Genomic DNA, 44,216 nt, shown 5'->3' with positions numbered 1-44,216 from the left:
GCGCGCCGATGCCGCCGTCAACCTGCTGATCGAGCATCTGGCCATCGCCATTGTCTCGGTGGTGGTCATCATGCTGCTCTTCCTCGGTTGGCGCGAGGCGGCGATCGTCACGCTCAACATCCCGCTGATCCTCTTCATCGTGCTGGCCATCGGGCTGATCGCCGGCCAGACGATCAACCGCATCACCCTCTTTGCCCTGATCCTCTCCCTCGGCCTGCTGGTCGACGACGCCATCGTGGTGATCGAGAATGTCCATCGCCACCTCCATCGCGGTGTGGCGTCGCTCAAGCAGAAGGTGCGCACCATCATCGCCGCCACCAACGAGACCGGCAAGCCGACGATCATCGCCACCATCGCCGTCATCCTCGCCTTCATCCCGATGGCCTTCGTCACCGGCATGATGGGGCCCTACATGGGGCCGATCCCCTTCAACGCGCCGATCGCCATGGCCACCTCGCTGATCGTCGCCTACGGGCTGATCCCCTGGATCGCCCTGCGCTGGATGCCCTGCCGGATCCAGGAGCCGACCATGGAGGAGCGCGACGCCGACCCCAAGGATTGGATCCATCGCGGCTACATGCGGCTGGCCGCACCGCTGATCGATCGCCCCGGGCTGCGGCGCGGCTTCTGGCTGGTGGTGGCGCTGCTCTTCGCCTTCGCCCTGTGGGAGCCGGCGTGGCAGTTCGTGCGGCCGGAGGGGATCAACGGTCCCCCCACGCCCGGCACCGTCGAGCTCAAGATGCTGCCCAAGGGGAACAAGAACACCTTCAACATCACCATCGACATGCCCGAGGGGACGCCGTTGGAGGAGACCGACGCCATGGCCCGGCGCGTCGGCGATCTGCTGCGCAGCGATCCGATGGTCACCGACTACGAGATCTTCGTCGGCCGGGCCGGGCCGATCGATTTCAACGGTATGCTGCGCGGCGCGGTGTTGCGTCGCGGCAGCCATCTGGCCGAGATCCGGGTCAATCTGGTCGACAAGCGGGAGCGCGATCTCCGCTCCGACCAGATCGTGCTGCGGCTGCGCGACCGGCTGGCGCCGCTGCTTGCCGCCCACCCCGAGGCCAATGTGAAGCTGGTCGAGGATCCACCGGGGCCGCCGGTGCGCGCCACCCTGCTGGCCGAGATCTACGGCCCGGATGAGGCCGGCCGGCGGGCGATCGCCGCCAGGGTGCGGCAGCGGTTCTCCTCCACCTGGGACGTGACCGATGTCGATGACTCGATCGGCGCCGATCAGGTCGAGTGGCGGGTGCGGATCGACAAGGAGAAGGCCGCCCGCCTGGGGGTGCCGACCGCGCGCGTCACCCAGGCGATGCGCGACTACCTGCAGGGCTTCTCCATCGGCGCGCTCCATCGCGACGAGGAGCGCCATCCGGTGGCGATCACCGTGCGTTTGCCGCGCACGCAGCGGGTCCATCCCGAGGATCTGCACCGCATCTATGTTTCCGGGCGCAACGGCGCGGTGCAGCTCTCCAGCGTGGCGACCATCGAGCGGAGGACGGTGCCCAAACCGCGCATGAGCAAGGACGGCCGTCCGGTGGTCTACGTCACCGGTGAGCCGAAACGGGGGTCGCAGGTCTATCCGCTGCTCGAGATGGATCGGGCGCTCGACGGCAGCACGCCGATTCCCGGCCACCGGCTGACCACGGGGGGATTGCGCTTCACCGATCCGGTGCCCGAGGACACCTTCGGCTACCAGCTGCTGTGGGACGGCGAGATGCGGCTGACCCTCGATGTCTTCCGCGATCTGGGCGCCGCCTTCATCGTCGCGCTGGTGCTGATCTACCTGCTGATGGTCGGCTACTACGGCCGGTTTCTGCTGCCGGTGCTGGTGATGGCGCCGACCGCGCTGACCATGATCGGCATCTTCCCCGGCCACTGGATCACCGGCCAGCCGTTCACCGCCACCTCGATGATCGGCATGATCGCCCTGGCCGGTATCGTGGTGCGCAACTCCACGCTGCTGATCGATTTCATCCTCGACTACCGCGCCCGCGGCTACTCGGTGCGCACCTCGGTGCTCGAGGCCGGTGCGGTGCGCGCCCGTCCCATCCTGCTGACCGCGCTGGCCGTGATCGCCGGCACCTCGGTGATGATCAGCGATCCGGTCTTCGGCGGGCTGGGGGTCTCGATGGCCTTCGGCACGCTGGCCGCCACCGTGCTCACCCTCTTCATCATCCCGCTGATCTACTACCTGTGGCAGCGGAAGGCGGATGCCGTCCCGATCGGACAAGGAGGTGGAATACGATGAACATCGCACGTATGATTCGCATCATCGCAGGTGGCTTCGTCCTGCTCAGCCTCTATCTGGCCCATGTCGTCAACGGTGTGCCGCTGGGTGAGCCGACCTGGCTCTGGTTCACCGCCTTCGTCGGTGCCAACCTGTTGCAGTCGGGTTTCACCCGGTGGTGCCTGATGGAGAAGATTCTCGCCCGGCTCGGTGTTCCGGAGTGATGCGACGGAAGGGACACCGGGCGGGCGTACCGGTTCAGGCGCGGGGGTCGCTCCTCACCTCCCTCACCCCCGAGGCCCCCGCGCCTGATTCATTGATGATCGAATCGCAAAAAGTCCGTCCGTGGGCGTTGTGCCCGGCGGAGAGCGAAGGCCGCGCGCTTCGATTCCTTCACCTATCCGTCGCCTGGCCGCGGCCGGATTTGCACCGCCCTCCATGGCCGCGATGCCGGCATCTTGCGAAGCCGTCATTCCCTGATGGTTTCGCAAGAAACCATCAACGCGGCCATGGACGGCCGCGCAAAACGGGAGCTTGCGCATGCAAGCGACTGTTTTGTAAGGCGATCGAAAACCGTGCTTTTCGATCGCCGTCGAGCAAAAAGTCCACGGAGGGACTTTTTGCGATTCGATCATTCCCTGTTCACATCGCGACGCATTCCTCCACGGAGGTCGCAGCCGGCGGTCGCCGTGGGGGCAGTCGCCCCGACCACCGGTCGTGACCCTGTGGTGGGGATGGCTGCTCGCACCGCTCATCGGTCTTCTGTTGGCGCTCTTCGGCGCCGGCGGGGGAATGACCACCGTGCCGCTGCTCACCCATCTGCTGCACATGCCGCTCAAGCAGGCGATCGCCTCCAGCTTGTGGATCGTCGCCGCGGTCAGCCTGGCGGCGTTGCTGCGGCACAACCCCTGGAGAGAGATCCACTGGCCTCTACTGGGCTGGTTCGCTGCCGGCGGGGTGGTCGGCGGTTGGCTGGGGGCGCAGGTCGGCCTCGTGATCCCGGCAGCGGTGCAGAGCGCCCTCTTCGGTGCACTGACCTGGTTCGTGGCCTGGTGGATGGGGCGGCCGAAGCCGCATGCGCTCGGTGGTGGCTCCGCCTGCCGCTGCGCGCACACGCTGCTGGTCGGTGCGCTGTTGGGCGTGGTGACCGGCGTACTGGGGGTGGGTGGAGGATTTTTGATGGTGCCGGCGCTGTTGTGGCTGGGGGTGCCCGACTATCGGCTGGCGGTGGCCCACTCGCTGCTGCTGATCACCGGCAACGCATTGGCGGCGGCGGTCGGTTGGCTGGGACGGGTGGCACTCGCTCCGGCGCCGCTGGTGGTGATCGCGCTGTTGGCGATGGTCGGAAGCCTCCTCGGCAACTGGCTGCTGCAGCGGTTGCCGGTGGAGCGGCTGCAGGAGGCGTTCCGCCTGCTGCTGGTGGTCATCGGCGGCGTCATGTTCCGGGATGCGCTGTGACCGGTTTGCGGGTTGGGGCGTCTGTGCCGTGCCGGGATTTTCCCGCAACATCAATCGAACGGAGCGAATGATATGAGAACACGCGTTTGGGTTGTGATCGGGATGTCGCTGTGGCTGATCACCGGCAACGTCTTGGCCTGCGGGATGGGCAAGCGCTCCGTGGAAGGCTACGAGGTGGCCACCCTCAGCCATGCGCATGACCACTGGCTGCAGGGGAGCCGCTCCCCCATCCCCTTCGTCTTCATCGATGTGCGTACACCGGCCGAATACCGCTCGGGCCATATCCCGGGGGCGATCAACATTCCGGTGGATACTCTGGCCATGCGTCTGGGCGAGGTGCCGCATGACAAACAGGTCTACCTCTATTGCGAGGGGGGCGTACGCGCCGCCCGCGCCGGAAAGCTGCTGGCCGCGCGCGGCTACACCAATATCGAAGTGGTGCCGGCGAGCATGCGGGGCTGGCGCGATGCTGGATTTCCCGTGAACAAAGGAGGGCGTCCATGACGACTTCGTAAGCAGTCGGCATTCGCGGCCAGGACGGCCGCGCAAATCAAGAGCATGCGAGGTCAACTTGTTGATTTGTAAGGAAAACGAAAGTCACGTCTTGCGCTTTTTGTTGAGTAAAAAGTCCATGGACGGACTTTTTGCGATGGAATCATTCATGATGGTTTCGCAAGAAACCATCATCGCGACCATGGAGGGTCGCGCAAATCCGGAGGTTGCAGACGCAACCGACGGATTTGCAAGGGGATCGAAGACCGCGCTCTTCGATCCCCGTCAAGCAAAAAGTCCATGGACGGACTTTTTGCGATGGAATCATTTATGAAGCAGATCACGGTCGAGGAGCTTCATCGGCTCTGGTCCGGGGCGGATGACGAACAGTGTTGCCTCATCGACGTGCGCACGCCGGAGGAGTATGCCCGGGGCCATGTTCCGGGGGCGCGGCTCATCAGCTTGGATGCCCTGCCGGCGCGGGCGCACGAGGTACCCAAGGATCGAGACGTCTACCTCATCTGCCGTTCGGGTGCACGATCGGCCCAGGCGCTGAAATACCTCAGCGACCACCACGGTCATGCACGTCTGTTCAACGTGGCCGGAGGTACCTTGGCCTGGATCGAAGCGGGCTATCCGGTCGAGCAGGGAGCTGGATGAATCCCGGCTTCGCAGGAAGCCGGCATCGCGGCCACGGAGGGCCGCGCAAAACGGGAGCTTGCGCAAGCAGGCGACGGTTTTGTAAGGCGAGCAAAACGTCCATGGAGGGACGTTTTGCGATTCCATCATGAACGATGTGGGAATGCGCGTCCACGTTGCGGGATCGGTGGACGAAGCGGAGCAGGCGGTCACCGAGGCGTTGCAACAGGTCGGTTTCGGGGTGCTGACCAGGATCGATGTCGCGGAGACGCTGAAGAAGAAGATCGGCGTCGACCATCCCCCCTATCGGATTCTCGGGGCATGCAACCCGCGGCTGGCCCACCGGGCGATCTCCCTTGCGCCCGAGGTGGGGCTGCTCCTGCCGTGCAACGTTCTCATCCGCACCGATGAGGAGGGGCGCACCGAGGTGTCGATCATCGACCCGGATGCCATGCTCGGGGTGGTGCGACATCCCGGACTGAATGAGCTGGCCGCCGAGGCCAGGCAACTCTTCGAACAGGTGTTGCAGACGATCGCCGGGTGATGGAATCCGGTGCGACGCCTTCATGGTTGGCCTGTGTTCCCGCGCTGGCCGCCATCGACGATTCCGCCTGGCGGAAGGCGGTTGCCGCGGCGGTGCGCATGCGGGTGGAGCCCGGAACGGTGCTGTTTCGCGACGGCGATGCCCCTAGGGGGTTCGTGCTGGTGCTCGATGGTTCGATCCGGGTGCAGAAGATGGATCCCGAAGGGCATGAAATCGTGCTCTATCGGGTGGAGTCGGGGCAGAACTGCATGTTGACCACCACCTGTCTGCTCGGCGGCCGCAGCTATCCGTGCGAGGGGATCGCCGAAGAGCAGGTGGAGCTGGTGTTGATCCCTGCGGAGGCGTTCGAGCAGGCGATGGAGGGCTCCCGAAGGTTCCGCGCCCTGGTCATGGCCGGGATCGGCGAGCGGATCAGCGATCTGATGATGCTGATCGAGCAGGTGGCCTTCGGCCGGATGGATCGGCGCATCGCCCGGCTTCTGCTCCAACGCAGTGCCCAGGGGCGCAGGGAGGTGCGGGCCACCCATCAGGAGCTGGCCGTCGAGCTGGGCACGGCGCGCGAGGTGGTCAGCCGGGTGTTGAAGAATCTGGAGCGGCGCGGTGCGCTGCTTCTGGGACGGGGGTCGGTGCGGGTGCGCGATGCGGCCATGCTGACATCGCTGGCGCACGGGGAGGAAGGAGCATGAAATCGAAACAGAGAGGTACGGGTACATGGCACATGTAGCGATCATCGGCGCGGGCATCGGCGGTATGCCGGCCGCATACGAAATGAAGGATGCGCTCAACAAGCTGGGCGGAGATCACGAGGTGACGGTCATCTCCAATGTCGACTACTTTCACTTCACACCATCCAACCCCTGGGTGGCGGTCGGCTGGCGCGACAAGGAGCAGATCAGCTTCCCCTGCGCCCCCTATCTCAACAAGAAGGGGATCAACTTCCTCTCCTGCGGCGTGGACGAGATCCTGGCCGACGAGAACGCCCTGCGGCTGGGCAACGGCCAGCGACTCGACTACGACTACCTGATCGTCGCAACCGGCCCCAGGCTCGCTTTCGAGCTGGTTCCCGGGCTTGGGCCGGAGGGGCATACCCACTCGATCTGCCACGTCGATCACGCGGTGGAGGCCTGGCACGCCTTCGAGGAGTTCTGCAAGGATCCCGGTCCGGTCGTCGTCGGTGCCGTGCAGGGGGTCTCCTGTTTCGGGCCGGCCTACGAGTTCGTCACCATTCTCGATACCGAGCTGCGCCGGCGCAAGATTCGCGACAAGGTGCCGATCACCTTCATCACCCCCGAGCCCTACATCGGCCATCTCGGGCTGGGCGGCGTCGAGGATTCCAAGGGGCTGTTGGAGAGCGAGCTGCGCAAGCGGGACATCAAGTTCATCACCAACTGCAAGACCACCGCGATTCATGAGCACAGCCTGGACTACGAAGAGGTGGATCGCCACGGCGAAGTGGTCGCCAAAGGGACGCTTGAGCACCGTTTTGCCATGTTGATGCCGCCGTTCCGTGGCGTGGGGCCGGTGGCCAACTGCGAGGGGCTGTGCAATCCGATGGGGTTCGTGGTGATCAACGAGTATCAGCAGAACCCGAAGTTCCCCAACATCTACGGTACCGGAGTGATCGTGGCGATCCCTCCGGTCGAGAAAACACCGCTGCCGGTGGGCACCCCCAAGACCGGCTTCATGATCGAGACGATGACCACGGCGATCGTGCACAACATCATCCACGATCTGAAGGGGGAGAAACCGGAGAAGAGCGGCACCTGGGGCGCGATCTGCCTGGCCGACTTCGGGGATCGCGGCGTGGCGTTGGTCGCCTACCCGCAGATTCCGCCGCGCAACAAGGTGTGGGCGCGTGGCGGCAAGTGGGTCCATACCGCCAAGGTCGGCTTCGAGAAGTATTTCATACGCAAGATGAAGACCGGGGTTTCCGAGCCGTTCATCGAGCGGGCATTTCTCAAGCGGATGGGAATCGAACGGCTGAAGTGACGCGGGGGGGCGGACTGACCGGTCCGGGCCGCCCGGGGATCGAAAATCAACAGGAGTGTTGCGTGATGGCACCGTACCACGAACTGACCCGGAGTCTTTCCTCAACCATCGGCGAGCTTCGTCGGGATATCCCGGATGTGATGAAGGGATTCTCCGCGATGGCGCAGGCGGCGATGGCGGATGGGGCGCTGGACCGGAAGCAGAAGGAGTTGATCGCCCTGGCCATCGGCGTTGCCGGCCATTGCCGGGGTTGCATCGGCTTCCATGTCAAGGCGCTGGTGTCGCTGGGGGTGGGCAGGGAGGAGCTGGAAGAGGCGCTGGGGGTGGCGGTCTACATGGGTGGAGGGCCGTCGCTGATGTATGCGGCTGAGGCGATGCAGGCATTCGAGGAGTTCTCCGCCGGATGAGGCGCCTGTTCGGCTGGTTGCACTGTCCACCGATGTCGATGCTGGTGGTGGCGGCATTGCTGCTGGGCGTGATGCCGATCTTCCCCGAGCCCCATCTGGTAGAGAAGCTGCGGATGTTGTTCGATGGATCGTTGCACCGGCCGATCGATCTCTTCGACCTCTTCTGGCATGGCTGGCCGTTGCTGTGGATCGCCTTGCGGCTGCTGACCCCTTCCGCGGCGGGGGCGTGCAAGGTCCCCGCCTCCCGCCCGTGAGACCCTGTTTCACCGAACGATGGCCGATCTGATTCTGTTGATCGTGATCGTCCTGATCTGTTGGCGGGGCTACCACCGGCGCAGTTGGTGGTTTGTCCTGCCGGTCGGTTTGTGGATCGGTCTGGGCCGGGGGCGGGGGATGTGGCTGCAGCTGTTGCTCTTCGGTCCGGTGGTGGTCGGCTGGCTGTTGCTCTGCCACTGGGTCAACACCCACGGATGGCACGCCACGGCCGCCGGCGGCATCCTCTTTGCCATGACCGTGGGGTTGCAGGCGATGCGCAGCTTCGAGGAGGAGCAGAAGCAGGCGCGCGAGCCGGGGGCGGTGGAGCTGGAGTCGTGAGCCGGTGGCCTCTTCTGGTCGGGGGCGGCGTGGCGCTGTTCGGGCCGCTTGCCTCGGCGTTGGCCGATCCGCTCGATCAGGGGGAGGGCTATGCCACCCGTGGCGTGGCTCCGTCCATGCTGGACCGGGGGGATGTGGCCCTGCTGCTGGTCGACTACGGTGTCTTTGCGCTGGCTGTGGTCGCTCTTGGCTGGGTGGCTCTGCGGCGGCCGGGGCTGCTGTTGCGGCTGGAGCAGTACTTGCGTGCCCCGTTTGCCGCCATCTTTGCTGCCGCTGGCCGCGCCGGCGGCGTGGCCGGGATCGTGCTGCATCTGATCGGTGTCATGGTGGTATTACTGGCGTTGGCGGTGTGGATCTTTGCCTGTCAGTGGCTGAAGCATGCCGGGTTGGGCGCGCTCTCCATGGTCGGGCTGGCCCTGCTGGCGCTGGTTCTGGTGCGGGCGATCAGACAGGGGGGAGCAGAACCGCGCATGCCCTGAACCGGGCCGACAGTTGCTATCGAGCCGCACAGGTCATACCGTTGCCCGCAAAAGGAGTGCGGCCATGTTCAAGCATACGGCGATGGAACGGCAACTGATCCTGCAGCAGGAGAAGCTGGCCCAGGCGGTGATCTCCTTGACCAGGGGCACCGAGCTCGAGGGGATCTTGCGCCATGTCGGCGAGTTGTCGATGGAGTTGACCGGCGCGCGCTACGCGATGATCTCCTATGTCGCCGATGAGGGGCGCCACTACATCCCGTTGGGGATGGGCGAGGAGGAGCTGGCCAGGCTCGACGGCCACTGGCCCGAGGGGAAGGGGCTGCTCGGGTTGATGTGGGAGCAGCACGAGGTGGTGCGGATCGCCGATATCACCACCCATCCGCGTGCGGCGGGCTTTCCGCCCGGCCATGCGGTGATGCACACCTTCCTCGGGGCGCCGATCCTCTTCGAGGAGGAGATCGAGGGGGTGATCTACCTGACCGAGAAGGCCGGCGGCCACGCCTTCACCCCGATCGACGAGACCATCGTCCGCACGCTCGCCTCAGCCTGTGCGGTGGCCATCTCCAACGCGCGCCACATCGCCCGGCTGGAGCAGCGCAACCGCGAGCTGGAGGCGTTGATCGCCGCCGGCCGGTGAGCGTGCCACCGCCACCGGCGCGCGATCAGATCGCGACGACGGCGATCAGAGTGCGACGACGAGATCGATCTCGATGCGGGCATCCAAGGGGAGGCGGGCGACGGCGACGGTGGCCCGCGCCGGGCGGTGGTTTCCCAGCCAATCGCCGTAGATGGCGTTGACCTGCCGGAAGTCCTCCATCTCCACCAGATAGATCGTCGCCTTGACGATCTGGGTACGGGAGGCCCCCGCGGTGGCGAGTACCGCATCGAGATTGCGCAGGATCTGTTGCGTCTCGGCGGTCACCCCCCCCGGAACCAGCGTCCCCGAGGCGGGGTCGAGGCCGATCTGGCCGGAGAGGTAGAGGGTGTTGCCATGGCGCACCGCATGGCTGTAAGGCCCAACGGCCGCCGGCGCGGCCTCGCTGTCGATGGTGGTGATGGTCATGTCTGGTCGAATCGCAAAAAGTCCGTCCGTGGACTTTTTGCTTGACGGCGATCGAAGAGCGCGGTCTTCGATCCCCTTACAAATCCATCGCTTGCTTGCGCAAGCTTCGGCTTTGCGCGGCCGTCCGTGGCCGCGATGATGGTTGCTTGCGAAACCATCAGACCATGATCTGGGTCAGAGTCTCCAGCGCGCGGACATCCACCCTGAAGAAGTTGTGGCGCCCTTCGACCGGAGTGAGGATGCCGTTCTTCTTCAGCCTGCTGATGGCGCGGCTGACCGTCTCCCTGCTGGTGGCGATCTGGTCGGCCAGCACCTGATGGATCGGCAGTTCGATCACCGGGAAGTGTTCGGTCTGCTCCGAGGGGAGCAGTGCTCGTGTCTGGTGGCACTGGTCGAGGATCAGCATGTAGAGCCGGGCGGGGACGTTCATGGTGCTCAGGCGCTCGAGCAGCTGGCTGGTGCGGCGCAGCCGTCCGGTCACCTCCGCCAACATGCCGACGGCGATCTCGGGGTGGCGGCGCAGCAGCTCCTTGAAGTCCTGGCAGCGGATCTGGGCCAGGCGGCTGGTGGTCATGGTGATCACCGTGGCCGAGCGGGTGCTGCAGGCGAGCAGGGCCATCTCCCCGAAGAACTGCCCCTCCTCGAGGATGCTCAGGATCACCTCGCGTCCGTCGGGGGCATAGTAACAGATCTTCACCCTCCCTTCGAGCACGATGAAGAGGGCGTCGCCCTTGTCCCCCTCCTGCAGGACCATGGTATTGGGCGGGACGGCGTCGACATGCCCCAGCTGGGCGATCGAGAGCAGGTTGTCGTCGCTCAACTCGGAAAAGAGCGGAACCTTGCGCAGGTGCTCGATCATGGCGCGTCCTCCCCATTCCCGTTCCAGCCGGTACGCAGCAGTTGTACCGGCCAGGTGGCCACCAGCCGGTCGGCGAGGTGGGGCCGCAGGGTGGCGATCGCCTGTTCGATCCGCTCTTCGGTGTCGATGATCTCCACCAGCAGCGGGAGATCACTGGCCAGGCTGAGGAACGATGCCGAGTGGATGCCATGGCGCCCCATCCCCTCCACGCAGCGCACCACCGAGACGCCGTGCACGCCGGCCTCCTTGCACAGCCCGACGATCGCCTCCAGCGCAGGCTTGCCGTCGATCCGGTCCGACTCGGTGGTGTAGATGCGCAGACAGCGGCCGGAGATCACGACGACGCCTCCTCCTCTTCCTCCTCCGGCAGGGTGAGGATCTCCACCCCGTCGTCGGTCACCGCCAGTGTGTGCTCGAACTGAGCGGAGAGCGACTTGTCCCGGGTGACCACCGTCCACTTGTCCTTGAGCAGCTTGATGCCCGGCTTGCCCAGGTTGATCATCGGCTCGATGGTGAAGACCATGCCGGCCTGCAGCGGCAGGCCCGTCCCCGGCCTGCCGTAGTGGAGCACCTGCGGATCTTCGTGGAAGTTGCGTCCGATGCCGTGGCCGCAATATTCGCGCACGACCGAGCACCCCTCGCTCTCGGCGTAGCTCTGGATGGCGTGGCCGATATCCCCCAGCGTGGCCCCGGGGCGGACCGCGGCGATCCCGACATCGAGCGCCTTGCGGGCGACGCGAACGATCTTGCGTGCCTTGGCGCGCGGCGTGCCGACGAAGAAGGTTCGGCTGGTGTCTCCGTGCCAGCCGTCGATGATGGTGGTGACATCGACGTTGATGATGTCGCCGTCACGCAACACCCGCTTTCCGGGGATGCCGTGGCAGACGACGTGGTTGACCGAGGTGCAGACCGATTTGGGGAACCCGTGGTAGTTGAGCGGGGCGGGGATGCCGCCGCGACGTAGGGTGTCCTCGTGGACCATCTCGTTGATCATGTCGGTGGTGATGCCGGGGCGGATCTGTGTCCCGACCCACTGCAACGTTGCGGCCGCCGCCCGGCAGGCGGGGCGCATCGCCTCGATCTCCTCGCGACTCTTCAGGTGAACCACGCGGGAGAGGCTAGCCCGAGCGGATGGTTTGTCATCGGGCGTGCCTTGCGGAGTGCCGCCGCCCGCGGCCGGAGCGGCGGTTCGGATCCCGGGATCGATGCATGGAGGCGACCGGGTCGCGGGAATCCCGGGGCACGCGTTTCGGGCGTTGCCCGGTCGATGCGCTTCCGGATGGGGGTGGTGTGCTGCGATCGTCGGGGTGCGGGTTGGCTTGTCCGCCGGGGGGGTGGTAGGCTGGCGTCATGGCCTCTCTGACGGTGCTCATCGCCACGGTGGAGCGGGAGATCTGTCGTGGTCGCGCGCGGCGGGTGGTGGCGCCGTCGGCGGGCGGGGAGCTGGCCATCCTGCCGGGGCACGCCCCGCTGCTGGCGCTGCTCCGTCCCGGGGCGGTGCGGATCGATCGCCTGGAGGAGGATGCCGCGTGCGACGCCCGCTGCGAGGAGCTGTTCGTGATCTCCGGAGGTTGGCTCGAGGTGCAGCCTGAGGGTGTCACCATCCTGGCCGACAGCTTCGAGCGTGCGGAAGCGATCGACGAGGCCGAGGCGCAGCGGGCGGTTGAGCGTGCCCGGGCGGTGTGGGCGGGGTCAGGCGTAGGCGGCGGAGGAGCGGATCGGGCCCTGGTCGCGTTGGAGCTCGCCCTCGCCCGGCTGCAGGTGGTGCGTCGACGCAGCCGCCACCACCCGCCGGTCGGCCGCCCGTAGGGGCTTGCGCGGCACCGCTGTTCGCGCTTGGTCCTGCGCAGGCAGGCGATGGCTTCGTACGGGCGTCGAAGAGGCGCACTTCGATCCCCGTCAAGCAAAAAGTCCATGGACGGACGTTTTGCGAGGAGATCAACCATGACCGAACTCACGAAAGCGGAGCTTGCCCGTTTCAACCGCCACATCATCCTGCCGCAGGTGGGGCTGGAGGGGCAGAGGCGGCTCAAGGCGGCGCGGGTGTTGTGCATCGGCACCGGCGGCCTGGGCAGCCCGGCCGCGCTCTATCTGGCCGCCGCCGGCGTCGGCCGGCTGGGGCTGGTCGACTTCGATGTGGTGGACGACTCCAACCTGCAGCGGCAGATCATCCATTCGACCGCCGACATCGGCCGTTCCAAGGTGGAGTCGGCGCGCGACCGGCTGCTGGGCATCAATCCCCATCTCGATGTGGTGCTCCATGGCGACGGCGTCACGCGGGAGAATGTGCGGGCGATGGTGCGCGGCTACGATCTGGTGGTCGACGGCACCGACAACTTCCCCACCCGCTATCTGGTCAACGATGCCTGCGTGCTCGAGGACAAGCCGCTGATCTACGCCTCGATCTTCCAGTTCGAGGGGCAGGCCACGGTCTTCCACCATGACGGCGGCCCCTGTTATCGCTGCCTCTATCCCGAGCCCCCGCCGCCGGGGCTGGTGCCCTCGTGCGCCGAGGGCGGGGTGCTGGGGGTGCTTCCCGGGGTGATCGGGGTGATCCAGGCCACCGAGGCGGTCAAGATCATCCTCGGGCTGGGGGAGAGCCTGGCCGGCAGGTTGCTGCTCTACGATGCACTGACCATGCACTTCCGCACGGTGCGGCTGCGGCGCGATCCGGATTGCCCGGCCTGCGGTGATCACCCGACCATCGGCGATGTGACCGCCTACGAGCGGTTCTGCGGCCTGCCGCCGACGGAACGTCGTCGGGAGGAGCCTCTGCGCCCCTACGACATCACCCCGCGCCGGCTGGTGGAGATGCGGCGGGAGCGGTCCGATCTCTACCTTCTGGATGTGCGCGAGCCGCACGAGGTGGCGATCTGCTCCATCGGGGGAAGCCATGCGATTCCGCTGGGCGAGCTGGAGGCGCGACATACCGAGGTGCCCGGAGATCGGCCGGTGGTGGTCTATTGCAAGCTGGGCGGCCGCTCGGCCAGGGCGGTGGAGCTGCTGCGGTCGAAGGGGTATGGCGAGGTCTACAATCTCGCCGGCGGCATCATCCGCTGGATCGACGAGGTGGACGGCACGCTGCAGCGGTATTGAGCGGGGCCGGGGCGCCGGCCTCGCGTGATGGCGGCGTGGGGGCGTCGCGGGTGACGGCCGCTACTGCTGTTGCAACCGGCGCAGGGTATCGCGGATCTTCGCCGCCTCCTCGAAGCGCAGATCGGCGGCGGCAGATGCCATGGCCCGCTCCAGCCGGCGGATCTCTTCCTCGCGCGCCCCGCCGTGCAGTTGCTCCCGCTCCGGCTCCCGCACCTCCGGGATGGTGGCGTGGTCCAGCTCCCAAACCGATCCGAGGATGTCGTGGATCCCCCGGCGGATGGTCTGTGGGGTGATGCCGTGTTCGCGGTTCCAGCGAAGCTGTTTGGTGCGGCGCCGCCTGGTTTCGTCGATGGCCCGGCGCATGGAATCGGTGACGGTGTCGGCGTAGAGGATCACCCGTCCCTCGGCGTTGCGTGCCGCCCGTCCGATGGTCTGGATCAGCGAACGGTGGGAGCGGAGGAACCCCTCCTTGTCGGCGTCGAAGATCGCCACCAGCGCCACTTCGGGCAGGTCGAGCCCCTCGCGCAGCAGGTTGATGCCGATCAGGATGTCGAACAGGCCGAGGCGCAGGTCGCGCAGGATCTCGGTCCGCTCGACGGTGTCGATGTCCGAGTGGAGGTAGCGCACCCGCAGCCGCTGTTCGTTCAGGTAGTCGGTGAGATCCTCGGCCATCCGCTTGGTCAGGCAGGTGGCGAGCACGCGGTGGCCGGCGGCGATCACCTCCCTCGCAGCGGTGACGAAATCCTCCACCTGACAGGTTGCCGGGCGTACCTCCACCGGCGGATCGACCAGGCCGGTGGGGCGGATCACCTGCTCGACCACCACCCCGCCGGAGCGGCGCAGCTCATGTTCCGACGGCGTGGCCGAGACGTAGATGGTCTGCGGTACCAGCGCCTCGAACTCCTCGAAGGTGAGCGGGCGGTTGTCCAGCGCCGAGGGGAGGCGGAAGCCGTAGTCGACCAGCGTCTGCTTGCGCGCCCGGTCACCGCGGAACATGCCGCCGATCTGCGGCACGGTGACATGCGATTCGTCGATCATCACCAGCGCGTTGTTGGGCAGGTAGTCGAGCAGGGTCGGCGGCGGCGCGCCGGGAGGCCGGCCGGTGAGGTGGCGTGAGTAGTTCTCCACCCCGCTGCAGTAGCCGATCTCCTGCATCATCTCCAGGTCGAACAGCGTGCGCTGCTCCAGCCGCTGCGCCTCGAGCAGGCGGTTCTGCCCGCGCAGCTCAGCCAGCCGCTCCTTGAGCTCCTCGCGGATCGACTCCATGGCCCGCAGCAGCTGATCGCGCGGGGTGACGAAGTGGCTCTTGGGGAAGACGGTGAACTTGTGCAGCCGCTCGATGCGCCTGCCGGTCAACGGATCGAAGCGGGTGATGGCCTCGACCTCGTCGCCGAAGAACTCGATGCGCAGCGCCCACTCCTCCGCCTCGGCGGGGAAGATCTCCAGCGTATCGCCGCGCACGCGGAAGGTTCCGCGCCGGAGGTCGGTGTCGTTGCGCTGGTACTGCAGCTCGACCAGCTTGGCCATCGCCGCGCGCATCTCCACCTCCCGGCCCACCTCGAAGTATTGCAGCATGCCGGCGTAGGCCTCCGGGCTGCCCAGGCCGTAGATGCAGGAGACGCTGGCGACGATGATCACATCCTCCCGCTCGAGCAGGGCGCGGGTGGCGGCCAGCCGCATGCGGTCGATCTGCTCGTTGATCGACGAATCCTTCTCGATGAAGGTGTCGCTCTGCGGCACATAGGCCTCCGGCTGGTAGTAGTCGTAGTAGGAGACGAAATACTCGACGGCGTTGTCGGGGAAGAACTGCTTGAATTCACCGTAGAGCTGGGCGGCGAGCGTCTTGTTGGGCGCCAGGATCAGGGTCGGCTTCTGCACCTGCTCGATGACGCAGGCCATGGTGTAGGTCTTGCCCGAGCCGGTGACGCCGAGCAGCGTCTGGTAGCGCGCCCCGCGCCGGACCCCATCGACCAGTTCGGCGATGGCCTGCGGCTGATCCCCCTGTGGGGTGAAGTCGCCGACGAGATGGAAGGAGCGGCTCACGGGGCGGCGATGGGACGGGGATCGCGCATGCGGCGCGATGCTACCGTGGTCATCCCCGACCGACGACGGCCTGTCGCGGCGGGGTGGCTTGAATTTGTGTGGGCGGGGGCGATACTTCGCTGCGGGTCGTTAGCTCAGCTGGCAGAGCAGCGGACTCTTAATCCGCGGGTCCAGGGTTCGATCCCCTGACGACCCACCATCTGCACCAAGGGGGTGCGCGGATGCGCACCCCCTTTTTTGCATCCTTCCCGCTTCTTCGCAGAGGCTCCACGGACGGACGTTTTGTGGTCTGACATGAACGACGACGCCTGCGCCATCATCCTCGCCGGGGGCTCCGGCACCCGACTTTGGCCGCTCTCCCGGCGGCAGCTTCCCAAGCAGTTTCTCCGGATCGACGGGGAACGGACCATGCTGGCGTCGACGCTGGAGCGGATCGATCCGCTGATTCCCAGGGAGCAGGTCTGGGTGGTGACCGGCGAGCGCTACGCCCAGGGCGAGGCGATGGAGGATCTCGCCGGGTTGCATGTCATCCTCGAACCGGTCGGGCGCAACACCGCGCCCGCGATCGCGGTGGCTGCGGCGTTGCTGCGGGATCAGCGCGGCGGTGATCCGGTGCTGGTGGTGTTGCCGGCCGACCATCTGATCCGCGACGGGGCGGAGTTCCACCGTGCCCTGCGTCTGGCCATGGAGACGGCCGCCGCCGGGGATGTGCTGGTCACCTTCGGCATCACCCCCTCAGGGCCCGAGACCGGCTTCGGCTACATCGAGGCCGAGGGGGAGGGGGATGTGCGTCGGGTGCGCCGCTTCATCGAGAAGCCGGACCGGGAGCGGGCCGAGCGGCTGTTGCAGGCCGGCGGGGTCTTCTGGAACTCCGGTATGTTCGTCTGGCGCGCCTCGGCCATCCTGACCCGGATCGCGCGCCACCTGCCGGAGGTCGACCGCCTGCTGCAGGAGATGCGCGCCGAGTGGCGCAGCCGCCCGTGGCAGGAGGTGGTCCGCGATCGCTTCGGGGAGATGCCGTCGATCTCGGTCGATTACGGTGTGTTGGAGCGCGGTGACGACGTTCGGCTGGTGCCGTGCGATCCAGGGTGGTCCGACGTCGGCAGCTGGGATGCGGTCTATGCGCTCTCCGACAAGGATGCGGAGGGCAACGTCATTGAAGGCGATGTGATCGCGCTCGATTGTCGCGATGCGCTCATCCGGGGCGATGGGCGGTTGATCGCGGCGATCGATCTGGAGGGGGTGATCGCGGTGGAGACCCCCGACGCCATCCTGCTCGCCCGGCGCGGCTCCAGCCAGCGGGTGCGCGAGGTGGTGGCGCAGATCGAGAAGCGCGGCGGCAGCGAGCACATCGAGCATCGGACCGTGCGCCGCCCATGGGGGAGCTACACCGTGCTCGACGACTGCGCCGTCGGCTACAAGCTCAAGTGTATCGAGGTGAAGCCGGGGGGTTGCCTCAGCCTGCAGCGCCACCAGCACCGCTCCGAGCACTGGGTGGTGGTCTCCGGCACCGCCACCGTCACCTGTGGGGATGAGCGGTACACCGTGGCGAGGAACGCCAGCACCTACATCCCGATCGGCGCGGTCCACCGGCTGGAGAACCGCGGCAAGATTCCGCTGAAGATCATCGAGGTGCAGGTGGGCGAGTACCTGGGGGAGGACGACATCGAGCGGCTGGAGGACCGCTACGGCCGCGACGCGGGGGAGGAGGGGCGGTAGCCGGCTGCCCCCTTCGACGTCAGGCCCGTTCGATGAACTCGCCGGTTTCGGTGTTGACCCGTACCCTGGTTCCCGGCTCGAGGTAGGGCGGCACCATGATCGGGGCGCCGGTCTCCAGCCGTCCCGGCTTGTAGGAGCCGGTCGCCGTCTGCCCCTTGATGGCCGCATCGCACTCCACCACGGTCAGCACCACGCTTTGCGGCATCTGGACGTTGAGCGGCCGATCCTCGTGGAACTCGACGGTGACGACCATCTCCGGCAGCAGGTAGGGGAGGGCGTGCTCCAGCATCTCGCGCTTGAGGACGATCTGCTCGAAGTTCTCCATGTTCATGAAGTGGTAGTCGTCGCCGTCCTGATAGAGGAACTGCATCTCCTGCTGGTTGAGCACCACCCGCTCCACCCGCTCCGTGGAGTTGAAACGCTTGTTGGCCTTGACGCCGGTTTCGATGTTGCGCATCTCCACTTGCATGCAGGCGACCCCCTTGCCGGGGGTGACGTGCTGGGTTTTCATCACCCGCCAGAGGCCGTTGTCCACCGCAAGGACCATGCCCGGGCGGATACTCGGCGCGTTCAGTTGCATTGCTCTCTCCTGTCGTGCGGATAGTGTTTCGGTAGCCTCGGGGCAGGCCCATCGGGGCAGGGACCCGCCCGTGGATGGCGCTGGGTGGGGCGAAGCCTGCCGACCGCGGCGGGTGATGAGAAGCCGGCATCCCGTATGGGATCGGTGTGGATCGGGGCCTTCGGTGCCCGTCGTGCAAGGGGTCCATGGAGGGACTCGTTGCCGTTCCATCGTCGTTTATGGCCGTGACCGTGCAGCAATCGCTGGAGCGCTTCGTGCATCAGCACTACGACCGGAATCGTCAGGCCGGCCATCGGGCCGAGCATTGTGTTTCGCTGTTGATCGACTATCTGCAGGGGTGGTCGGGGCTGCTCCCTCCCGAATGGGGCGGGGGCGAGGAGGGGTCGCAGCAGGAGTGGGAGCGGGAGCTCGATGCACAGATGGAGCGGATGCTCGGTGATGCGGATCGGTCGCCTCCGGCCGATCTGGGGGCGCTCACCATCGATCAGCTGGACGAGGAGCATCTGCGGGAGTTCATCGGCTGGTACCTGCTCAAGGATATGGCCCTCGACGGTCGCGGGATACGCAACGTGCTGGAGATGTTGCGCCAATGGATCGATTTCGCCTACCGCCAGCGGGGATTGGATCGTGATCGCTATCACCGTTTCGTCGCCGCCTTCGAGGAGTGCGCCCCCGAGGGCGAACGGGCGGTGGTGGCCGCCCATGCCCTGCAGCGGTTGGTGACCTCGGGGGCGCTGCCCGTCGTGGGGGGGCGGGCCCGATCGCCGGTCGTCTCCCTGTTGGCGGTTGCGGCACGGCTCGGCATCGCGGAGGAGGGGGGCGGCTGCACCCACTGGATGCGGGTGGACGATGTCGATGCCGAGTCCTTGCCCCTGATCCTTCCGCCGGCGCTCCATCCCTACCTGCGGGAGGGGGATGTGGTGCAGGTGACGCTGGCGCGGCTTGCGGACGGTGGGGTGCGTCTGGTGGAGTCCGGCGCCCTTTTCCCGGCCTCTTCCTGGGTGGATGCGCTGGTGATGGAGCAGTACCGTCCGGTCGATCGGGTGGAGCAGCAGGAGCAGGGGTGGGAATCGTCGGAGGACGATCTGCTCCATTGAGTTCCTTCGTTCCGGCAGTTTCGCCGCACCGGCCCCCGGCCGGGGGAGGGGTGGGCGTCGTGTTCCGTTCCCGGGCGTGCGGTCGGGTCTGATCCGGCTCGTTCCTCCCTCCGGCGGGGAAGCGAGGCCGCTTCAGGGGTGCTATCTCGGTCTGGGGCTGGAGCAGGGCGGTCCGGCGGGGGAGCCGCTGATCTATGCCAACTTCATCACCAGCCTGGACGGGCGCATCGCCGTCGCCGACGCCGCAGGGGCGATGCGGGTGCCGGAGGCGATCGCCAACCCGCGCGACTGGCGCCTCTATCAGGAGCTGGCCGCCCAGAGCGCGGTGATGATCGTCTCGGCGCGCTACTTCCGGCAGTTGGCGGCGGGGCAGGCGCAGGCGCTGTTGCCGTTGGAGGCGGAGGAGCTGCGCGCCTGGCGGCGGGCGCGCGGACTGCCGGAGCAGCCCGAGTTGCTGCTCCTCTCCCGCTCGCTCGATATCCCTTTGGAGGCGTTGGCCCCCTTCGCCGACCGCCGCATCACCCTCTTCGTTCCGTCGGAGGGGGGTGCGCAGCATCGTCTCGCCGCTCTGGAGCGGGTAGGGGTGCGACTGCTTGTCGCGAAGCGGGGTGGGGTCTCCGGTCGGGAGGTGCGCGACTGGATGCGCCGGCGCGGCCTGAAGAGCGGCTACGCCATCGCCGGCTGCGGGGTCTTCCATACCCTCCTGGCCGACGGCGTGGTCGACCGCCTCTTTCTCACCACCCGGCTCGCATTGCTGGGCGGCGACTGCGTCGCGACGCTGCTGCGCGATGCGTTGCCCGCGCCGTTGGAGCTCTCCTTGCGTACGCTCTACTACGACCCGGCGGGCAACCAGCTGTTTGCCGATTACGCCATCGGCTCGAACGGGAGTGGGGCGTGACCTCCCCGCCGGGCGGTCCATGGACGGACGTTTTGCGATTCCACCATGAACGTCGATCTCTACGGGATCCCCAACTGTGACACCGTGCGCAGGGCGCGTCGCTGGCTCCGGGAGGCGGGGGTGGCGCACACCTTCCACGACTACCGGCGGGAGGGGGTGGACGCGGCCTTGCTGGCGCATGCCGCGGATCTGCTCGGTTGGGAGGCGCTGCTCAACCGCCGCGGCACCACTTGGCGACGGCTGGCCCCTTCCGAGCGCGCCGCCGCCGCCGATCGCGGAGGGGCGCTGGAGCTGATGGTGCGCCAGCCGACGCTGATCAAACGGCCGCTTCTGCTGGTCGACGGCAGACCGCGGGCGGTCGGCTTCGATCCCGAGCGCTACCGCGCGCTCCTCGGCGTGTGAGGTGAAACACGAGCGACGCTTCATCCCCGGTCCGGCCGGGCGGTTGCAGGCGATCCTCCGGCCCGGGGGGGAGCGGCGTCCGGCGGTGGTGTTGTGTCATCCCCATCCGCTCTACGGAGGGACGATGCGCAACCGGGTGGTCTACTGGATGGCCCGGACCTTCGAGGAGCTCGGCTGTACGGTGCTGCGCTTCAACTTCCGCGGGGTGGAGGAGAGCGAAGGGGAGTGGGATGGTGGTGTGGGTGAGTGCGACGATGCGGCCGCCGTCTGCGACTGGCTGGCCGGGCGGATGCCCGGATCGCCCCTTTGGATGGGGGGATTCTCCTTCGGCTGCTACGCCGGTCTGCGGGCGGCGGCCGGGGATGGCCGGGTGGTGCGCCTCTTCGCCGTGGCGCCGCCGGTGCACCATTTCGATTTCGGCTTCATGGCCGACAACGGCAAGCCGCTCGTCGTCATCCAGGGCGACGCCGACGAGATCGTCCCGGCGGAGGCGGTGGCCCGCTGGGCGGCGGAGGTGCCGAACGCCCGCCTCCACCGGATCGCGGGGGCGGGCCACTTCTTCCCCGACCACCTGCCGGAGCTGCAGCGTCTGCTCCGTGGCGCCGCCGCACATGACGGATCCGGGGCGTGATGGTCGAAGAACTCGCCCGTCCCCGGCGACGCATGGTGCGCGAGCAGCTCGTCGCCCGCGGGATCACCGATCCGCGGGTGCTCTCGGCGATGGAGGCGGTTCCGCGGCATCTCTTCGTCGATGAGGCGCTGGTCGCCAGGGCGTACCACGATTGCGCGCTCCCCATCGGTCTGGGGCAGACCATCTCGCAGCCGTTCATGGTCGCCCGCATGAGTGAGTTGTTGCAGCTTTCGGGTGCGGAGCATGTGCTGGAGATCGGCACCGGCTGCGGCTACCAGACGGCGGTCCTGGCCATGCTCTGCCGGCGGGTCTTCTCCGTCGAGCGGATCCGGCTGCTGCACGACCGCGCCCGCCAGTCCCTGCGCCGTTGCCGCCTGCTCCACCGCATCTCCCTCCACTGCGGGGACGGCCTGGAGGGGTGGCCGCGCCACGCCCCGTTCGACGCCGTTCTGGTGACGGCGGGGGGGCTTGCCTCGCCGGCGTGGATGGAGCAGCTCAAGCCGGGCGGAGTGCTGCTCTTCCCCGAGGGGCGGGATGGGGTGCATCAGCTGGTCCGGCGGCGTAAGCTGGAGGGAGGGGCGGTGGAGGAGGAGCGGTTCGACTACTGCAGCTTCGTGCCGCTGCTGCCGGGAGTGGATGCGGCGTGACGGCCGGCGCGGATCCGTCGTCGGTCGGTTGGCTGCGGCGCTGCTACCACTGGACGCTGGGCTGGGCCGACCATCCGCAGGCGGGCTGGGCGCTGGCGGCCATCGCCTTCATGGAGGCGTCTTTCTTCCCGATCCCACCCGACATCCTGTTGATCGCGCTGGCGTTGGGCCGACCGGAGCGGGCGTTGCGCTTCGCCGCACTGGCCACCGCCGGATCGCTGGTCGGGGCGGGCTTCGGCTACGCCATCGGGATGTTTCTCTTCACCGCCGTCGCCCGTCCGCTGATCGAGTTCTACCATGCCGTCGATCAGTTCTCCCATCTGCAACGGCTCTTCGCCGCCCATGGCGCCTGGCTGGTGCTGCTGGCCGGCTTCTCCCCGATTCCGTTCAAACTGATCACCATCGCGGCAGGGACGTTCGGCCTATCCTTCCTCCCTTTTCTGGTGGCCTGCCTCGTCTCGCGCGGTGCCCGCTTCGTGCTCGAAGGGGCGCTGCTGCGTTGGGGCGGGGTGTTGCTCAGGGAGTGGGTGGAGCGCTACTTCGAGTGGCTGACGGTGGCCGTCTCCGTGCTGGTGGTGGCGGGGTTCGCCATGGTCTGGCTTGCCCGTTGATCCGCGCCGCCCGGCTGCTGCTGCCGCTGCTGCTGCTGGCCGGCTGTTACAAGACCGACCTCGCCGGCGTCGGCTATCGTTACGGACTTCCGCTGCCCGAGGTGCACATCGTGCAGCGGGGGGAGACCCTCTATGGCATCGGCCGCCACTACGGCATCGACTACCACCTGCTGATCCGGCGCAACCATATCCGGCCGCCCTACACCATCTACGTCGGACAACGCATCTACCTGACCCGTCCCGCGCCGGCCTCCATCGCGCCGCTGGCGCGGCAGTACCACCGCGTCGCCCGCCAAAGCGGACGCGGACGCCGCGCCGATCTCCACCGTCGTGCCCGACATGCCGGCCGGAAAGGAGCGGTGCGCAGCAGTCGGAAGGGGCGCCGCCGAGCCGCGGTCGGAGGCGGTGTGCGCCGCACCATGTCGGGGGAGCGTCGGGCGGTGGCCGTGGTGCCGCTGCGCTGGCCGGCCGAGGGGCCGGTGACCAGCGGTTTCGGACGGCGGGGCAGCAGGATGCATGACGGCATCGATATCGGCGCCAGGCCGGGGTCGCCGGTGGTCGCGGCCGCCGACGGGACGGTGGTCTACGCCAGCGATCGGCTGGCCGGCTACGGCAACCTGATCATCATCCGCCACCGCGACAACCTCTTCACCGCCTATGCCCACAACCAACGCAATCTGGTCCGGCGCGGCGATGTGGTGCACGCCGGTCAGCGTATCGCGTTGGTCGGCCGCACCGGCCGGGCCACCGGGCCCCATCTCCATTTCGAGGTGCGGCGGGGGACCACGCCGGTCGATCCGCTGCTCTATCTCCCCCCACGGCGATGAGCGACGATCCGGTCGCCTGCTATCTGCGGGAGATCGCACGGCTCCATTCCCTCTCCCGGGAAGAGGAGCAGGCGCTGTTTTGCGCGGATCACGCACCCGACGGCGCTGCGTGCCGCCGGATCATCGAGGCCCACCTGCCGCTGGTGGTGCGCATCGCCCGCGGTTGCCGCGGCCCTCTGCCGCTGGCCGACCGGATCGAGGAGGGCAACCTCGGGCTGATGCATGCGGTGCACAAGTTCTCCCCCGACTACGGTTGCCGCTTTGCCACCTATGCGGTCTGGTGGATCCGCGCCTCCATCGAGCGGGCGACGGCCAACCAGGCATCGCTCGTTCGGATACCCGTCCACATCCGGCAGGCCTACCACGCCATGCGTCGGGTCGAACTGGCGTTGACCATCACGCTGGAACGGCCGCCGACCATCGAGGAGATCGCTCAGGCGATGGAAGCAGATGTTTCTTCGCTGCGCGATCTGCGCTATCTTGCGCGTCCCCACCTCCGGGAGGAGGAGGGCGACGCCGTGCGGGAGTGGGCGGGGGAGGAGCCTGCCGGTGGGGCGTCCGCCCCCGAGCAGGAGGCGGAGCGGCATGAGCAGCAGCGTCTGCTCGGCCGCTGGCTGGAGCTGCTCTCCCCCCGCGAGCGGCGGGTGATCCGTGCCCGGTTCGGACTGGATGGAGGCGGCGGCCGGACGTTGGAGGAGATCGGCCGCCAGCTCGGGTGCACCAAGGAGCGGGTGCGTCAGATCCAGGTGGCGGCGCTGGACAAGCTGCGCCGCCGGGTGGTGGATTCGCAGCGGGCCGGTGCATAGTGCCGCGGCCTGGAGGGCCGCGCAAACGCGGAGCTTGCGTGTGCAAGCGACGGTTTTGTAAGGGGATCGAAGAGCGCGCTCTTCGATCCCCGTGAAGCCAAAAAGTCCACGGACGGACTTTTTGCGATGCGATCATGGATGGACGTGTTGCGATTCGATCAAGGATTCCATCAAGTAGTATGACCAGCCCACCCAACTTCGATCTCACCGCATGGATCCGTACAGTGCCCGATTTCCCCAGGCCGGGCATTCTCTTTCGTGACATCACGCCGCTGCTCGCCGATGCCGACGCCTTTTCCGCGACCGTCTCCCGGATGTCTTGCCATGTACCGGGAAGCTGCAGCAAGGTGGTGGGGATCGAATCGCGCGGATTCATCTTCGGCGCCGCGTTGGCCGAGACGATGGATCTCGGCTTCGTTCCGGTGCGCAAGCCGGGGAAGTTGCCGGCTGAGGTCTACGGCATCGATTACGACCTGGAGTACGGCTCCGACCGGCTGGAGATCCACCGCGATGCGTTGCGGCCGGGTGAGCGGGTGGTGGTGGTGGACGATCTGCTGGCCACCGGCGGCACGGCGGCCGCCGCCTGCACGCTGTTGCGGGAGATGGCGCGGGTGGAGGTGGAGGCCCTCCTGGTGGTGATCGAGCTCGCCCCCCTGGGGGGACGCGCGCGGCTGGCCCCCTTGCCGGTGCATGCCCTGATCCGGTACGACTGACCCTGCAGTCGCCTTACAACATGGTTTCGCAAGAAACCATCGGCCGCGACCGGGATGGTCGCGCAAAACCGGAGCTTGTGTAGGCAGGCGACGGTTTTGTAAGGCGATCGAAGACCGCGCTCTTCGATCGCCGTCGAGCAAGACGTCCACGGAGGGGCGTTTGCGATTCGATCCTGTCTCAGGGGTGGCGCCCGCCGGCCGGCTGCGCGGCCCCGCCCCCGATCGAGCCCTCGTAGCTCAGATGGATAGAGCGACCGCCTCCTAAGCGGTAGGCCACAGGTTCGACTCCTGTCGAGGGCGCCAGACAGCCGTTCGGTTCCGTTGCGCATGGTCGTTGGAGTTAGGGCGGGAGCGGGTGGCGTGGGCGATCCTCCCCTTCCAATCGGGTCGCGGGTCGGGTCGCGGGCTCGACCCGCGCCGCCTTGCGCGGCTCATTTCCCCCGCAGGTCGGCGAGGTCGTCTTCGTCCGCCTCCATCGCCCAGCGGATGGTCTCCGCCCGGATGCCGATGGACGCCGGCGGCAGCAGCTCCCCGGCGAAGTCGGCCCCCGCACCCCGAAGGTGGCCCGGTTTGCAGGCGGCGATCGGCAGGGTGGCATCGGCGCGGATGGCGCATCCCAGCACCTCCCCGCTGTCTGCGTGGATGCCGCTGCAGATGTCGACCGCCAGCACCGGCGCGGGGCGGCGGTTGATCGCCTCCACCACCGTACGCCACCACCCCTGCAGCGGCCGTTTGGCGACACCGGTGCCGAGGATTGCGTCGATGATCAGATCCGCCCGGTCGAGCAGTGTCGCCAGCCGGTCGGGATCCGCGGTGTCGAGCAGGTGGACCGGTACGCCTGCATCACGGGCCAGCCGGTACTGCTCCGCCGCGTCCGGCGGAAGCGATTCGGGGCGTGTCAGCGCCGCGATCTCCACCGCTCTGCCGCTCGGAAGCAGCAGTCGGGCGGCGGCGTAACCATCCCCGCCGTTGTTGCCTCCGCCGGCGAAGATCAGGATCCGTCGGGCGTCGGGATAGCGGGCGCAGGCGGTGGCCGCCACCGCCGCTCCGGCGTTTTCCATCAGGGTACGGCCGCTGGCCCCCTCGGCGATGGTGCGGGCGTCGGCGGCGCGCATCCGGGCGGCGGAGAGCACCGCTCCGGTCGGTCGACGGCGGGTGCGCGGTGGAGGTTCCTTCCTGTTGTGGGGGTGCGGTTCTTCGTCCATGGTCCCCTTCCTCCTCCATGGTGGTTCGGGCGGGCTGGGCGACTGCACACGATGGCCGGGCGCCGCGCCCGGCCATCGTCGGCGGCGGCGTCCTTGCGCGCCGGCGCCATGCTGCCGCGGATGGCGGAGTTGCGCACCATCCGCTCCGGAGGTGGGGTGGTTGCACCGGTCGTCTGCTTCTCCTACGATCGCGGCAATCCACTACGCGGCCTTCCGGGGTGCGGCCCAGGGAAGGCGGCACCGATCCGATCTTCCCGTTGGAGCTGTCGATGTCGTTGTCGCGTCTTCTGTTGCTGCCGGCGTTGCTGTCGGCCTTCGTCGTTTCTCCTCGGCTTTCGTCCGCGCTGGAGATTCCTCCTCTGGTCGTGGGCGGTGGGGGCGGAATCGCCACCGTCTACCTCGACCACTCCCTGGGGCAGGTCAACGCCCCCCTGCTCCAGCTGGAGGGCGATGTCGGGCCGCCCGAGTTCACGTTGAGCGCGCGCGCCGGCGGCTCGGTCGGCGGGGGAGGGGACAAGGCGCTCGGTCCGGGCAGCGCGCTGACCATCCAGTTCGACTACTTCTACTCGCTGATGCTCCGCTCGGGCGTTACGCTGTATGATCCGGCCAACCTCCTCTTCTTCCAGGGGGGGTGGAGCAAGTTCCGTCTGCGCTCGACCCGCGGCGGCATCGACACCCTCTCCAACAAGGCCGGCTTCGGCTTCGGTGTCGGGCTGCGGCGCGATCTGGGCGGCGGTTTCGGCGTTCGCGCCGAGTACATGCGCTACACCGCCGGGATCCGTGCCGGCTCGCTCAGCCTCGACTACACCCCCTGACGGGCCCCCTGGCCCGGCTGCTGCAGGCGGGGTATTATTCGCCCTCCTGCGACCCGGAGGGGCGGCGGCCCTGCAGGATCGCGGTGGTGCGGCCGCCGCGTCGCACCGCGGTTGACGGCGTCAAGCGAAACCACCCCAGGAGCTGTGATCGATGGCCTTTGTTGTAACCCGTTTGTGTGAGGATTGCGTGGACACCGCCTGTGTCGCGGTCTGCCCGGTGGACTGCTTCTACCAACCCAAGGAACCCGGTGCCACCTATCCCAACATGTTGATGATCTCGCCCGAGGAGTGCATCGATTGCGCCGTGTGCGAGCCGGAGTGTCCGTGGGAGGCGATCTATCCTGAGGAGGATGTGCCCGATGTCTTCCAGGAGGATATCGCGCTCAACGAGAAGTGCGACACCGATCGGGACGCCTTCAACCTCGCCGAGGTCGTCGAGCACACCCCGCCGACACCGGAGGAGGTGAGCGCCAACAAGGCGAAGTACGGGCTGTAAGCCTTTCGTCGCACAGGAAGGGGAGGGGATGCGGCCGGCGGGTGGGGCGGCCCCGCTTTCCGTCTGTGACCTGACCCCCGATCTGCTGCATGGCCTCTGCGCGCGGGCCGGCGCACGGCCGGTGCATGCCGAGCGGCTCCATGCCTGGCTCTTCCGCCGTGGTCGAGCCGATCTGACCCGGCTGCCCGATCTGCCCCGTGCGCTGCGGGAGCGGCTGGGCGAGTGGGTCGACATGCGCCTGCCCCGCCCGATCTCCCGCTGCCGTGCCGGCGACGGCACGGCCAAATACCTGCTCAGCTTTGCCGACGGCGCCGAGGTGGAGACGGTGCTGATCCCCGCCGCAAGGCGCCTCACCCAGTGCGTCTCCACCCAGGCGGGGTGTGCGCTCGGTTGCCGCTTCTGCCGTACCGCGACCGCGGGACTGCGCCGCCACCTCACCCGCGGCGAGATGGTGGCCCAGCTGCTCGCCTGCTGGCAGGAGACGGGGGTGCGGCCGCGCAACCTGGTGTTGATGGGGATGGGCGAGCCGATGCACAACTACGAGCAGGTGGCCGGGTTCATCCGGCTGGTCACCGACCCCGCTGGGCTCGCCTTCGCCCCTCGGCGGGTCACCCTCTCCACCGCCGGTGTGGTGCCGGGGATCGACCGGTTGCTCGCCGATTGCCTTCCCTGCAGCCTGGCGATCTCGCTCAACGCCACCACCGATGCGGTGCGCGACCGCCTGATGCCGATCAACCGCAAGTATCCGATCGCCGCACTCCTCGCCGCGATGCGCCGCTTCGCCCGCGCCTTTCCCCGGCGGCGCCTGTTGGTCGCCTATCTGCTGATCGGGAGGGTCAACGATTCCGCAGCCGATGCGCATCGGTTGATCGGGCTGCTCGACGGTATCCCCTGCACGGTCAATCTGCTGCCCTTCAACCCCTGGCCGGGTGCGGAGTGGCGCCGGCCCGCCCCCGATGCGGTCGATCGCTTTCGCGCCGTGCTGGCGGCGGCGGGGATGGTCGCCGTGGTGCGGGAGTCGCGTGGTCGGGAGATCGCTGCGGCCTGCGGCCAGTTGTTGCGTGTGACCGGGGCGGCGGAGGCGGGGCGGTGAGCGGCACCCTCTTCCTCCTGCTGGCGGCGATCGTCCTGATCTACTACGCGGCGGAGTTCTTCACCAACGCCCTGGAGCATCTGGGCGAGCGCATGGGGGTTTCCGAGGGGGTGACCGGCTCCATCTTCGCCGCCATCGGCACGGCGATGCCGGAGACCATCGTGCCGATCGTGGCGATCCTCGGCGGCGGTGATGATACGGCGCGCAACCACGAGATCGGCATGGGGGCGATCCTCGGCGCCCCGTTCATGCTGGCGACGGTGGCGATCTTCCTGGTGGCGCTGGCGGCCGGGATCAGGCGGGGATGGGGTGATCCGCTCTCGCCGGAGCCGGGCGGGTTGCGGCGTGATCTCTCCTTCTTCCTCACCGCCTACGGGCTGGTGCTCGTCGCTGCCTTGATCCCGCACCATTGGCGGCTCGGCGCCCTCTTCGTCGCGATCGCCCTCTTCTGTCTCTACCTCCTCTACCTGACCCTGACCATCCTGGCGAGCAGCGCCCTGGTCGATGCCGGCCACGCCACCGAGGCGGAGGGGCCGCTCCATCTCGCCCGCTACCTGGGCGATCACACCGCCGTCGCCGCGATCCAGTTGTTGGTGGCGCTCTTGGTACTCATCGCCGGCGCCCGCCTCTTCGTCCACGGCGTGGAGCTGGTCAGCGCGGCGATCGGGATTGCGCCGATGGTGGTGGCGCTGTTGCTGGCGCCGGTCGCCACCGAGCTGCCGGAAAAGGTCAACTCCATGATGTGGACGGCGCGGGGGCGCGATACGCTTGCCTTCGGCAACCTGACCGGGGCGATGGTCTTTCAGGGCTCGGTCATTCCGGCGATCGCCATCCTGATCATGCCGTGGCGCATCGACAGCCCCTACGCCGTGCTGGCCGCGGTGCTGGCCGTCGCCGGCGCCCTGTGGCTCGTGCTGCTCCAGCACCTCCGGGCGATGACGCCGCGGGCGCTCCTGCTCAACGGCCTCCTCTACGCCGCCTTCATCTTCTTTGTTGTCTCATCGTAGGGTTTTCATTATGCTCGCCGCCATGGAATCCCCCTGTGCGGCCGAGAGGAGGAGCGTGGAATGATTTCGATGTTGATCGCCATCACCGTCATCCTCTATGTCGCCCTGCAGCTGGAGGATCGGCTCAAGATCCCCTCGCCGCTGTCGCTGATCGCCCTTTCGTTTGTCTATCACTACCTGTTTCAGGGGGCGGATCTCACCGGCGATCCCGACCATTTCGCCGAATTGGTGCTGTTGCTGTTGCCGGTGCTGCTCATCGCCGACGCGATGGAGCTGGAGGTGGAGGATCTCAAGAAGCACGGGTTGAGCCTCTTCTTCCTTGCCGGTGTGGCGGTGGCCCTTTCGGTGGTGGTGGCGCTCTTCACCGCCGATTGGTTCTTCGGCGACTATCACCTCTCCACCGCGGCGGTGATCGTCATGTTCTCCATGGTGCTGGCCACCGACCCGGTCAGCGTGATCAGCATCTTCTCCAAGTTCTCCCTGCCGCATGAGCTCAAGTTCCTGGCCGAGGGGGAGAGCCTGTTCAACGACGCCACCGCCTTGATCGTCTTCGTCTTCGTCGGCCTCTATGCGCTGGAGGGGGGGGAGATCACCGGCGGCTACATCGTGGAGACCACGCTCTTCGTCGTTCTCGGCTCCTCGCTGCTGGGTGTCGCCTGCGGTTTCGTCGGGCTGAACCTGCTCAAGACCACCGAGAACCGCATCGCCGAGTTGATGGTGCTGTTGGTCACCGGCTATGCCGGCTTCACCATCGCCGAGCACTTCTATGCGTTGCTCAACCTGTTGGGGATGCACTCGCACAAGCACATGTCGGGCATCCTCACCTGCATCTTCGCCGCGATCACCGTCAACCACTACATGACCCGTGAGATCGCCCAGGATGATGCGGAGATCAGCTCCCAGGAGGAGTTGATCGAGGAGCAGGGCGAGAAGAAGACCAAGCGGTCGGCCACCATGCGGGCGCTGCGGGCGCTGCGGATCACCATCGAGGAGCGGGCGCGCCATCTGCGCTCCAAGGAGGATGTGCAGTTGATGGCGCTGGTGGCCAACACCCTGCTCTTCATCGCCATGGCCGAGATCATCGACCTCGATCTGCTGTGGCGATACAGGGCGGAGATCCTCGCCATGTTCGTCGCCACCAGCCTGATCCGGGCGGTGATGATGGGCAGTTTCGCCTGGCTGACCAACCAGACGCGCAAGATGCGCAACGTCAACTTCCGCTGGTGGATCGTGCTCACCTTCGCCGGCATCAAGGGGGGGTTGTCGGTGGTGATGCTGACCATGATCCCGCATGATTTCCCCCACTTCGAGATGTTCAAGGCGGTGGTGATCGGGGTGGTGCTGCTCTCCACCTTCGTCTACTCGGCCGTGTTGCTCGTGGCCATCGCCCTCTGTCAGGAGGCTTTCACCCGCGAGGTGGAGGAGGAGCGCGCCGGGATCACCGAGGGGAAGTGGTGACGGTTGCGCCGGAAGCCGGCAGCGAGGCTGGAGCGGCGCCCCGGCGGCGCGTCCTGTTGGCCAATCCGCGCGGCTTCTGCGCCGGGGTCGATCGGGCGATCGAGGTGGTGGAGCAGGCGCTGGCGCGCTTCGGGGCGCCGGTCTTCGTACGCCACGAGATCGTCCACAACCGCCATGTGGTGGCGCGGTTGCGGCGTATGGGGGCGGTCTTCGTCGAGGAGCTCGATCAGGTGCCGGCGGGGTCGGTGGTCATCTTCTCCGCCCATGGGGTGAGTCGCGCGGTGGAGGAGCAGGCCGAGCGGACGGGATTGCAGGTGATCGACGCCACCTGCCCGCTGGTCACCAAGGTCCACCGGGAGATCAAGCGCCATGTCGCCGCCGGTCGTCGGGTGGTCCTCATCGGTCATCGCGGCCATCCCGAGGTGGAGGGGGCGATGGGGCAGGTGGACGCGGGTGCGGTGGTGCTGATCGAGGGGGAGGAGGATGTGGAGGCGCTCCCCTTCGCGCCGGAGGAGCCGCTGGCGTATGTCACCCAGACCACGCTCAGCGTGGATGATACCCGCGCGATCATCACGGCGCTTGCACGCCGCTTTCCCCACATCGCCGCGCCGAAGAAGGAGGATATCTGCTACGCCACCAGCAATCGGCAGCAGGCGGTCAAACGGCTCGCCGCCTGCTGTCCGGTGGTGCTGGTGATCGGCTCGGCCAACTCGTCGAACAGCAACCGGCTGCGCGAGGTTGCCGAGCGCAACGGCGCACGCGGCTACCTGATCGACGATGCCGACGCCATCCGGCCGGAGTGGCTCGCCGGCTGCGATCAGGTCGGGGTCACCGCCGGGGCGTCGGCGCCGGAGGTGCTGGTGGATGCGGTGGTCGATTGGCTGCGCAGGCACGGCTTCTCCGAGGTGGCCGAGCTCGAGGCGGCGGAGGAGCGGATCGAGTTTACCCTGCCGGCGGAGCTGCGCGCCGCCGGCTGAGCGGTCAGCGGCCGTCCGGGGCTGGGGGCGCCTCCATCAGCCGGATCTCCACCCGCCGGTTGCGCCGGTGCGCCGCTCGGCTGTGGCCGGGATCTGCCGGCCGCGTCTCTCCGTAGCCGACGATCCGGGCGATCGCCTCCCCCGCGATGCCGTGGCGTCTGAGCAGCTCGGCCACATGGCGGGCACGGCGGCGCGACAGCCGCAGGTTGTAGCCCGCCGGCCCGATCTCGTCGGCGTGTCCTTCGATCGAGAGCCGATGGCGGCGCAGCTTGGGGAGCAACCGGATCAGCCGCGCACGCTCGCCGTGCCCGGCCGTGGCGCGGTCGAAGCCGAAGTAGACCACGGCCAGTGGTCGGGTGGCGGTGGCGGCCTTCTGGCCGGTGGCGGGGTGGTGCTGTTGACCACGGCGCGCCTTGCAGCGGGCCAGCGCCGCCCGTGCGGCACGGAGGGCCTGGTCGAGCGTGTCGCCGTTCTGCTCCCAGTGGTGTTCGTCTCCTTCGCTCAACTCGTGGGCCGCGGCGAGAATGCCGGCCTGCGCCTGTGCCAGCAGCCTGGGGGCGCACTGCTCGGCACCAGCCTGACGCGCCTGCTCGATCAGCTTGCGGGCCCCATCCAGCTCCGGCCGGTTGAGGTCGAAGCCGGTGGTGGCACAGCCGGAGAGCAGCAGGAGCGTGATGGCTGCGACGATTCGATCGGACTTCATGGTTTGATGGAATCGCAAAAAGCCCGTCCGTGGACGTTTTGCTTGACGGGGATCGAAGCGCGCGGTCTTCGATCCCCTTACAAATCCGTCGGTTGCTTGCGCAAGCTCCTGTTTTGCGCGGCACGCCAACGCCGCGATGATGGTTTTTCGCGAAGCCATCATGGTTTTATCCTCCTAACGCCCACTGCACCAGCAGCCTGCTCGCCGCACGCACCGGCGGGCCGAGCAGCGGCGGCAGCAGGCCGGTGACCAGCAGCGCGATGATGGCGACCATGCCGAAAGGTTCAAGCCGGGCCAGCGGCGCGGCCAATGCGTTTGGCAGCAGCCCGACCAGCACACGGCCGCCGTCGAGCGGCGGCAGCGGGATCAGGTTGAAGAGGCAGAGTACCAGGTTGATGAGGATGGAGGCCTGACAGGAGGCGGCCAGCGGCAGGGCGATCGCCTGCGGCAGGTGGGGGGCGGCCGCCAGCAGGGCGGTGGAGGCCAGCGCCAGCAGCAGGTTGGTCGCCGGCCCCGCCGCCGCCACCCAGACCATATCCTGCTTGGGGCGCCGGAGGCGGGTGAAGTCGACCGGTACCGGTTTGGCCCAGCCGAAGAGGAACGGCGCCTGCATGATCAACAGGGTGAGCGGGATGACGACGGTGCCGACCGGGTCGATGTGGGCGAAGGGGTTGAGGGTGAGACGTCCGGCGCGGCGGGCGGTGGGATCGCCGAGCAGGTCGGCGGTGGCACCATGCGCCACCTCGTGCAGTACCACCGCGGCGAGCACCGGCACCGCCCAGACCGCGACGCTGTGGATGATGGTATCGATGTGCATCCTCTGATCAGACCGCAACAGCCCCCTCCATGGACCCGTTGCTCGAGGGGAATCGAAGTGCGCTCGTCGATCGCGTTACCCATCCGTCGCTTGCAAGGGCAGGCTCCGGATTGCTGCCCTCCCGGCCGCGATGCCGACCGCTGGCGAAACCATCGGCCCCGACCCTTCGCACACGTTCCGCCGATGCAGCCCTCATGCCGCTTGACCCGGTCGTTCACGGGTTGAACATTGTGCCCCATGTTCGAGCCCCGCTCCGATCCCGCACTGCACTATCGCCTGTTGAAGAAACTGGCGCAACATCCCGATGCGAGCCAGCGTCAGATCGCCTCCGACCTGGGTGTGAGCCTCGGCAAGGTCAACTACTGCCTCAAGGCGCTGATCCGCAAGGGGGTGATCAAGGTGCACAACTTCTCCACCAGCGACAACAAGCGGGCCTATGCCTATTATCTGACGCCGGAGGGGCTCCGCTTCAAGGCCGAGGTGACCCGGCAATGGTTCCGCCGTGTGGAGCAGGAGTACGAGGAGCTGAGGCGGGAGATGGCCCGGATGGGTGCGGATGGGGAGTGACCCTCCGGGATCGCCGGTCCGCCCGTGCTGATCTGTTACACCGATTTCGGTACGGGCAGCCATTATGTCGGTCAGATGGAGACGGTCTGTCGGCGGCTGGCGCCGGAGGTGGCGCTGGTGCACCTGACCCACGAGGCACCGCGCTGTGATCCGCGTGCCGCAGGCGTGCTCCTGCGGGCGCTCGCCCGCGCTATGCCTGCGCCGGCGGTCTGGCTCTGTGTGGTCGATCCCGGTGTGGGTGGGCCGCGCAGGGCGGTGGTGGCGCGCCGTGGCGACGGCACCCTCTTCGTCGGCCCGGACAACGGCCTGATGGCCGCCGCCTCCGGCCCTGAGGCGGAGTGGTTCGAGATCGGCTGGCGGCCGGAGCGCTGTTCGGACACTTTCCACGGTCGCGATCTCTTCGCGCCGGTGGCCGCCCGGCTGGCGCGCGGGGAGGAGGTGGCTCTGGAGCCGCTTTCCGGCCCGCCGGTCGGCCACGACTGGCCGCCGCTGCTGGCACAGGTGATCGACGTCGACCGCTTCGGCAATCTGATCACCGGCATTCCCGGGGATGCGATCGCCGGTGGTGGGTTCGCTTTGGTCGTCGCCGGTCGGCGGATTCCCAGGGCGCGTTGTTTTTCCGATGTGCCACCCGGCGGGCTCTTCTGGTATGTCGACAGCATCGGGCTTTTGGAGGTGGCCGCCGGTGGTGCCTCGGCGGCGGAGCTGCTCGGGGCGGGGCGCGGCGATGCCGTGCGGTTGGAGCGGGTGGATGGCTGAGCAGGTGGTGGTGGGGATCCATCCGGTGCTCCACGCTCTGCGCGGCGGATCGGTGGAACGGTTGCTGGTGGTCGAGGGGCGCCTCTCCCGTCGGCTGGTTGCCTGCGTCGATCAGGCGCGGGCCGCCGGGGTGCCGGTTGAACGGGTGGCGCGCGGTCGGCTGGAGCAGCTTGCCTGCGGGGCACGCCATCAGGGGGTGGCCGCGGTGGTGGTCGGGCCGGTGGCGCCATCCGATCTCGCCGGCTGGCTGCAGCAGTCCGGAACGGCGCCGGCGCTGGTGCTGCTGCTCGACGGGGTGACCGACCCGCACAACCTCGGGGCCTGCCTGCGTTCGGCCGAGGCGCTGGGCTGTGACGCGGTGGTGTTGCCGCGCGATCATGCGGCCGATCCCGCCTCCCCGGCGGTACAGAAGGCGGCCTGCGGCGCGCTGGCCCATCTCACCCTGATCCGGGTGACCAACCTCCGGCGGGCTCTGGACCGGCTCAGGGAGGCCGGCTTCTGGATCACCGGCCTGGCCGGCGAGGCCGATCGCATGCTGGAGGAGATCGACCTGCGCGGCCGGACGGCGCTGGTGCTCGGCTCGGAGGGGGAGGGGTTGCGCCGGCTGGTGCGCGAGGGGTGCGACCACCTCGCCGCCATCCCGATGGCCGGCCATGTCGAGTCGCTCAATGTGTCGGTCGCCTGCGGCATCGCCCTCTACGAGGCGGCCCGGCAACGGAGGGGTTGAGATGGATCGGGTGGTGATCGAAGGGTTGGAGGTGCGCACGGTGATCGGCATCTACGACTGGGAGCGCGAGATCCGGCAGACGGTGCGGCTCGATCTGGAGATGGCCTGGGACATCTCGCGGGCGGCGGCCAGCGACGACATCGCCGACGCGCTCGACTACAAGGCGGTGGCCAAGCGTCTGATCGCCTTCATCGAGGGCTCCTCCTATGGGCTGATCGAAGCGCTGGCCGAGGCGTGCGCCGCCATCGTGCTGCGCGAGTTCTCCGTGCCCTGGCTGCGGTTGAAGCTCTCCAAGCCGGGCGCGGTGCGCGGATCGGAGAACGTGGCGGTGGTGATCGAGCGCTCGGCGTGAGGTCACCGTTTCTGCGCCACCGGGCGCTGGTCGGTATGGGCTCGAACATCGAACCGGAACGCCATCTGGTTGCCGCTGCCCGTGCGTTGCGCCGCCTTGCGCCGACGGTGCGCTTCTCCCGGGTCTACCGCACCGCCGCCGTCGGCATGGGGGAGGATGCGGCCGATTTTCTCAACGCCTGCGCACTGCTGGTCACCGGGGAGGATGCCGACCGGCTCTCCTGTCGGCTCAAGGGGATCGAGCAGGCGCACGGGCGGGACCGGAGCGGTGGTTCCTGGCGGCCGCGCACCCTCGATCTCGATCTGATGCTGTTCGACGACCGCTGGCTGGAGGATGTGATGGCCCATCCCCACTGTTTCGTGCCGGCTGGTGAGCTGGTTCGGCTGCCTGCGCCGCCGCCGGCGCGGCACGCCGCCATTACGCCGGTGGAGTTGATCCTGTAGCGACCGTCGTCGCGACGGCCCGACGGCTGCCGCTGCTCATCCCGACCGCCGCCTGGCTGGGCGGGATGGGGGCGGTGGCGCTGATGCCGTCTCTGCCTGTTCCGTTCTGGCTGGCGGTGGCGGTGACACTGGGGGTGATCGGCTGGCGGCGGCGGTCGTCTGCCCCGCTTTTCGCCGCGCTGGCGGTGGGAATCATGCTTCATGCGCAAGCGGGGCTCGATCGCCTGGCCCATCCCGATCGCCGCTGGCTGGTGCCCGGTGTGGCGCTGCAGGGGACGGTGGCCGCGGTGGAGTCCAACGGGGTGCGCCAGCGGCTGCTGCTGCGCGATCTGCGTGCTGCCGGCGGCCTGCGGCTCGACGGCGCGCTCTGGTGCTACCTCTACGGCCGCCGCCGCATCCCCGACCTCCTTCCCGGCGACCGCATCTTAGGCTGTTTCCGCCTCCATCGTCCCTACAACCACCACAACCCCGGCGGCTTCGATTTCGTCCGCTACGCCCGGCTGCATGGTGTGGTCCTGCTTGGCGTGCCGGTCGGGCGGCTGGCGGTGGTCCATGCGCCGACGCTGCTTGCCCGCCTGCGCCACGCGGTGCGCACCCGCCTGAGTGCGGCGGTTGCATCCAAGCCGGCGCGCGCGGTGTTGTCGGCCCTGCTGCTGGCCGACCGCGCGCAGATCGACGACGCCACCTGGCAGCGTTTCTCGGCCACCGGCACCGCCCATCTTCTGGCCATCTCCGGGCTCCATGTCGGCATGGTCGCCGGCCTGGGCTTCGCGTTGGTCTGGTGGCTGGTCACCCGGCGGGAGGCGTGGATCGTCGCGCTGCCGGTGCGGCGGCTGGCGCTGCTCGGCGGGGTGTTTGCGGCGGTCGCCTACGCCGCGCTTGCCGGCTGGACGCTGCCCACCCGGCGGGCGGTGCTGATGCTCGTCGCCGTTGCCCTGGCCTGGTGGCTGCGCCACCGCGCCTCCCCGCTCAACACGCTGCTGGCGGCGCTGGTGGTGATCCTGCTGTTCGATCCTCTGGCCATCTTTTCGCTCTCGCTCTGGCTGTCGTTCGTCTCGGTGGCGGCGTTGATCCTGTGGGGGATGAAGCGGGCGGGGCGGTCGGATGGGGTGGCGCACGCAGGCGGGCTGCGCGGCCGCCTGCGCGACGCATTGGCCGTCAGCTGCGTGGCGTCGCTGGCCACCTTGCCGCTGGTGGTCTCCTCCTTCGGCCGCCTGCCGCTCTACGCGCCGCTGGCCAATCTGTTGCTGGTGCCGCTCTACGGGCTGTGGGTGCTGCCGATGGCGCTGACCGGCGCGGTGGCCGCATTGCTCGGCTGGACGCCGGTCGCCGACGGGCTGTTGCAGCTGGCCGCCGTCGGGGTCGATGGCGGCAGCCTGCTGCTCGATGCCATCTGTCGGTTGCCGGCCGCGTCGCGGTGGGTGGCGCCGTTGCCGTGGTGGGGGATGGGGTTGCTGGTGTTGGGGCTGGCGGCGGCGGCCCTGCTCTGGTGGCGGGCGCGGCGTGTGGCGGCGCTGTTGCTGCTCGCCGCGTTGCTCGCCGGGGTCGCCTGCCGGCCCGAGGCGGATGTGCCGACGCCGGAGTGGGTGGTGTGGGATGTCGGCCAGGGGGCGGCGACCACCCTGCGCCTGCCCGGCGGCGCGGTGCTGGCGGTCGATGCCCCGGGGCGGCGCGGCGGCAGGTTCAACGGCGGAGTGGTGGTGGCCCGGGGGCTGCGGGCGGAGGGGGTGACCCACATCGACGATCTGGTGGTCAGCCATCTGCAGTCGGACCACGCCGGCGGCATCGGCGCGCTGCTGCGGCGGGTCAACCGGGTCGGGCGGCTGTTGCTGGCCGATGTGCCGGCCAACAGGCGGGCGGCGTGGCCCGGCCGTTGGCGAGCGCTTCTGCGCCGTCGCGGCGGGGTGATCCGTTGGGTGGCGCGCGGCGACAGCTGGCTGCTTGCCGGCCATCGCGTGCGGGTGTTGTGGCCGCCGCGGGGGCTGCGCGCGGCCAACCCCAACAATCTGTCGCTGGTGTTGTCGGTCGCGCTGGGTGGTGGGGTGCGCATGCTGCTGCCGGGGGATGCCGAACGGCCGGCGGAGCGGGCGCTGCTGCGGGCGGGAATCGGGCGACACCGGGTGATGCTGGTGCCGCACCACGGCAGCCACACCTCCAGTTCCCCGGCGCTGCTGCGGCGACTCAGGCCGGAGCTGGCCATCGTGCAGAGCGGTCGCGACAACCGTTTCCACTTTCCCGATCCGGTGGTGGTGGCGCGCTACCGCGCCCTCGGCGCGCAGGTGGTGGACAGCGCCGATGGCGCGCTGATCGGCAGCGTTACCCCCGCCGGACTGCTGCGCTGGCGGCAGTGGCGGCGGCCGCGTTGAGTGGCCATCCGTCCCGCGCTAGGGTTGAAACCGTGCGGGATTGCCGCGATGGGAAGGAGCCTCCATGTACCGTTTTCCGGTCCTGATCGCCGATGACGACGCCACCGCCCGCGTGCGGCTGAGCCATCTGCTCGATCAGTTCGGGTACCGTGTTGTGGTCTGCAACGACGGGGCGGAGGCGTGGCGTGCGATCCACCGGCCGGACGCGCCCCACCTGCTGTTGCTCGACTGGATGATGCCGGGGATGGATGGTGTGGAGATCATCCGCCGGCTGCGCGGCGAGGAGGATGCGCAGAGCGGCTATTTCTACACCCTGCTGCTCTCCGCCCGCGACGATCCCGAGGATGTGGTCGCCGGCTTGGAGGCTGGTGCGGACGACTATCTGATCAAGCCGTGCCACAAGGCGGAGCTGCAGGTGCGGCTGCGCGCCGGCCGGCGCATCCTGGCGCTGCAGCAGCAGCTGCTCGATGCACGCGACCGCCTCGCCCGCGAGGCGAAGACCGATGCGTTGACCGGTGTCGACAACCGGCGCGAGATCGAGCGCATGCTCCGCCACGAGCTCGACCGCGCCTGGCGTGAGGGGCGGCCGCTGGCCCTGGCCATGCTCGACATCGACTTCTTCAAGAAGGTGAACGACACCTACGGCCATCTGGCCGGCGACGAGGTGTTGCGCGAGACCGCGCGGCGGCTGCGCGGTTGCCTGCGCAGCTACGACCGGATCGGCCGCTACGGTGGCGAGGAGTTTCTGCTCCTCTTTCCGGGGGACGACGCCGGGGATGCCCGGCAGTTGGCCGAGCGGCTGCGCTCGTCGGTGGCCGCGGCACCGGTGGACAGCTCCGCCGGGGTGATTCCGGTGACGGTGAGCATCGGCGTCTGCGCGCTGCCGGCGGGGGTGGCGTGCGAACCGCAGCGGCTGATCGACGCCGCCGACCGGATGCTCTATCGGGCCAAGGAGGGGGGGCGCAACCGTGTCGAGGTCACCCGGCTCGAAGAGGAGGCGCGGCAGGGTTGCGCCGCTGCCGCCGAGGGGTAGTTTGGCTCGGCGGGGCGCCGCGCCCGCCGTTCGGGGATGCTCCAAGGAGGCCGGGTTCGGCGGTCGGTCGTGATGCGTATCGGTGTTCGCGCGAGATGTCCATGGAGGGACGTGTTGTGATTCCATCATCGCGGCCACGGAGGGCTGCGCAAATCAAGGGCTTGCGTAAGGTAAGCGATTGATTTGTACGGGGATCGAAGACATCGTTCTTCGATCCCCGTCGAGCAAAAAGTCCATGGACGGAGTTTTTGCGGTCTGATCATGGATATCTCTGAACTGCTTGCCTTTTCGGTCAAGAACGGGGCGTCGGACCTGCACATCTCGGCCGGCGAGCCGCCGATGATCCGCATCCATGGCGAGATGACCCGGATCAAGGTGCCGCCGCTGGAGAACCGGGAAGTGCAGACCATGGTCTACGACATCATGAACGACAACCAGCGCAAGACCTTCGAGGAGGAGCTGGAGCTCGACTTCTCCTTCGCGCTGGGCGACATCGCCCGCTTCCGCGTCAACACCTTCTGGCAGCACCGCGGCATGTCGGCGGTCTTCCGCACCATCCCCACCGAGGTGCTGACGCTGGAGCAGCTCAAGTGCCCGCCCATCTTCAAGGAGCTGGCCATGGCGCCGCGCGGCATCTGCCTGGTGACCGGTCCGACCGGTTCGGGCAAGTCGACCACCCTGGCGGCGATGATCAACCACCGCAACGAGAACGACAAGGGGCACATCCTGACCATCGAGGATCCGATCGAGTTCGTCCACAAGACCAAGAACTGTCTGATCAGCCAGCGCGAGGTCGGGCCGCACACCAAGTCGTTCGCCAATGCGCTCAAGGGGGCGCTGCGTGAGGATCCCGACGTCATCCTGGTCGGTGAGATGCGCGATCTGGAGACGATCAGTCTGGCGCTGTCCGCGGCGGAGACCGGCCACATGGTCTTCGGCACGCTGCACACCTCCTCCGCGCCGAAGACGATGGACCGCATCATCGACGTCTTCCCCGCCGCGGAGAAGGATATGGTGCGGGCGATGCTCTCCGAGTCGCTTCGGGCGGTGATCTCGCAGACGCTGCTGCGCACCGCCGACGGCAAGGGGCGGGTGGCGGCCCACGAGATCCTGATCGGTACCCCTGCGGTGCGCAACATCATCCGTGAGAACAAGCTGCCGCAGTTGGTCAGCGTGATGCAGACCGGCCAGCGCGAGGGGATGCAGACGCTGGACATGTGCCTGCAGGAGCTGCTGGCCAAGCGCAAGATCACCAAGCAGGCGGCGCTGGAGAAGGCCCAGAACAAGAAGCTCTTCGGCGGCTGATCGATGATGGTTTCTTGCGATACCATCGTCGCGGCGTTGGCGTGCCGCGCAAAACGGGGGCGTGCGCATGCAAGCGGCTGTTTTGTAAGGCAATCGAAGACCGCGCTCTTCGATTGCCGTGAAGCCACAACGTCCACGGACGGACTTTTTGTGATTCCATCATCGATCGGGGTTGCACGGGCAGGTGCGGGGGTCCACGAAGGGAGGGTTTGCCGCCCGATCGTGCCGTCCTCGTGCAGAGGGTCGGCATTGCGGCCATGGAGGGCTGCGCAAAACGGGGGCTTGCGCAGGCAAGCTATGGTTTTGCGGTCTGATTCCTGGATATGGCGATAGAAGAACCACAAAGGCTGAGCATCCGCAAACTGTTGAAGATCATGGTCGAGCTCGATGCCTCCGACCTCTACGTCACCGCCGGCATGCCGCCGGGCTACCGGGTCAAGGGGGGGGTGCAGCGGGTCGGCGACCACGACCTGAGTCCGGTCGATACCGAGCAGCTGGCCAACTCGGTGATGAGCGGCAAGCAGAAGGCCCGCTTCTCCAGCGAGATGGAGATGAATCTCTCGCTCTCCTACCCCGGTATCGGCCGTTTCCGTGTCAACATCTTCCGTCAGATGGGGGCGATCGGCATGGTGATCCGCAAGATCGCCACCACCATCATGACCATCGACGAGCTCAACCTGCCGGAGGTGTTCAAGGATATCGCCATGAGCGCGCGCGGACTGGTGATCATGGTCGGTGGCACCGGTTCCGGGAAGTCGACCTCGCTGGCGGCGATGATCGACTGGCGCAACTCCCATCAGGCCGGCCACATCATCACCATCGAGGATCCGGTGGAGTATGTCCACCAGCACAAGAAGTGTGTCATCACCCAGCGCGAGGTGGGGACCGACACCCTCTCCTTTCATGCGGCGCTCAAAAACACCCTGCGTCAGGCGCCGGACGTGATCCTGCTCGGCGAGATCCGCGAGGCGGAGACGATGGAGCAGGCGATCGAGTTCGCCGAGACCGGCCATCTGGCCATGGCCACGCTCCATGCCAACAACGCCAATCAGGCCATCGATCGCATCATCAACTTCTTTCCCGAGGAGAAGCATCAGCAGGTCTACATGAACCTGGCGCTCAACCTGCGCGCCATCCTCTCCCAGCGGCTGGTGCGGACGGTCGACGGCAAGCGGGCGGCGGCGATCGAGATCTTGATCAACACGCCGCGCATCGCCGATCTGATCCTCAAGGGGGAGGTGGGCGAGATCAAGGAGGCGATGGCCGCCGGCGGCGAGCAGTACGGCATGGTCACCTTCGATCAGGCGCTGCTCAAGCTGTGGCGTGAGGGGAGGATCAGCGAGACGGAGGCGCTGCGCAACTCCGATTCGCCCAACGATCTCCGGCTGAAGATGAAGATGGCCCGGCTGGAGGCGTCGGGCGACGGCGACGGCAAGAGCGTGGCCGACAAACTGCTGGAGAAGGGCGAGGGGGATGACGCCCCGAAGCTGTCGATTTGAGGCGACGGCCTCGCAAGAAGCCGTCACACGCGACCAGGACGGTCGCGCAAATCCGGAGGTTGCGCATGCAACCGATGGACTTGTGAGGGAATCGAAGACGCGCTCTTCGATTCCCGTGAAGCCAAAACGTCCACGGAGGGACGTTTTGCGATTCCATCATGGCTGACGACTGGCATCTGATCGATCAACTGCTGCTGCTGTTGCATAAGAACAACGGCTCCGACCTGATCGTCAAGACCGGCGATCGTATCCGCATGAAGCTGGACGGCCGGGTGGTGAGCATTCCGCCGGAGAAGGTGCCCCCCCCGACCCACGACCAGGTGGTGGAGATGATCGAGCATCTGGTACGCAAGCTGCCCAATCCGCCCAAGGTGGAGGGGTCGCACAACATCGACTGCCAGTATTCGCTGGAGAACGTGAGCCATTTCCGCATCCACGCCATGGCCACCGCCCGAAGCTACGGCATCGTCGCCCGCCGCATTCCGCAGGAGATCCCCAACTTCGAGAAGATGCAGCTGCCGCCGGTGCTCAACGAGATCGCCGACAACCGCAACGGTCTGATCCTGGTCGGCGGGGCGACCGGCTCGGGCAAGTCGACCACCCTGGCGGCGATGCTCTACCGGGTGATCCAACGACGTCCCGTCCATGTGGTGACGCTGGAGGATCCGATCGAGTTCCGCTATCCCTTCGACTGTCCGGGGACGGTGACCCAGCGCGAGGTGGGGACCGATCTGGTCAGCTACGAGCAGGGGCTGAACGACTGCCTGCGCGAGGCGCCGGACATTATTCTGGCTGGTGAGGTGCGGGAGAAGAATGTGATCCAGCTGGCCCTGACCGCCGCCGAGACCGGCCACCTGGTCGCCGCCACCGTCCACGCCACCACGGCGATCGGCACCATCCAGCGGATGATGGGGGCATTTCCGCCGGAGGAGCAGCACGCCTTCATCGAGCGGATGGCCGAGAGCCTGCGGGCGATCATCGTGCAGAAGCTTCTGCCGCGCAAGAGCGGCAAGGGGCGGGTGGCGGCGATGGAGATCCTGATCGCCAACGCGGTGATCCGCCAGTTCATCCTCGATTGGGAGGAGAAGGCGCAGGAGATCCCGCGCGCACTGGAGGAGGGGCATCGCATCTACGGTACCCAGAGCTTCGACCAGCACCTGCAGATGCTGGTCGAGGATGGGGTGGTTTCCTACGAGGATGCCTACGCCAACGCCGTCTTCCCGGAGGATTTCGAGATGCGCATGGGGCGGAACTAGCTGGACCGCCTTCCTGCAACCCTGTTGATCCTCGGCTGCGGTTATGTCGGCCTTCGGCTGGCGCGGCGCCTGACGCAGGCAGGCGTGCGGGTGGCGGCCACCACCCGCGATGCGGTGCGGGCGGAGCGGCTGCGGGCCGTGGGGATTGCGGTGGCGGCGCAGGGGCCGGAGGCGCTGGCGCCGGGTGTGCTGGCCGACTGTGAGGCGGTGATCGACTCCATCCCGCTGGAGCGGACGGCGCAGGGGTGGCGGGCGCCGCAGTTGCGCTGGGTGGATCGTCTGGTCGCCTCCATGCCGCGCCTGCGCTGGGCCGGCTACCTCTCCTCGACCGGTGTCTACGGGGATGCGGCGGGGGGATGGGTCGACGAGGCCTCCACCAACCTCGCCGTCGACGGACGCGGCGCGGCGCGGTTGGAGGCGGAGCGCGCTTGGCGCGGCAGCGGCGCGCCGGTGGAACTCTTCCGCATCAGCGGCATCTACGGCCCGGGGCGCAACCTGATCGAGCGGCTGC

At 67.8% G+C, this 44,216-nt stretch carries 51 protein-coding genes and 2 tRNA genes; 44 read left to right on the top strand and 9 right to left on the bottom strand.

What is annotated here, in order from left to right:
- The 13 genes from D6682_01415 to D6682_01355 all read left to right on the top strand — a co-directional run.
- A partial coding sequence (locus D6682_01415) for an efflux RND transporter permease subunit (protein RMH52734.1) occupies positions 1 to 2,254 on the top strand: 2,254 nt, incomplete at its 5' end.
- Positions 2,251 to 2,457, top strand: a complete 207-nt coding sequence (locus D6682_01410) for a DUF2892 domain-containing protein (protein ID RMH52733.1) — start codon at positions 2,251 to 2,253, stop codon at positions 2,455 to 2,457. The genes D6682_01415 and D6682_01410, both read left to right, overlap by 4 nt.
- A gap of 361 nt (positions 2,458 to 2,818) precedes the next feature.
- Positions 2,819 to 3,691 carry a sulfite exporter TauE/SafE family protein gene (locus D6682_01405; protein ID RMH52732.1) on the top strand — a complete coding sequence of 291 codons (873 nt, stop codon included), beginning with the start codon at positions 2,819 to 2,821 and terminating at the stop codon, positions 3,689 to 3,691.
- A 72-nt stretch (positions 3,692 to 3,763) separates the two neighbouring features.
- On the top strand, positions 3,764 to 4,195 hold the full coding sequence (locus D6682_01400; protein ID RMH52731.1) for a rhodanese-like domain-containing protein: 432 nt from the start codon (positions 3,764 to 3,766) through the stop codon (positions 4,193 to 4,195).
- Between the two features lie 318 nt (positions 4,196 to 4,513).
- Positions 4,514 to 4,843, top strand: a complete 330-nt coding sequence (locus D6682_01395) for a rhodanese-like domain-containing protein (protein RMH52730.1) — start codon at positions 4,514 to 4,516, stop codon at positions 4,841 to 4,843.
- A gap of 127 nt (positions 4,844 to 4,970) precedes the next feature.
- A complete protein-coding gene (locus D6682_01390; GenBank protein RMH52729.1) occupies positions 4,971 to 5,366 on the top strand; it encodes a DUF302 domain-containing protein in 396 nt (131 codons plus the stop codon).
- Positions 5,366 to 6,052, top strand: coding sequence for a Crp/Fnr family transcriptional regulator (locus tag D6682_01385; protein RMH52728.1), 687 nt, complete (start codon positions 5,366 to 5,368; stop codon positions 6,050 to 6,052). The genes D6682_01390 and D6682_01385 overlap by 1 nt, the downstream gene beginning before the upstream one ends.
- Positions 6,053 to 6,077: 25 nt before the next feature.
- Complete coding sequence (locus tag D6682_01380) at positions 6,078 to 7,355, top strand: NAD(P)/FAD-dependent oxidoreductase (GenBank protein ID RMH52727.1); 1,278 nt, start codon at positions 6,078 to 6,080, stop codon at positions 7,353 to 7,355.
- A 62-nt stretch (positions 7,356 to 7,417) separates the two neighbouring features.
- Complete coding sequence (locus tag D6682_01375) at positions 7,418 to 7,762, top strand: carboxymuconolactone decarboxylase family protein (GenBank protein ID RMH52726.1); 345 nt, start codon at positions 7,418 to 7,420, stop codon at positions 7,760 to 7,762.
- Positions 7,759 to 8,016, top strand: coding sequence for a hypothetical protein (locus D6682_01370; GenBank protein ID RMH52725.1), 258 nt, complete (start codon positions 7,759 to 7,761; stop codon positions 8,014 to 8,016). Before D6682_01375 ends, D6682_01370 begins: the two co-directional genes overlap by 4 nt.
- Positions 8,017 to 8,035: 19 nt before the next feature.
- The gene (locus D6682_01365; GenBank protein ID RMH52724.1) at positions 8,036 to 8,356 is read left to right on the top strand and encodes a hypothetical protein; all 321 of its coding nucleotides are present in this window, start codon (positions 8,036 to 8,038) and stop codon (positions 8,354 to 8,356) included.
- A 14-nt stretch (positions 8,357 to 8,370) separates the two neighbouring features.
- Positions 8,371 to 8,835, top strand: coding sequence for a hypothetical protein (locus tag D6682_01360; GenBank protein ID RMH52739.1), 465 nt, complete (start codon positions 8,371 to 8,373; stop codon positions 8,833 to 8,835).
- Between the two features lie 64 nt (positions 8,836 to 8,899).
- Positions 8,900 to 9,472 (top strand): GAF domain-containing protein, encoded by a 573-nt coding sequence (locus tag D6682_01355; GenBank protein ID RMH52723.1) that lies wholly within the window; start codon positions 8,900 to 8,902, stop codon positions 9,470 to 9,472.
- Between the two features lie 45 nt (positions 9,473 to 9,517).
- On the opposite strand, the gene D6682_01350 is transcribed toward D6682_01355, so the two are convergent.
- From D6682_01350 to map, 4 genes are all read right to left on the bottom strand, one after another.
- Entirely contained in the window at positions 9,518 to 9,898 is a 381-nt protein-coding gene (locus D6682_01350; GenBank protein ID RMH52722.1) for a RidA family protein, read from the bottom strand.
- 157 nt (positions 9,899 to 10,055) lie between these two features.
- Complete coding sequence (locus tag D6682_01345; GenBank protein ID RMH52721.1) at positions 10,056 to 10,757, bottom strand: Crp/Fnr family transcriptional regulator; 702 nt, start codon at positions 10,755 to 10,757, stop codon at positions 10,056 to 10,058.
- On the bottom strand, positions 10,754 to 11,095 hold the full coding sequence (locus tag D6682_01340; GenBank protein ID RMH52720.1) for a DUF190 domain-containing protein: 342 nt from the start codon (positions 11,093 to 11,095) through the stop codon (positions 10,754 to 10,756). Before D6682_01340 ends, D6682_01345 begins: the two co-directional genes overlap by 4 nt.
- Positions 11,092 to 11,865: a type I methionyl aminopeptidase gene (map, locus tag D6682_01335; protein RMH52719.1), complete on the bottom strand. Its 774-nt coding sequence runs from the start codon at positions 11,863 to 11,865 to the stop codon at positions 11,092 to 11,094. Before map ends, D6682_01340 begins: the two co-directional genes overlap by 4 nt.
- Positions 11,866 to 12,107: 242 nt before the next feature.
- On the opposite strand from map, the gene atpC reads away from it, so the two are divergent.
- Both atpC and moeB read left to right on the top strand, forming a co-directional pair.
- Complete coding sequence (gene atpC / locus D6682_01330; GenBank protein ID RMH52718.1) at positions 12,108 to 12,566, top strand: ATP synthase F1 subunit epsilon; 459 nt, start codon at positions 12,108 to 12,110, stop codon at positions 12,564 to 12,566.
- A gap of 135 nt (positions 12,567 to 12,701) precedes the next feature.
- Positions 12,702 to 13,853 (top strand): molybdopterin-synthase adenylyltransferase MoeB, encoded by a 1,152-nt coding sequence (moeB, locus tag D6682_01325; protein RMH52717.1) that lies wholly within the window; start codon positions 12,702 to 12,704, stop codon positions 13,851 to 13,853.
- Between the two features lie 60 nt (positions 13,854 to 13,913).
- Here the strand turns inward: moeB and uvrB are convergent, their stop codons facing one another.
- Complete coding sequence (uvrB, locus tag D6682_01320; GenBank protein RMH52716.1) at positions 13,914 to 15,896, bottom strand: excinuclease ABC subunit UvrB; 1,983 nt, start codon at positions 15,894 to 15,896, stop codon at positions 13,914 to 13,916.
- 123 nt (positions 15,897 to 16,019) lie between these two features.
- On the opposite strand from uvrB, the gene D6682_01315 reads away from it, so the two are divergent.
- A tRNA-Lys gene (locus D6682_01315) sits at positions 16,020 to 16,095 on the top strand.
- A 95-nt stretch (positions 16,096 to 16,190) separates the two neighbouring features.
- Positions 16,191 to 17,615, top strand: a complete 1,425-nt coding sequence (locus tag D6682_01310) for a mannose-1-phosphate guanylyltransferase/mannose-6-phosphate isomerase (protein ID RMH52715.1) — start codon at positions 16,191 to 16,193, stop codon at positions 17,613 to 17,615.
- Between the two features lie 19 nt (positions 17,616 to 17,634).
- On the opposite strand, the gene efp is transcribed toward D6682_01310, so the two are convergent.
- The gene (efp, locus tag D6682_01305; GenBank protein RMH52714.1) at positions 17,635 to 18,195 is read right to left on the bottom strand and encodes an elongation factor P; all 561 of its coding nucleotides are present in this window, start codon (positions 18,193 to 18,195) and stop codon (positions 17,635 to 17,637) included.
- 218 nt (positions 18,196 to 18,413) lie between these two features.
- Here efp and D6682_01300 point away from each other — a divergent pair, with 218 nt between their 5' ends.
- The 10 genes from D6682_01300 (at position 18,414) to D6682_01255 (ending at position 25,130) form a co-directional block, all read left to right on the top strand.
- Positions 18,414 to 19,292 (top strand): hypothetical protein, encoded by an 879-nt coding sequence (locus D6682_01300; GenBank protein RMH52713.1) that lies wholly within the window; start codon positions 18,414 to 18,416, stop codon positions 19,290 to 19,292.
- Positions 19,234 to 20,190 carry a pyrimidine reductase gene (locus tag D6682_01295; GenBank protein RMH52712.1) on the top strand — a complete coding sequence of 319 codons (957 nt, stop codon included), beginning with the start codon at positions 19,234 to 19,236 and terminating at the stop codon, positions 20,188 to 20,190. The genes D6682_01300 and D6682_01295 overlap by 59 nt, the downstream gene beginning before the upstream one ends.
- 45 nt (positions 20,191 to 20,235) lie before the next feature.
- Positions 20,236 to 20,592, top strand: coding sequence for an ArsC family reductase (locus D6682_01290; protein RMH52711.1), 357 nt, complete (start codon positions 20,236 to 20,238; stop codon positions 20,590 to 20,592).
- 1 nt (position 20,593) lies between these two features.
- Entirely contained in the window at positions 20,594 to 21,223 is a 630-nt protein-coding gene (locus D6682_01285) for an alpha/beta hydrolase (GenBank protein ID RMH52710.1), read from the top strand.
- Positions 21,223 to 21,870 carry a protein-L-isoaspartate(D-aspartate) O-methyltransferase gene (locus tag D6682_01280; GenBank protein ID RMH52709.1) on the top strand — a complete coding sequence of 216 codons (648 nt, stop codon included), beginning with the start codon at positions 21,223 to 21,225 and terminating at the stop codon, positions 21,868 to 21,870. Before D6682_01285 ends, D6682_01280 begins: the two co-directional genes overlap by 1 nt.
- A gap of 110 nt (positions 21,871 to 21,980) precedes the next feature.
- Positions 21,981 to 22,481, top strand: a complete 501-nt coding sequence (locus tag D6682_01275) for a DedA family protein (protein ID RMH52738.1) — start codon at positions 21,981 to 21,983, stop codon at positions 22,479 to 22,481.
- Positions 22,478 to 23,308 carry a M23 family metallopeptidase gene (locus D6682_01270; protein RMH52708.1) on the top strand — a complete coding sequence of 277 codons (831 nt, stop codon included), beginning with the start codon at positions 22,478 to 22,480 and terminating at the stop codon, positions 23,306 to 23,308. Before D6682_01275 ends, D6682_01270 begins: the two co-directional genes overlap by 4 nt.
- On the top strand, positions 23,305 to 24,114 hold the full coding sequence (locus D6682_01265; protein RMH52707.1) for an RNA polymerase sigma factor RpoD/SigA: 810 nt from the start codon (positions 23,305 to 23,307) through the stop codon (positions 24,112 to 24,114). The genes D6682_01270 and D6682_01265 overlap by 4 nt, the downstream gene beginning before the upstream one ends.
- Before the next feature lie 179 nt (positions 24,115 to 24,293).
- Positions 24,294 to 24,827, top strand: a complete 534-nt coding sequence (locus D6682_01260) for an adenine phosphoribosyltransferase (protein RMH52706.1) — start codon at positions 24,294 to 24,296, stop codon at positions 24,825 to 24,827.
- Between the two features lie 226 nt (positions 24,828 to 25,053).
- Positions 25,054 to 25,130: transfer RNA gene (locus D6682_01255), tRNA-Arg, on the top strand.
- A gap of 128 nt (positions 25,131 to 25,258) precedes the next feature.
- On the opposite strand, the gene D6682_01250 is transcribed toward D6682_01255, so the two are convergent.
- Entirely contained in the window at positions 25,259 to 26,032 is a 774-nt protein-coding gene (locus D6682_01250) for an NAD(P)H-hydrate epimerase (GenBank protein ID RMH52705.1), read from the bottom strand.
- A gap of 218 nt (positions 26,033 to 26,250) precedes the next feature.
- On the opposite strand from D6682_01250, the gene D6682_01245 reads away from it, so the two are divergent.
- The 6 genes from D6682_01245 (at position 26,251) to D6682_01220 (ending at position 31,878) form a co-directional block, all read left to right on the top strand.
- On the top strand, positions 26,251 to 26,847 hold the full coding sequence (locus tag D6682_01245) for a hypothetical protein (protein ID RMH52704.1): 597 nt from the start codon (positions 26,251 to 26,253) through the stop codon (positions 26,845 to 26,847).
- A gap of 151 nt (positions 26,848 to 26,998) precedes the next feature.
- Positions 26,999 to 27,343 (top strand): ferredoxin family protein, encoded by a 345-nt coding sequence (locus D6682_01240; protein ID RMH52703.1) that lies wholly within the window; start codon positions 26,999 to 27,001, stop codon positions 27,341 to 27,343.
- A 28-nt stretch (positions 27,344 to 27,371) separates the two neighbouring features.
- Positions 27,372 to 28,436, top strand: a complete 1,065-nt coding sequence (gene rlmN / locus D6682_01235; GenBank protein RMH52702.1) for a 23S rRNA (adenine(2503)-C(2))-methyltransferase RlmN — start codon at positions 27,372 to 27,374, stop codon at positions 28,434 to 28,436.
- Entirely contained in the window at positions 28,433 to 29,443 is a 1,011-nt protein-coding gene (locus tag D6682_01230) for a sodium:calcium antiporter (protein ID RMH52701.1), read from the top strand. The genes rlmN and D6682_01230 overlap by 4 nt, the downstream gene beginning before the upstream one ends.
- Before the next feature lie 60 nt (positions 29,444 to 29,503).
- Complete coding sequence (locus tag D6682_01225; protein ID RMH52700.1) at positions 29,504 to 30,901, top strand: sodium:proton antiporter; 1,398 nt, start codon at positions 29,504 to 29,506, stop codon at positions 30,899 to 30,901.
- Positions 30,898 to 31,878 (top strand): 4-hydroxy-3-methylbut-2-enyl diphosphate reductase, encoded by a 981-nt coding sequence (locus D6682_01220; protein RMH52737.1) that lies wholly within the window; start codon positions 30,898 to 30,900, stop codon positions 31,876 to 31,878. The genes D6682_01225 and D6682_01220 overlap by 4 nt, the downstream gene beginning before the upstream one ends.
- A 4-nt stretch (positions 31,879 to 31,882) precedes the next feature.
- Here D6682_01220 and D6682_01215 read toward each other — a convergent pair whose 3' ends face one another.
- Together D6682_01215 and D6682_01210 are read right to left on the bottom strand one after the other, a co-directional pair.
- Positions 31,883 to 32,743, bottom strand: a complete 861-nt coding sequence (locus D6682_01215) for an OmpA family protein (GenBank protein RMH52699.1) — start codon at positions 32,741 to 32,743, stop codon at positions 31,883 to 31,885.
- 4 nt (positions 32,744 to 32,747) lie between these two features.
- Positions 32,748 to 33,398, bottom strand: a complete 651-nt coding sequence (locus tag D6682_01210) for a site-2 protease family protein (protein RMH52698.1) — start codon at positions 33,396 to 33,398, stop codon at positions 32,748 to 32,750.
- 237 nt (positions 33,399 to 33,635) lie between these two features.
- On the opposite strand from D6682_01210, the gene D6682_01205 reads away from it, so the two are divergent.
- The 11 genes from D6682_01205 to D6682_01155 form a co-directional block, all read left to right on the top strand.
- Positions 33,636 to 33,965, top strand: coding sequence for a MarR family EPS-associated transcriptional regulator (locus tag D6682_01205; GenBank protein RMH52697.1), 330 nt, complete (start codon positions 33,636 to 33,638; stop codon positions 33,963 to 33,965).
- Positions 33,966 to 33,989: 24 nt separating this feature from the next.
- Positions 33,990 to 34,724, top strand: a complete 735-nt coding sequence (locus D6682_01200) for a hypothetical protein (GenBank protein ID RMH52696.1) — start codon at positions 33,990 to 33,992, stop codon at positions 34,722 to 34,724.
- Positions 34,717 to 35,451, top strand: a complete 735-nt coding sequence (rlmB, locus tag D6682_01195; protein RMH52695.1) for a 23S rRNA (guanosine(2251)-2'-O)-methyltransferase RlmB — start codon at positions 34,717 to 34,719, stop codon at positions 35,449 to 35,451. The genes D6682_01200 and rlmB overlap by 8 nt, the downstream gene beginning before the upstream one ends.
- Before the next feature lie 13 nt (positions 35,452 to 35,464).
- Positions 35,465 to 35,803 (top strand): dihydroneopterin aldolase, encoded by a 339-nt coding sequence (folB, locus tag D6682_01190; GenBank protein RMH52736.1) that lies wholly within the window; start codon positions 35,465 to 35,467, stop codon positions 35,801 to 35,803.
- A gap of 35 nt (positions 35,804 to 35,838) precedes the next feature.
- Positions 35,839 to 36,246: a 2-amino-4-hydroxy-6-hydroxymethyldihydropteridine diphosphokinase gene (gene folK, locus D6682_01185; protein ID RMH52735.1), complete on the top strand. Its 408-nt coding sequence runs from the start codon at positions 35,839 to 35,841 to the stop codon at positions 36,244 to 36,246.
- A 65-nt stretch (positions 36,247 to 36,311) separates the two neighbouring features.
- A complete protein-coding gene (locus D6682_01180) occupies positions 36,312 to 38,612 on the top strand; it encodes a DNA internalization-related competence protein ComEC/Rec2 (protein RMH52694.1) in 2,301 nt (766 codons plus the stop codon).
- Between the two features lie 64 nt (positions 38,613 to 38,676).
- Complete coding sequence (locus D6682_01175) at positions 38,677 to 39,645, top strand: diguanylate cyclase (GenBank protein RMH52693.1); 969 nt, start codon at positions 38,677 to 38,679, stop codon at positions 39,643 to 39,645.
- A 261-nt stretch (positions 39,646 to 39,906) separates the two neighbouring features.
- On the top strand, positions 39,907 to 40,950 hold the full coding sequence (locus tag D6682_01170; GenBank protein RMH52692.1) for a type IV pilus twitching motility protein PilT: 1,044 nt from the start codon (positions 39,907 to 39,909) through the stop codon (positions 40,948 to 40,950).
- Positions 40,951 to 41,273: 323 nt separating this feature from the next.
- Positions 41,274 to 42,449 (top strand): PilT/PilU family type 4a pilus ATPase, encoded by a 1,176-nt coding sequence (locus D6682_01165; GenBank protein ID RMH52691.1) that lies wholly within the window; start codon positions 41,274 to 41,276, stop codon positions 42,447 to 42,449.
- Positions 42,450 to 42,607: 158 nt separating this feature from the next.
- Complete coding sequence (locus D6682_01160) at positions 42,608 to 43,705, top strand: PilT/PilU family type 4a pilus ATPase (protein RMH52690.1); 1,098 nt, start codon at positions 42,608 to 42,610, stop codon at positions 43,703 to 43,705.
- 24 nt (positions 43,706 to 43,729) lie between these two features.
- Positions 43,730 to 44,216, top strand: a 487-nt coding sequence (locus tag D6682_01155) for an SDR family NAD(P)-dependent oxidoreductase (GenBank protein ID RMH52689.1), incomplete at its 3' end; no start/stop codon positions are given.

This window comes from Zetaproteobacteria bacterium (assembly GCA_003696765.1).
Classification (GTDB): Bacteria; Pseudomonadota; Zetaproteobacteria; order Mariprofundales; family J009; genus RFFX01.
Note: the sequence above shows the minus strand (reverse complement) of the source record. Positions and strands in the feature narration are given on the sequence as shown.

Bases quoted from the DNA above. Each gene is read 5' to 3' on its own strand.
- D6682_01280 (RMH52709.1), top strand. From the start codon at position 21,223: ATGGTCGAAGAACTCGCCCGTCCCCGGCGACGCATGGTGCGCGAGCAG.
- D6682_01410 (RMH52733.1), top strand. From the start codon at position 2,251: ATGAACATCGCACGTATGATTCGCATCATCGCAGGTGGCTTCGTCCTG.
- D6682_01385 (RMH52728.1), top strand. From the start codon at position 5,366: ATGGAATCCGGTGCGACGCCTTCATGGTTGGCCTGTGTTCCCGCGCTG.
- moeB (RMH52717.1), top strand. From the start codon at position 12,702: ATGACCGAACTCACGAAAGCGGAGCTTGCCCGTTTCAACCGCCACATC.
- D6682_01175 (RMH52693.1), top strand. From the start codon at position 38,677: ATGTACCGTTTTCCGGTCCTGATCGCCGATGACGACGCCACCGCCCGC.
- D6682_01290 (RMH52711.1), top strand. From the start codon at position 20,236: ATGAACGTCGATCTCTACGGGATCCCCAACTGTGACACCGTGCGCAGG.
- D6682_01310 (RMH52715.1), top strand. From the start codon at position 16,191: ATGAACGACGACGCCTGCGCCATCATCCTCGCCGGGGGCTCCGGCACC.
- D6682_01210 (RMH52698.1), bottom strand. From the start codon at position 33,398: ATGCACATCGATACCATCATCCACAGCGTCGCGGTCTGGGCGGTGCCG.
- D6682_01160 (RMH52690.1), top strand. From the start codon at position 42,608: ATGGCTGACGACTGGCATCTGATCGATCAACTGCTGCTGCTGTTGCAT.
- D6682_01300 (RMH52713.1), top strand. From the start codon at position 18,414: ATGGCCGTGACCGTGCAGCAATCGCTGGAGCGCTTCGTGCATCAGCAC.
- D6682_01395 (RMH52730.1), top strand. From the start codon at position 4,514: ATGAAGCAGATCACGGTCGAGGAGCTTCATCGGCTCTGGTCCGGGGCG.
- D6682_01390 (RMH52729.1), top strand. From the start codon at position 4,971: ATGAACGATGTGGGAATGCGCGTCCACGTTGCGGGATCGGTGGACGAA.
- D6682_01180 (RMH52694.1), top strand. From the start codon at position 36,312: ATGGGGGCGGTGGCGCTGATGCCGTCTCTGCCTGTTCCGTTCTGGCTG.
- D6682_01345 (RMH52721.1), bottom strand. From the start codon at position 10,757: ATGATCGAGCACCTGCGCAAGGTTCCGCTCTTTTCCGAGTTGAGCGAC.
- rlmB (RMH52695.1), top strand. From the start codon at position 34,717: ATGGCTGAGCAGGTGGTGGTGGGGATCCATCCGGTGCTCCACGCTCTG.
- D6682_01250 (RMH52705.1), bottom strand. From the start codon at position 26,032: ATGGACGAAGAACCGCACCCCCACAACAGGAAGGAACCTCCACCGCGC.
- D6682_01265 (RMH52707.1), top strand. From the start codon at position 23,305: ATGAGCGACGATCCGGTCGCCTGCTATCTGCGGGAGATCGCACGGCTC.
- D6682_01170 (RMH52692.1), top strand. From the start codon at position 39,907: ATGGATATCTCTGAACTGCTTGCCTTTTCGGTCAAGAACGGGGCGTCG.
- D6682_01400 (RMH52731.1), top strand. From the start codon at position 3,764: ATGAGAACACGCGTTTGGGTTGTGATCGGGATGTCGCTGTGGCTGATC.
- D6682_01205 (RMH52697.1), top strand. From the start codon at position 33,636: ATGTTCGAGCCCCGCTCCGATCCCGCACTGCACTATCGCCTGTTGAAG.
- D6682_01275 (RMH52738.1), top strand. From the start codon at position 21,981: ATGGAGGCGTCTTTCTTCCCGATCCCACCCGACATCCTGTTGATCGCG.
- D6682_01370 (RMH52725.1), top strand. From the start codon at position 7,759: ATGAGGCGCCTGTTCGGCTGGTTGCACTGTCCACCGATGTCGATGCTG.
- folK (RMH52735.1), top strand. From the start codon at position 35,839: ATGGGCTCGAACATCGAACCGGAACGCCATCTGGTTGCCGCTGCCCGT.
- D6682_01355 (RMH52723.1), top strand. From the start codon at position 8,900: ATGTTCAAGCATACGGCGATGGAACGGCAACTGATCCTGCAGCAGGAG.
- D6682_01165 (RMH52691.1), top strand. From the start codon at position 41,274: ATGGCGATAGAAGAACCACAAAGGCTGAGCATCCGCAAACTGTTGAAG.
- D6682_01215 (RMH52699.1), bottom strand. From the start codon at position 32,743: ATGATGGCTTCGCGAAAAACCATCATCGCGGCGTTGGCGTGCCGCGCA.
- rlmN (RMH52702.1), top strand. From the start codon at position 27,372: ATGCGGCCGGCGGGTGGGGCGGCCCCGCTTTCCGTCTGTGACCTGACC.
- D6682_01225 (RMH52700.1), top strand. From the start codon at position 29,504: ATGATTTCGATGTTGATCGCCATCACCGTCATCCTCTATGTCGCCCTG.
- D6682_01380 (RMH52727.1), top strand. From the start codon at position 6,078: ATGGCACATGTAGCGATCATCGGCGCGGGCATCGGCGGTATGCCGGCC.
- atpC (RMH52718.1), top strand. From the start codon at position 12,108: ATGGCCTCTCTGACGGTGCTCATCGCCACGGTGGAGCGGGAGATCTGT.
- D6682_01365 (RMH52724.1), top strand. From the start codon at position 8,036: ATGGCCGATCTGATTCTGTTGATCGTGATCGTCCTGATCTGTTGGCGG.
- D6682_01240 (RMH52703.1), top strand. From the start codon at position 26,999: ATGGCCTTTGTTGTAACCCGTTTGTGTGAGGATTGCGTGGACACCGCC.
- D6682_01350 (RMH52722.1), bottom strand. From the start codon at position 9,898: ATGACCATCACCACCATCGACAGCGAGGCCGCGCCGGCGGCCGTTGGG.
- efp (RMH52714.1), bottom strand. From the start codon at position 18,195: ATGCAACTGAACGCGCCGAGTATCCGCCCGGGCATGGTCCTTGCGGTG.
- D6682_01260 (RMH52706.1), top strand. From the start codon at position 24,294: ATGACCAGCCCACCCAACTTCGATCTCACCGCATGGATCCGTACAGTG.